The organism is Aeromonas ichthyocola (genome assembly GCF_046087985.1).
Classification (GTDB): Bacteria; Pseudomonadota; Gammaproteobacteria; order Enterobacterales; family Aeromonadaceae; genus Aeromonas; species Aeromonas rivipollensis.
Window position 1 is genome coordinate 363906 of the sequence record NZ_JBJSWH010000004.1, and the last position, 57671, is coordinate 421576.

The 57671-nt window shown below is 62.5% G+C and carries 51 protein-coding genes and 2 pseudogenes (2 of these 53 cut by a window edge); 40 read left to right on the plus strand and 13 right to left on the minus strand.

The window, feature by feature from the left end:
- Positions 1–602: the 5' portion of an MgtC/SapB family protein gene (locus tag ACF2JD_RS14245; RefSeq protein WP_139745260.1), read on the minus strand. The gene continues 658 nt to the left of window position 1, outside the view; 602 of the gene's 1260 nt are visible here — the first part of the coding sequence; the start codon lies at positions 600–602; the stop codon falls past the left edge of the window.
- A 183-nt stretch (positions 603–785) separates the two neighbouring features.
- On the opposite strand from ACF2JD_RS14245, the gene ACF2JD_RS14250 reads away from it, so the two are divergent.
- The 3 genes from ACF2JD_RS14250 to ACF2JD_RS14260 all read left to right on the plus strand — a co-directional run bounded on the left by ACF2JD_RS14250 (position 786) and on the right by ACF2JD_RS14260 (position 6161).
- Positions 786–2933 (plus strand): prolyl oligopeptidase family serine peptidase, encoded by a 2148-nt coding sequence (locus ACF2JD_RS14250; protein WP_440987650.1) that lies wholly within the window; start codon positions 786–788, stop codon positions 2931–2933.
- A 192-nt stretch (positions 2934–3125) separates the two neighbouring features.
- Positions 3126–5282: an AsmA family protein gene (locus ACF2JD_RS14255; protein WP_440987651.1), complete on the plus strand. Its 2157-nt coding sequence runs from the start codon at positions 3126–3128 to the stop codon at positions 5280–5282.
- 144 nt (positions 5283–5426) lie between these two features.
- Positions 5427–6161 carry an SDR family oxidoreductase gene (locus ACF2JD_RS14260; RefSeq protein ID WP_111910496.1) on the plus strand — a complete coding sequence of 245 codons (735 nt, stop codon included), beginning with the start codon at positions 5427–5429 and terminating at the stop codon, positions 6159–6161.
- 72 nt (positions 6162–6233) lie between these two features.
- On the opposite strand, the gene glnE is transcribed toward ACF2JD_RS14260, so the two are convergent.
- From glnE to ACF2JD_RS14275, 3 genes and pseudogenes are all read right to left on the minus strand, one after another.
- Positions 6234–9128 carry a bifunctional [glutamate--ammonia ligase]-adenylyl-L-tyrosine phosphorylase/[glutamate--ammonia-ligase] adenylyltransferase gene (glnE, locus tag ACF2JD_RS14265; protein WP_440987652.1) on the minus strand — a complete coding sequence of 965 codons (2895 nt, stop codon included), beginning with the start codon at positions 9126–9128 and terminating at the stop codon, positions 6234–6236.
- 154 nt (positions 9129–9282) lie between these two features.
- A pseudogene (locus tag ACF2JD_RS14270) lies at positions 9283–9711 on the minus strand (GNAT family N-acetyltransferase); the annotation flags it as partial.
- A 439-nt stretch (positions 9712–10150) separates the two neighbouring features.
- Positions 10151–11400: pseudogene (locus ACF2JD_RS14275) on the minus strand (methyl-accepting chemotaxis protein).
- A gap of 32 nt (positions 11401–11432) precedes the next feature.
- Between ACF2JD_RS14275 and ACF2JD_RS14280 the strand changes: the two are divergent.
- From ACF2JD_RS14280 to ACF2JD_RS14320, 9 genes are all read left to right on the plus strand, one after another.
- A complete protein-coding gene (locus tag ACF2JD_RS14280) occupies positions 11433–12254 on the plus strand; it encodes a potassium channel family protein (RefSeq protein ID WP_106885805.1) in 822 nt (273 codons plus the stop codon).
- Between the two features lie 153 nt (positions 12255–12407).
- Positions 12408–13013 carry a TIGR04211 family SH3 domain-containing protein gene (locus ACF2JD_RS14285; RefSeq protein ID WP_025328281.1) on the plus strand — a complete coding sequence of 202 codons (606 nt, stop codon included), beginning with the start codon at positions 12408–12410 and terminating at the stop codon, positions 13011–13013.
- Between the two features lie 169 nt (positions 13014–13182).
- Entirely contained in the window at positions 13183–13962 is a 780-nt protein-coding gene (gene nudC, locus ACF2JD_RS14290; protein ID WP_440987653.1) for an NAD(+) diphosphatase, read from the plus strand.
- A gap of 150 nt (positions 13963–14112) precedes the next feature.
- The gene (gene hemE, locus ACF2JD_RS14295; protein WP_226170333.1) at positions 14113–15180 is read left to right on the plus strand and encodes a uroporphyrinogen decarboxylase; all 1068 of its coding nucleotides are present in this window, start codon (positions 14113–14115) and stop codon (positions 15178–15180) included.
- A 187-nt stretch (positions 15181–15367) separates the two neighbouring features.
- On the plus strand, positions 15368–16297 hold the full coding sequence (locus tag ACF2JD_RS14300; RefSeq protein ID WP_440987654.1) for an ROK family protein: 930 nt from the start codon (positions 15368–15370) through the stop codon (positions 16295–16297).
- Between the two features lie 49 nt (positions 16298–16346).
- Complete coding sequence (gene epd / locus ACF2JD_RS14305) at positions 16347–17357, plus strand: erythrose-4-phosphate dehydrogenase (RefSeq protein WP_111910490.1); 1011 nt, start codon at positions 16347–16349, stop codon at positions 17355–17357.
- A gap of 66 nt (positions 17358–17423) precedes the next feature.
- A complete protein-coding gene (locus ACF2JD_RS14310) occupies positions 17424–18587 on the plus strand; it encodes a phosphoglycerate kinase (RefSeq protein ID WP_106885810.1) in 1164 nt (387 codons plus the stop codon).
- Positions 18588–18703: 116 nt separating this feature from the next.
- A complete protein-coding gene (gene fbaA, locus ACF2JD_RS14315) occupies positions 18704–19783 on the plus strand; it encodes a class II fructose-bisphosphate aldolase (RefSeq protein WP_005332814.1) in 1080 nt (359 codons plus the stop codon).
- Between the two features lie 212 nt (positions 19784–19995).
- Positions 19996–21300 (plus strand): FAD-dependent oxidoreductase, encoded by a 1305-nt coding sequence (locus ACF2JD_RS14320; RefSeq protein ID WP_440987655.1) that lies wholly within the window; start codon positions 19996–19998, stop codon positions 21298–21300.
- A 37-nt stretch (positions 21301–21337) separates the two neighbouring features.
- Here the strand turns inward: ACF2JD_RS14320 and ACF2JD_RS14325 are convergent, their stop codons facing one another.
- The 3 genes from ACF2JD_RS14325 to cutA all read right to left on the minus strand — a co-directional run bounded on the left by ACF2JD_RS14325 (position 21338) and on the right by cutA (position 23983).
- Positions 21338–21763, minus strand: a complete 426-nt coding sequence (locus ACF2JD_RS14325) for a hypothetical protein (RefSeq protein ID WP_440987656.1) — start codon at positions 21761–21763, stop codon at positions 21338–21340.
- A 130-nt stretch (positions 21764–21893) separates the two neighbouring features.
- Entirely contained in the window at positions 21894–23669 is a 1776-nt protein-coding gene (locus ACF2JD_RS14330; protein WP_440987657.1) for a protein-disulfide reductase DsbD, read from the minus strand.
- Positions 23666–23983, minus strand: a complete 318-nt coding sequence (gene cutA / locus ACF2JD_RS14335; RefSeq protein ID WP_111910485.1) for a divalent-cation tolerance protein CutA — start codon at positions 23981–23983, stop codon at positions 23666–23668. Before cutA ends, ACF2JD_RS14330 begins: the two co-directional genes overlap by 4 nt.
- Before the next feature lie 194 nt (positions 23984–24177).
- Here cutA and ACF2JD_RS14340 point away from each other — a divergent pair, with 194 nt between their 5' ends.
- Positions 24178–24519, plus strand: coding sequence for a hypothetical protein (locus tag ACF2JD_RS14340; protein ID WP_025328270.1), 342 nt, complete (start codon positions 24178–24180; stop codon positions 24517–24519).
- Positions 24520–24596: 77 nt separating this feature from the next.
- Here ACF2JD_RS14340 and ACF2JD_RS14345 read toward each other — a convergent pair whose 3' ends face one another.
- Positions 24597–25034, minus strand: coding sequence for a PACE efflux transporter (locus tag ACF2JD_RS14345; RefSeq protein WP_106885816.1), 438 nt, complete (start codon positions 25032–25034; stop codon positions 24597–24599).
- A gap of 131 nt (positions 25035–25165) precedes the next feature.
- Between ACF2JD_RS14345 and ACF2JD_RS14350 the strand changes: the two genes are divergently transcribed.
- Entirely contained in the window at positions 25166–26047 is an 882-nt protein-coding gene (locus ACF2JD_RS14350; RefSeq protein WP_111910484.1) for a LysR family transcriptional regulator, read from the plus strand.
- 6 nt (positions 26048–26053) lie between these two features.
- On the opposite strand, the gene ygfZ is transcribed toward ACF2JD_RS14350, so the two are convergent.
- Complete coding sequence (gene ygfZ / locus ACF2JD_RS14355; RefSeq protein WP_440987701.1) at positions 26054–26959, minus strand: tRNA-modifying protein YgfZ; 906 nt, start codon at positions 26957–26959, stop codon at positions 26054–26056.
- Between the two features lie 119 nt (positions 26960–27078).
- Between ygfZ and ACF2JD_RS14360 the strand changes: the two genes are divergently transcribed.
- A complete protein-coding gene (locus ACF2JD_RS14360; protein WP_163137646.1) occupies positions 27079–27348 on the plus strand; it encodes an FAD assembly factor SdhE in 270 nt (89 codons plus the stop codon).
- A gap of 18 nt (positions 27349–27366) precedes the next feature.
- The gene (locus tag ACF2JD_RS14365; protein ID WP_440987702.1) at positions 27367–27765 is read left to right on the plus strand and encodes a protein YgfX; all 399 of its coding nucleotides are present in this window, start codon (positions 27367–27369) and stop codon (positions 27763–27765) included.
- 151 nt (positions 27766–27916) lie between these two features.
- On the opposite strand, the gene nadB is transcribed toward ACF2JD_RS14365, so the two are convergent.
- Complete coding sequence (gene nadB, locus ACF2JD_RS14370) at positions 27917–29524, minus strand: L-aspartate oxidase (protein WP_171276845.1); 1608 nt, start codon at positions 29522–29524, stop codon at positions 27917–27919.
- A 181-nt stretch (positions 29525–29705) separates the two neighbouring features.
- On the opposite strand from nadB, the gene rpoE reads away from it, so the two are divergent.
- The 10 genes from rpoE (at position 29706) to pdxJ (ending at position 38579) form a co-directional block, all read left to right on the plus strand.
- The gene (gene rpoE / locus ACF2JD_RS14375; RefSeq protein WP_106885820.1) at positions 29706–30287 is read left to right on the plus strand and encodes an RNA polymerase sigma factor RpoE; all 582 of its coding nucleotides are present in this window, start codon (positions 29706–29708) and stop codon (positions 30285–30287) included.
- A 23-nt stretch (positions 30288–30310) separates the two neighbouring features.
- Positions 30311–30898 (plus strand): sigma-E factor negative regulatory protein, encoded by a 588-nt coding sequence (locus tag ACF2JD_RS14380; protein ID WP_106885821.1) that lies wholly within the window; start codon positions 30311–30313, stop codon positions 30896–30898.
- A gap of 21 nt (positions 30899–30919) precedes the next feature.
- Positions 30920–31900, plus strand: coding sequence for a MucB/RseB C-terminal domain-containing protein (locus tag ACF2JD_RS14385; RefSeq protein ID WP_106885822.1), 981 nt, complete (start codon positions 30920–30922; stop codon positions 31898–31900).
- A 90-nt stretch (positions 31901–31990) separates the two neighbouring features.
- Complete coding sequence (locus ACF2JD_RS14390; RefSeq protein WP_395950169.1) at positions 31991–32452, plus strand: SoxR reducing system RseC family protein; 462 nt, start codon at positions 31991–31993, stop codon at positions 32450–32452.
- Positions 32453–32622: 170 nt separating this feature from the next.
- Positions 32623–34416, plus strand: a complete 1794-nt coding sequence (gene lepA, locus ACF2JD_RS14395) for a translation elongation factor 4 (RefSeq protein ID WP_042648728.1) — start codon at positions 32623–32625, stop codon at positions 34414–34416.
- A 3-nt stretch (positions 34417–34419) separates the two neighbouring features.
- Positions 34420–35343 (plus strand): signal peptidase I, encoded by a 924-nt coding sequence (lepB, locus tag ACF2JD_RS14400; RefSeq protein WP_042648729.1) that lies wholly within the window; start codon positions 34420–34422, stop codon positions 35341–35343.
- Complete coding sequence (rnc, locus tag ACF2JD_RS14405) at positions 35344–36015, plus strand: ribonuclease III (RefSeq protein WP_042648730.1); 672 nt, start codon at positions 35344–35346, stop codon at positions 36013–36015. It begins immediately after the preceding gene.
- 58 nt (positions 36016–36073) lie between these two features.
- The gene (era, locus tag ACF2JD_RS14410; RefSeq protein WP_139745764.1) at positions 36074–36979 is read left to right on the plus strand and encodes a GTPase Era; all 906 of its coding nucleotides are present in this window, start codon (positions 36074–36076) and stop codon (positions 36977–36979) included.
- A 14-nt stretch (positions 36980–36993) separates the two neighbouring features.
- Positions 36994–37701, plus strand: coding sequence for a DNA repair protein RecO (gene recO / locus ACF2JD_RS14415; RefSeq protein WP_042648732.1), 708 nt, complete (start codon positions 36994–36996; stop codon positions 37699–37701).
- Between the two features lie 140 nt (positions 37702–37841).
- Positions 37842–38579, plus strand: coding sequence for a pyridoxine 5'-phosphate synthase (gene pdxJ, locus ACF2JD_RS14420; protein ID WP_042648733.1), 738 nt, complete (start codon positions 37842–37844; stop codon positions 38577–38579).
- 64 nt (positions 38580–38643) lie between these two features.
- Here pdxJ and ACF2JD_RS14425 read toward each other — a convergent pair whose 3' ends face one another.
- The 3 genes from ACF2JD_RS14425 to barA all read right to left on the minus strand — a co-directional run bounded on the left by ACF2JD_RS14425 (position 38644) and on the right by barA (position 42869).
- Positions 38644–39558, minus strand: coding sequence for an N-acetylmuramoyl-L-alanine amidase (locus ACF2JD_RS14425; protein WP_440987658.1), 915 nt, complete (start codon positions 39556–39558; stop codon positions 38644–38646).
- Positions 39559–39599: 41 nt separating this feature from the next.
- The gene (locus ACF2JD_RS14430; RefSeq protein WP_025328253.1) at positions 39600–40085 is read right to left on the minus strand and encodes a YehS family protein; all 486 of its coding nucleotides are present in this window, start codon (positions 40083–40085) and stop codon (positions 39600–39602) included.
- A gap of 63 nt (positions 40086–40148) precedes the next feature.
- Complete coding sequence (barA, locus tag ACF2JD_RS14435) at positions 40149–42869, minus strand: two-component sensor histidine kinase BarA (RefSeq protein WP_168235803.1); 2721 nt, start codon at positions 42867–42869, stop codon at positions 40149–40151.
- 272 nt (positions 42870–43141) lie between these two features.
- Here barA and rlmD point away from each other — a divergent pair, with 272 nt between their 5' ends.
- The 14 genes from rlmD to rpoS all read left to right on the plus strand — a co-directional run.
- Entirely contained in the window at positions 43142–44464 is a 1323-nt protein-coding gene (rlmD, locus tag ACF2JD_RS14440; RefSeq protein WP_440987659.1) for a 23S rRNA (uracil(1939)-C(5))-methyltransferase RlmD, read from the plus strand.
- 253 nt (positions 44465–44717) lie between these two features.
- Entirely contained in the window at positions 44718–46928 is a 2211-nt protein-coding gene (gene relA, locus ACF2JD_RS14445) for a GTP diphosphokinase (protein WP_025328250.1), read from the plus strand.
- 74 nt (positions 46929–47002) lie between these two features.
- Entirely contained in the window at positions 47003–47800 is a 798-nt protein-coding gene (gene mazG, locus ACF2JD_RS14450) for a nucleoside triphosphate pyrophosphohydrolase (protein WP_440987660.1), read from the plus strand.
- A gap of 141 nt (positions 47801–47941) precedes the next feature.
- Positions 47942–49579: a glutamine hydrolyzing CTP synthase gene (pyrG, locus tag ACF2JD_RS14455; RefSeq protein ID WP_106885832.1), complete on the plus strand. Its 1638-nt coding sequence runs from the start codon at positions 47942–47944 to the stop codon at positions 49577–49579.
- A gap of 89 nt (positions 49580–49668) precedes the next feature.
- Positions 49669–50967 carry a phosphopyruvate hydratase gene (gene eno / locus ACF2JD_RS14460; protein ID WP_025328247.1) on the plus strand — a complete coding sequence of 433 codons (1299 nt, stop codon included), beginning with the start codon at positions 49669–49671 and terminating at the stop codon, positions 50965–50967.
- 288 nt (positions 50968–51255) lie between these two features.
- The gene (gene ftsB / locus ACF2JD_RS14465; protein WP_106885834.1) at positions 51256–51573 is read left to right on the plus strand and encodes a cell division protein FtsB; all 318 of its coding nucleotides are present in this window, start codon (positions 51256–51258) and stop codon (positions 51571–51573) included.
- Positions 51566–52276, plus strand: a complete 711-nt coding sequence (gene ispD, locus ACF2JD_RS14470; protein WP_440987661.1) for a 2-C-methyl-D-erythritol 4-phosphate cytidylyltransferase — start codon at positions 51566–51568, stop codon at positions 52274–52276. Before ftsB ends, ispD begins: the two co-directional genes overlap by 8 nt.
- A 79-nt stretch (positions 52277–52355) precedes the next feature.
- Positions 52356–52832, plus strand: coding sequence for a 2-C-methyl-D-erythritol 2,4-cyclodiphosphate synthase (gene ispF / locus ACF2JD_RS14475; protein WP_025328244.1), 477 nt, complete (start codon positions 52356–52358; stop codon positions 52830–52832).
- Positions 52832–53890, plus strand: a complete 1059-nt coding sequence (gene truD / locus ACF2JD_RS14480) for a tRNA pseudouridine(13) synthase TruD (RefSeq protein WP_440987703.1) — start codon at positions 52832–52834, stop codon at positions 53888–53890. The genes ispF and truD overlap by 1 nt, the downstream gene beginning before the upstream one ends.
- Entirely contained in the window at positions 53871–54632 is a 762-nt protein-coding gene (gene surE / locus ACF2JD_RS14485) for a 5'/3'-nucleotidase SurE (protein WP_139745771.1), read from the plus strand. Before truD ends, surE begins: the two co-directional genes overlap by 20 nt.
- Before the next feature lie 4 nt (positions 54633–54636).
- Positions 54637–55254: a protein-L-isoaspartate(D-aspartate) O-methyltransferase gene (locus ACF2JD_RS14490; protein ID WP_005332743.1), complete on the plus strand. Its 618-nt coding sequence runs from the start codon at positions 54637–54639 to the stop codon at positions 55252–55254.
- A complete protein-coding gene (locus ACF2JD_RS14495; protein ID WP_025328241.1) occupies positions 55251–55832 on the plus strand; it encodes a YqaA family protein in 582 nt (193 codons plus the stop codon). The genes ACF2JD_RS14490 and ACF2JD_RS14495 overlap by 4 nt, the downstream gene beginning before the upstream one ends.
- 9 nt (positions 55833–55841) lie before the next feature.
- Positions 55842–56906 (plus strand): LysM peptidoglycan-binding domain-containing protein, encoded by a 1065-nt coding sequence (locus tag ACF2JD_RS14500; RefSeq protein WP_440987662.1) that lies wholly within the window; start codon positions 55842–55844, stop codon positions 56904–56906.
- 46 nt (positions 56907–56952) lie between these two features.
- Positions 56953–57671, plus strand: partial view of an RNA polymerase sigma factor RpoS gene (rpoS, locus tag ACF2JD_RS14505; protein ID WP_043131996.1) — the 5' portion only. Its footprint extends 265 nt past the window's final position; the window shows 719 of its 984 coding nt (coding positions 1–719); its start codon is at positions 56953–56955; its stop codon lies beyond the right edge, outside the window.

The window sequence follows — 57671 nt, forward strand, 5'->3', positions numbered from 1 at the left end:
CCGAGCAGGCGCACCGCGAAGTGGCCCGAGAAGGAGATGCCGGCGATCACCACCACCATCAGCCAGATCTTGAAGGGGTTGAAGGCGTTGAGGGGGCCCATCTCGACGTCGGGGAGCACCGGCAGCAGCACCAGGGAGATGAGCAGGAAGCGCAGGGTGGCGTGAAATTCTGTCTCGCTCAAAAACAGCATGCCCTGCTGGATCTGGCCCTTGAGCCCCATCAAGAGCGCCGCCAGCACGGCGCAGGCCACCGCCTCGCTCGGGCTCTGCAGCACAGACATCAGCCCCAGCAGGTAGGTGAGCACCATGGCCACCGAGCTGGTGAGGCCAAATTCCCCCTGCCAGCGCTGAGCCAGCCAGACCGAGAGGCCGCAGCCAGCCGCCACAGCCAGCAGGCCGAGCAGGGCCAACCAGGCACCCAGGGTCGGCAGCAGCAGGGCGCAGACGCCGCCGAGCAGGCCGATGAGACCATAGGTCCGCATCCCGGCGATGCGCTGGTTGTCCCCCAGCTGGCGCACCTGCCAGCCCCGCTCCAGTCCTATGATGAGCCCTATGGCCAGTGACACCAGGGCGCCGTAGACGGGCTCCGCCTCGATCCACATGGGGTTCTCCTCTCATTGCTCTCCCTGTCAGGATGGCACAGACGGTGCGCCAGCAGGGGGAGCTGGCTCACAGAGCGGGCGCAGGCTTTGGCTGCACAGGCGAGGGGCCCCCCTGGGGGGTTGGGCCACCTGGCACTCTTTGTTACCCTGCCCGCTTCACCCAAACCGCAGGGAGCCGCCTCGATGCGAGCCATTGTCAGCCTGCTGGCCCTGTCACTGCTGAGTGGCTGCAGCGGCCAGCCAACCAGAGAGGATGCCATGTCAGGGAAAGCGCGCCTTCACTACCCCACCACCCGCCAGAGCGAGCAGGTGGATCACTACTTCGGCCAGGCCGTGGCCGATCCCTATCGCTGGCTGGAGGACGATCGCAGCCCCGAGACCGAGGCTTGGGTCAAGGCCCAGAACGCTGTGACTCAGGAATACCTCGCCCGCATTCCGTTTCGCGCCGCCATCAAGGAGAAGCTGGCCTCTTCCTGGAACTACGCCAAGGAGGGGGCGCCGTTTCGCGAGGGGCGCTACCACTACTTCTTCAAGAACGACGGCCTGCAGAACCAGAATGTGCTGTGGCGCCAGCTGCCGGGCAAGCCGGCGGAGGTGTTCCTCGATCCCAACCGCTTGAGCCCCGATGGCACCACGGCGCTGGATCAGCTGAGTTTCTCCCGCGACGGCCGCATCCTGGCCTACTCCCTGTCCCAGGCCGGCAGCGACTGGCGCGAGATCCACCTGATGGACGTGGAGAGCAAACAGCCCCTGGAGGCGCCCCTCAAGGACGTGAAGTTCAGCGGCATCAGCTGGCTCGGCAACGAGGGCTTCTTCTACTCGAGCTACGACAAGCCGGATGGCAGCGAGCTGTCGGCCAGGACAGATCAGCACAAGCTCTATTTCCACCGGCTCGGCACGGCGCAGCAGGAGGACCGGCTGGTGTTCGGCGCCATCCCGGCCCAGCAGCACCGCTACGTGGGGGCCAGCGTCACCGAGGATGACCGCTTCCTGCTCATCTCTGCGGCGAACTCCACCTCGGGCAACCGCCTCTATGTGAAGGATCTGAGTAAGGAGAATGCGCCGCTGCTGACGGTGCAGGGAGATCTGGATGCGGACGTGAGCCTGGTGGACAACAAGGGCGGCACGCTTTATTTGCTGACCAACAGGGACGCCCCCAACCGCCGGCTGGTGAGGGTGGAGGCCGACAACCCGGGCCCCGAGCACTGGCGCGACCTCATCCCCGAGCGCCAGCAGGTGCTGAGGGTGCACAGCGGTAGCGGCTACCTGTTCGCCGAGTACATGGTGGATGCCACCGCCCGGGTCGAGCAGTTTGACTACGAAGGCAAGCGGGTACGCGAGGTGGCGCTGCCAGGCCTTGGCAGCGTCAGCGGTTTTGGCGGCAAGCAGGATGATCCCGCCCTCTACTTCGGCTTCGAGAATTACGCCCAGCCGCCCACCCTCTACCAGTTCGAGCCAAAGAGCGGGGCCATCAGCCTCTATCGCGCCTCGGCAGCCCCCTTCAAGCCTGCGGATTACGTCTCTGAGCAGCGTTTCTACCGGAGCAAGGACGGCACCCGGGTGCCGCTCATCATCAGCTACCGCAAGGGGCTCAAACTCGATGGCAGCAACCCCACCATCCTCTACGGCTACGGCGGCTTCGACGTGAGCCTGACCCCGAGCTTCAGCGTGTCGGTGGCCAACTGGCTGGATTTGGGGGGCGTCTATGCGGTGGCCAACCTGCGGGGCGGCGGCGAGTACGGCCAGGCCTGGCACCTGGCGGGCACCAGGATGAACAAACAGAACGTGTTCGACGACTTCATCGCGGCGGCCGAGTACCTGAAGGCCGAGGGCTACACCCGCACCGACCGGCTGGCGATCCGCGGCGGCTCCAACGGCGGCCTGCTGGTGGGGGCGGTCATGACCCAGCGCCCGGATCTGGTGCGGGTCGCCTTGCCGGCGGTGGGGGTGCTCGACATGCTGCGCTACCACAGCTTCACCGCCGGGGCGGGCTGGGCCTACGACTACGGCACCAGCGCCGACAACGAGGCCATGTTCGACTATCTGAAGGGCTACTCGCCCCTGCACAACGTCCGGCCCGGGGTCAGCTACCCCTCGACCCTGGTGACCACGGCGGATCACGACGATCGGGTGGTGCCGGCCCACTCCTTCAAGTTCGCCGCCACCCTGCAGGCCGACGACGCCGGCCCCCATCCCCAGCTCATCCGCATCGAGACCAATGCCGGGCACGGGGCGGGCACGCCTGTGGCCAAGCTGATCGAGCAGAGCGCGGATATCTATGCCTTCACCTTGTACGAGATGGGTTACCGACAACTGCCGCGCCAACCATGACTTATGCGAGATGGGTTACCGGTAACTGCCGGTCGCCCCGTGAGACCAGGGCCCTGCGGGGCCCTTTTCTGTGGTGGGGCAGGCGGGCGCGACCATCCCTGTCTCGCCATTTGCCCGTTTTGGGGCCTGTACAGCCTGCGCCGCGCCCCCGGTGGTATAGTCAGCCACAGGATCTGCATTGAGGAGTTCGCCGTGAAGAAGATCATCTACATACTGCTGGGGTTGGCGCTGGCCGCCGTGGTGGCCATCACCGCCCTGGTGTCGCTGGTTGACCCCAATCAATTCAAGCCCCAGCTGGCGGAGCAGGTGCGCAAGAGCACGGGCCGCGAGCTGGTGATGGAAGGGGATATCGGCTGGCGCTTCTGGCCGAGTCTCGGCCTCTCCCTCGAGAAGGTGCAACTTCGCAACCCCGCCGGCTTTGCCGAGCCTGACCTGCTCCGGTTCGCGCAGGGTGACGCCTCTGTCGCCCTGCTGCCGCTGCTTTCCCACCGGCTGGAGATAGGCAAGGTGACGCTCAGTGGCGCCCATCTCTTTATCCAGACCAGGGCCGATGGCAGCTCCAACCTGAGCGGTCTGGTCAAGACCTCTGCTGCCGACAAGGGCGATGGCGCTCAATCCCCTGCCGGTGATAGCCAGCCCGCCGCCCCTGCCGCCACCGAAGAAAAACCCTGGCAGATCAGCCTGCAAGGGGTGGCACTTGTCGAGGCCAGCGCCCTGGTGCGGGACGATCGCAGCGGCGCCGTCTCCCGTCTCGACAGGCTGGATCTGGATCTGGGTCAGCTGATCCCGGGTGAGTGGGTGCCGGTGACCCTGGCCGCCAAGGGGGCGCAGGGGGAGAGGGCCTTTGATCTCAAGGGACAGGCCCAGCTCAAGCTGGCCCGGGAGGTCAAGGCCAGCGAGCTCAAGGATCTGACCCTGGGCGGCAGCCTGAGCGAGCCGACACAGCGGCTCGATGCCTTCTCCCTCAAGGCTGACCGGCTGGCGCTGGGGCAGTGGGGCAGCCTGGAACTGAGCCTGAGCGGCACACAGGGGGCGGCGGACCAGCCGACCCTGGCGGGCACCCTGGAGGGGACCCTCAAGGCGCGGCTCGATCAGGGGCTGCAACTGGTGGAGGTATCGGACGCCGTGCTGGCCGCCAGGCTGAGCGGCGACAGCCTGCCGCGTCCGCAGATGAACCTCAAGCTCGCGGGCTTTGCCCGTGCCGAGCTGGACAAGCAGACCATCACCCTCAGCAACCTGGTGATGGGGGCCGATGATGCCCTGCTGAGCGGCAGCGGTGCCGTCCACCTGGGGGCCGTCCCCAAAGTGGACTTCGACCTCAAGGGGGAGAAACTCGATCTCGACGCCTGGCTCGGTCAAGCTGCCCCGGCCAAGGCCGCCGCCGCGCCCGCCGCCCCTGCGAAAGGGGGAGACAAGGGGGCCGCCCCCGCCGCCAAGGCGCTCTCGGCGGTGGAGCCCGATCTCGCCGCCCTCAAACGAATGGACCTGGCCGGTCGGCTGCAACTGGGCAGCCTGCGGGTGAAGGGGCTGGATCTGAGCGCCGTGGATCTGCAGCTCGCCCTGGCCGGTGGCCAGCTCAACCTCAAGCAGTTCAGCGCCGGGGTGGCTGGTGGTCAGGTGACGGCGAGCGGTGTGCTCGATGCCCGCCAGCAACCCGCCCGCTATCAGGTGCACAAGCGGGTGCAGGGTGTCGATGTGCGGCCCCTGTTGCAGACCCTGGCCCAGAACGATCGACTGGAAGGCAAGGGGGATCTCGAGGTGCAGGTGCAGGGCACAGGCCTGTCCGAGCAGGCTCTGCGCAGCCAGATGCAGGGCAAGCTGAGCCTCAGGCTGAGCGACGGCGCCCTGCACGGCATCAACCTGGCGGAGATGATCCGCGAGGCGCGGGCCACCCTGACCGGCAAGGGGGCGGATCAGGTCAAGGAGGCGCGCAAGACCGACTTCAGCGCCCTGACCGCCAACTTCCAGATCGCCAATGGCGTGGCTCGCAGCGACGACATCCAGCTGCTCGCGCCCGCCCTGCGGGTGAAGGGGCAGGGCCAGACCGCCCTGGTGCCCGAGACCCTCGACTTCTTGTTCCTCACCTCTGTGGTGGAGAGCAGCAAGGGCCAGGGGGGCAAGAGCGTGGATGAGCTCAAGGACGTCACCATACCGGTGCGCATCGGCGGCCACTGGCAGGCCCCGAGCTACCGGCTCGACGTGAAGGAGCTGCTCAGCAACAACAAGGTGCTGGAGGAGAAGGCCCGCAAGGAGGCAGAGCGCGGCCTCAAGAAATTGCTGGGAGACAAGGCCGACGACGAGCAGATCAAGGGGGTGGCGGATCAGCTGCTCAAGGGGTTGTTCAAATAACCCTGGCCCCGCGTCCTATCGCCATAAAGAGCCCGCCCAGTGCGGGCTCTTTGTTGCCGAACATAGCGCTATGGGGCCAGGCGTTGGCCCCGAGGATGGGGTAATATCCGGGTCGAGACGAGAGACAAGGAACAGGGAGCGTCCATGAACAAGCAGGTGCTGATCACAGGTGGCAGCAGGGGGATAGGGGCGGCGACGGCCCGCTATCTGGCGGGGCAGGGGTATCACCTCTGCCTCAACTATCGCCATGACAGGGCGTCCGCCGAGGCGCTGGTGGCCGAGATCCGGGCCCGCCATCCGGTCTCCTGCATAGCGGTGCAGGCGGATGTCAGCGTGGAGGCCGAGGTGGTGCGCCTGTTCGAGGAGATGGACGCGCGGCTCGGGGTGATCACCCATCTGGTGAACAACGCAGGCATACTCCAGCCCCAGATGAAGGTGCTGGAGATGAGCGCCGAGCGCATCAACAAGACCCTGACCACCAATGTGACCGGCTACTTCCTCTGCTGTCGGGAGGCGGTGCGCCGCATGACGAGCGGGGGCGCCATCGTCAACGTCTCCTCGGCCGCCGCCCGCCTCGGCTCGGCGGGGGAGTATGTGGACTACGCCGCCTCCAAGGGGGCCATAGACGTGCTGACCAGGGGGCTATCGCTGGAGGTGGCGGCCCAGGGGATCCGGGTCAACGGGGTGCGCCCGGGCTTTATCTATACCGAGATGCACGCCGATGGCGGCGAGCCCGGTCGGGTGGACAGGATCAAGGGCAATATTCCGCTGCAGCGGGGCGGTCAGCCGGTGGAGGTGGCCGCCGCCATCGCCTGGCTGCTGTCGGACCAAGCCTCCTATGCCACAGGCACCTTTATCGATCTGGCCGGGGGACGCTAGGGCCGGGGTCACAGTCTCCCGACAGCAACAAGGGGCGCCGTGGCGCCCCTTGTTGCTGATGCGGCGAGCGCCTTACTCCCCCAGTAGCTGTTGCCAGACCGCCAGCACATGGCCCCGCTCGGTCAGCAGCTGGTCGTCCCCCACCTTGCGGGAGATCTCCGAGAGGTTGAGACGATGGCCCTGGTTGCGGATCTCCAGATAGGCGTGTTTGAGCCCCTCCGCCTGTTCCAGGGTCAATACCCCCGCCATCACGCACTCGTCGAAGATGCGCACGTTGTCGGACCAGCGGGTCAGGGCCTCAGGCTCACCACAGGCGTGGGCCAGCACCAGGTACTGTGCGATGAACTCTATGTCCACCATGCCGCCCGGGGACTGCTTGAGATCGAACTCCCCCTCGCCCGCCTTGAGCAGGTGATCCCGCATCTTGTGGCGCATCTCGCGCACCTCGCGGGCCAGGGTAGGGAGGTCGCGCTCCTTGGCCAGCACGGCGCGGCGGATGCGGGCAAAGTCGGCGATGACCCCCTCGTCCCCATAGATGGGGCGGGCCCGCACCAGGGCCTGATGCTCCCAGGTCCAGGCCTCGTGCTGCTGGTACTGCTCATAGGCGGTCAGCGATGAGACCAGCAGGCCGGAGTCGCCGGAGGGGCGCAGCCGCATGTCGATCTCGTAGAGGATCCCGGACGGAGTGCGGGTGCTGAACAGGTGCAGGATCCGCTGGGCCAGGCGCAGGTAGAACTGGCGGCTGTCGATGGGCTTGCGCCCGTCGGTGTAGCCGTTGGGGTCACCGCCGTGCAGGAAGACGAGATCGAGATCCGAGCCGTAGCCGAGCTCTATGCCGCCCAGCTTGCCGTAGGCCACCACGGCAAAGCCGCGCTGGCCGCTCAGTGCCACCTCGGGGGGCACCCCGTAGCGCTCGCTCATCTGGGCCCAGGCCTGATTGACGACCTCTTCGGTGATGGCCTCCGCCAGCCAGGTGAGGTGGTCGCTCACCTTCATCAGCGGCAGGGCGCCGGCGATGTCGGCGGCGACTATGCGCAGCAGCTGTACCTGCTTGAACTGGCGCAGCGCCTCCATCTGCTGCTCCACGTCCTCTTCGGGGATGCGCAGCAGGAACTGGCGCAGTTGGGGCTTGTACTGATCCAGCGGGGTGGGGTGGTAGAGGTGCTGGGGATCCAGCAGTTCGTCCAGCAAGATGGGGTAGCGGGCGAGCTGCTCGCTCACCAGGTTGCTCTCGTCGCACAGGCGCACCAGCTGGCGCAGGGCGGCGGGGTTCTCCGCCAGCAGTTGCAGGTAGGCGCTGCGGGTGAAGATGCGGGTCAGCAGGGTGCAGACCCGCTCGAACAGGCGGGCGGGCTCACGGCTCGCCACCACCAGTCGCAGCAGCTCAGGCATCAGCCAGTCCAGGGCGATGCGCCCCTGGGGCCCGACCTGACGGCGCTTGTACTCCTCCTTGAAGCGCAGCAGGGCGGCGCAGAGGGGAGCCGGATCGCTAACTCCCTGGGTGGTGAGCAGTTTCTCCAGCTCGGCGGCATCGAGCTCGGTGCGCCAGAGATCGAGCCAGAGCTGCTCCAGGTGGGCGGGGGCCTCTTTCTCTTCCCCCACCACGGCGACGAACTCCTGATGGACTATGGCCATCTCCTCGTCGAGGTGCGTCATGAAGGCGTCCCAGTCGGCGAAGCCGGTGGCGGCGATCAGCCGCTGGCGATCCCGCTCCTCGGTGGGCAGGGTCTGGGTCTGCTGATCCCCTATCTCCTGCAATATGTTCTCGACTCGGCGCAGGAAGCGATAAGCCTGGAGCAAGCGCGCGCAGCGCTCCTCATCGAGGGCGCCGCTTTGGGCTATGGCCGCCAGGGCCTCGGGCAGGTGGCGTACCCGCAGGGCGGGCTCGCGACCGCCACGGATGAGCTGCAGCGCCTGGGCGATGAACTCCACCTCGCGGATGCCGCCGGCCCCCAGCTTGATGTTGCCCTCCAGCCCCTTGCGGCGTACCTCGGCGGCTATCATCGCCTTCATCTGGCGCAGGCCGTCGATGACGCCAAAGTCGATGTAGCGGCGGAACACGAAGGGGCGCAGCAGCTCGGTGAGGGCCTGGGCGTGTTCGCACTGGGGCCCCAGCACCCGGGCCTTGACCATGGCGTAGCGCTCCCAGTTGCGGCCATGGTGCTGGTAGTAATCCTCCATGGCGGCAAAGGAGATGGCGAGCGGCCCCGCCTCGCCGAAGGGACGCAGCCGCATGTCGACTCTGAACACCTGACCATCCTGGGTGGGCTGGTGCAGGGCGTTGATCAGGCGCTGGCCCAGCTTGATGAAGAACTGCTGGTTGGCGAGTTCGCGCCGCCCGCCGACCGTGTAGCCGTTGTCGGGGAAGGTGAAGATGAGGTCGATGTCCGAGGAGAAGTTCAGCTCGCCGCCCCCCAGCTTGCCCATGCCGAGGATGAGCAGGGGCTGAGGATCGCCGTTGCCGTCCATGGGGGTGCCGAGCTCGGCGCACTGCCTGGCGTAGAGCCAGTCCCGGGCGCCGCAGATCAGCGCGTCCGCGAGCCTGGTGAGATGGATGAAACTCTCTTCGACCTGGGCCTGACCCAGCAGCTCGCGCCAGGCGATCACCAGCATGCGGCTGCGTCTGAACTGGCGCAGCACCCGCTTGAGCGCCTCCTCGTCATGGACTTCGGCGAGCAGGGCCGCCAGATCGCCCTGGTAGGCAGGCCAGCGCTCGGACAGCGCCAGATCCCCGGAGGCCAGGGTCTGCGCCAGCAGCTCCGGCTGCTTGATGAGGGAGTCTGCGACGAAATCCGAGAGGCCAAACAGGGTCAGCAGGGTCTGCTGCTCCAGCGCGGGCAAATCGCCATAGTCGGGGGCCAGCGCCAGCAGCCGTTGCCACTGGCGCCCGGCCTGATCCTGCAGCAGGGGTGACAGAGTGGAGAGGGATGCCGGAGGTGGGGGAAGAGAAGAGGAATGCTGGGCCACGGTTGCCGTCCTTGTGATTAACGGGTCTGCAGAGGGAATGAAAACACCGGCAGCCAATCTAGCATTGTCCCGCGCCTGCGTCACAGCCCGGGAGAGAGAAGCATGAGCCGGCGGGGAAAATGGGCCGCCGGCGCAGGCTCAGGGGTGCTGATAGATAGATCTCGGGGTCGTATTTTTCCATCAGGCTGCCAGGGGCGCGGGGCGGCGCGAAGCCAAAACCGGCATAGAGCCCCTGGGCATCCGAGGTGGCCAGCATGAGGCGGCGCAGCCCCTGCAAGGCGGGATGGGCCAGGATGGCGGCCATCAGGGCCTTGCTGTGGCCCTGACCGCGATGGGCAGGCAGCACGAATACATCGGACAGATAGCCGAAGGTGGCTTTGTCTGTGATGACCCGGGCGAAGGCCACCAGCTGGCCGTCGACATAGCCGCCGAAGCACAGCGAATGATTGATGGCCCGCTGCACTGTGGAGAGGGGAATGCCGAGGCTCCAGTAGGCCTCCTCGGACAGGAAACTGTGAATGAGGGGGACATCGAGCCGTCCCTTGTCGTCGCTGATCTCCAGTGGGGATTGGGTGTGTTGCATCCTGGCTCCTTGCCGTGACATGAGATGAAAAAAGACCCCTCGCGGGGCCTTCCAGTTTACTCAAATCACGACCTCAGGCCAGCTTGAAGGCCTGGGTGGCATGGATGTCCAGGGTCTGGCTGTGTCTGACACCTTGCTGTGATATCAATAACAAAGGCCCCTGACGGGGCCCTTGTACGTACCAGGTTGATGCCATCAGGCCAGCTTGAAGGCCTGGGTGGCATGGATGTCCAGGGTCTGGCTGTGTCTGACACCTTGCTGTGATATCAATAAGAAAGGCCCCTGACGGGGCCCTTGTACGTACCAGGTTGATGCCATCAGGCCAGCTTGAAGGCCTGGGTGACATGGATGTCCAGGGTCTGGCTGTGTCTGACACCTTGCTGTGATATCAATAACAAAGGCCCCTGACGGGGCCCTTGTGCGTACCAGGTTGATGCCATCAGGCCAGCTTGAAGGCCTGGATATGGGTATCCAGCGTCTGGCTGTGGTGCTCCACCAGTTCGGAGGCATCTTTCAGCTCCCGCAGCACCACCACGGATCCTTCCACCACCTGCTTGACCTGCTCCAGGTTGGCGTTCATCTCTTCGGCCACCGAGCTCTGCTGCTCGGAGGCGGCGGCGATCTGGCGATTCATGTCGGCCACCCCCTGTACCCGCTGCACTATGGTGGCGAGCTGGGTGCCGGCTTGAGTAACCGTTCCACCCCCTTGTCGGCCTGCTGCCACGCTCTGCTCCATCAGCTCGCGGCGGTGCGGGCACTGCCCTGCAGCTGTTCAATCATCTTCTGGATCTCGACGGTGGCGGCCTGGGCCCGGTTCGCGAGTTCGCGCACCTCGGAGGCGACCACGGCGAAGCCGCGTCCCGCCTCGCCGGCGCGGGCGGCCTCGATGGCGGCATTCAGCGCCAGCAGGTTGGTCTGCTCCGAGATGCCGCGAATGGTGTCGACCACGGAGCCGATGCGATCGACCCCGTGCTCCACCTCGTTGACCACGGCGGAGGAGCGCTGGATGTTGCCGGAGAGGGTGTCTATGGTGCTGACAGTGGCGGCCACGCAGCGGCTGCCTTCCTCGGCCAGGGCGCTGGCGTCGGCGGTGGCGTGGGAGGCTTGCTCCGCATGGTTGGCCACCTCGCGAATGGCACCCACCATCTGGCTCATGGCGCTGGCGAGCTGTTCTATCTGGGTGAACTCTTCGTTGATCGCCTCGTTGGCCTCATCCATGCACAGAGTCACCTGGGAGGCGATGTCGTTGAGCTCCTTGCAGGCGGCGCGCTGGGTGCCGAACACCTCCTTGAGGTTCTCCTGGGAGTGGGCGACCGCCTTGGCGATGTCACCGAACTCGTCCCGGGACTTGAGCAGCACGCTGTGGCTGAGATCCTTGCGGGCGAAGCGCTCCAGCAGCCCCACCAGGTAATGCACCTGCTTGACCATGAGGCGTGAGCCGGTCAGCAGCAGCACCACGAAGACGACCCCCATCAGCGCCGTCTCCATCAGACCGGTCCAGAGCAGGCGATCGGCAATGGCATTGGCCTTGGCGGCGTCTATGCCCTCGCCGAGCAGGGTGGCTTCCAGGTTGCTGGCATCGAACCAGAGCTTGGCCAGCAAGAGCAGCGTGCTGAACACCATGAGCAGTACCACTTTGGGCACCAGTCGGATGTTGCTCATTCGCCTCTCCAGCGAGTTTAACTGCATAACCTTTCTCCTTCTTAATGGCCATTTTTCCTTTGTCCTCAGGACTATCGGCATTATCTTCCGTTTTATTAATTCGCACTGTGCCTAAAGTAGGAAAATGTATGCGACATCACTCTTCTGGCCTGAGATCCATGGATCTGCTGATGGCGTTTCTGTCGGTGATCTCCGTTTGTCTGGTCTGCGCCCGCTGGTGGGGTCACCGCGAGTGGAGCCCGCAGACCCTGCAACTCTTCTATGACGTCGACAGCCTGATCTGCTATTTCTTCCTCGCCCACTTCGCCTACGGCTGGGTGAGGGCCCCCGATCGCATGGCCTTCTTCAAGGCCAACTGGTTCTATCTGCCGGGCAGCCTGCCCATGGTGGAGCAGCTGCGCTGGGCACGGCTGATCCAGCTGTGGCGGGTCTATCAGCTGCTGCGAGACAGGCCGGACCTGCTGGTCATGTTTCGCCGGGAGCGCAACGAGACCACCTTGTCCGGCATCCTCTTCCTCTTCTTCCTGCTGCTGGGGGTGGGCTCGGGCGTCATGTACTGGCTGGAGACGGGCCAGCCAGGGAGCCTGATCCAGACGCCCTACGATGCCTTCTGGTGGACGCTTGTGACGCTGTCTACCGTGGGCTACGGGGATCTGGTGCCCAGGACGGAGGAGGGGCGCTTCGTCGCCAGCCTGCTCATCCTGTTTGGTGTGGGTCTGTTCGGTGCCCTCAGCGGTTTCATGGCCAGCCTGTTCGTGCATCCCGGCAAGACCAACGACGACACCACCCTATGGCGGCGTCAGCAGAGCGAGCAGCAGGCGCAACTGCTGCAGGAGCTGAAGGCCCTGCGCGCCGAGGTGAAGGCATTGCAACAGAAGTAGCCTGCGGCGTCTGGAATGGTCGCGTGGCAAACCGGAGAAGCCGTGAGACGCCTCTCAGTCAGGGGGGCGCCGTTTTTCTTTGCTTGTCCTTTGACCCGCTGGCGGCTTAACATTCGGCCTGCAACCTAATTCAACGAAGAGAATCGATCGACCATGCGCGCCCTTCTCGGGATCTTGATCTGCTTGTGTGCCCAACAGGTACTGGCCGATACCCGTTATGTCTCAGACAACATCTTTACCTATATCCACAACGGTCCTGGCACCCAGTACCGGATCCTCGGCAGCGTCAAGGCCGGTGAACCGCTGGAGGTCAAGGCGGTGAACAACGACGCCGGTTTCACCCAGGTGGTGGACGGCCGTGGTCGTGAAGGCTGGATCAAGAACAGCGAACTGCAGGCGGAGATCAGCCTGCGCGAGCGTCTGCCCCAGGTTCAGAAAGAGCTGGATGAGGCCAAGGCCCGCCTGCTGAACCTCAATGGCGACAACGAGCGTCGTTTCGCCGAGAAGGATGGCCAGATCACCGAGCAGAGCAAGGAGATCGCCAGCCTGAAGGCCCAGCTCGCCAGCCAGAGCACAGAGATGAGCAGCCTCAAGGAACAGAACGACGCCCTGACCCAGAGCTATGACAACCAGGAGCACGACATGCAGATGGACTGGTTCATCCGCGGTGGTGCCATGGTGCTGGGGGGCATACTGCTCGGCATTCTGCTCCCCATGCTCCCCCGTCGTCGCAAGAGCAGCGAGCGTTGGATGAATTGATCGCCCGGGCGGTCGCAACGAGAAAGGTCGCCAGGGCGACCTTTTTTCATGGGCGAGCAGCTGGGCGGGATCTTGACCAGGTCGGGGGTCGCCAGGGGGCCTCTGCAGCCGTAAGATGAGCCGAACTATCCCGTGCCCTGCGTACCCTTCTCAACAAGAGCCTTCACATATGTCATCAACCGAACAGGCCCGCTGGTTCGTGCTGGGGGGCGATCACCTCGTCCTGCTGGATGAACGGGGGCAGATCCCCCAGGGCCCCAAGTCCTGCCTGCCCGCCCATCTGCACACCGCCCATTTCGAGCATTTCGACGAGTGGGACGGGTTGCCCTGCCAGCTGCTGGATCTGGGACCGGATGTCGGGAGCTGCCCCCTGGTGGGGCTGCGCCAGCTGATGGTGGCCGGCGATGAAGAGGGCTTTCGCCTCGCCGGCCGCGCCTGGCAGCTGGCCACCTTCCGCCGCAGCCATCGCTTCTGCGGCGAGTGTGGCGCCCCCATGGCACCCAAGAGCGGGGAGTGGGCACAGATGTGCCATCATGGTCACGTCGTCTACCCGCGCATCTCCCCCTGCATCATAGTGGCGGTGCGCAAGGGCCCGGCTATCCTGCTGGCGGCCCATCGCCGTCACTATCAGGCCGACGATCCCATGTATACGGTGCTGGCGGGCTTCGTGGAGGCTGGGGAGAACCTGGAGCAGTGCGTGGCGCGGGAGGTGTTCGAGGAGAGCGGCATCCGGGTATGCAACGTGCGCTACGTGGCGAGTCAGCCCTGGCCCTTCCCCCACAGCCTGATGATGGGCTTCACCGCCGACTACCAGAGCGGCGAGATCAAGGTGCAGGACGACGAGCTGGTGGCCGCCGACTTCTTCGAGGCGGACCAACTGCCACGGCTGCCCCCCCACGGCACCATAGCGCGGCGGCTGATCGAGCAGAGCCTCGCAGAGAAGCGGTGAGGGCGAGGCCCTGAAAAGCGGGGTCCTGGTTTGCGCCCCCTCACATCTTTGCACTCCGGCGACCCTGCGGCGCGTTTGTGCCGCCCTCAGCCTCGCACAAAGTGGTATCATATCCGCCATTTTATGCTGGATATGAACTCAGGAACTGGGATGAAAGAGCTGAAGAACGATCGATACCTGCGTGCCCTGCTGCGCCAGGATGTGGACATGACCCCGGTGTGGATGATGCGTCAGGCTGGCCGCTACCTGCCGGAATACAAGGCGACCCGCGCCGTCGCGGGGGACTTCATGTCCCTGTGCCGCAACGCCGAGCTGGCCTGTGAAGTCACCCTGCAGCCCCTGCGCCGCTATCCCCTCGATGCCGCCATCCTCTTCTCCGACATCCTGACCGTGCCCGACGCCATGGGGCTGGGCCTCTACTTCGAGCACGGGGAAGGCCCGCGCTTCGAGCGCCCCATCAAGTCCATGGCCGACGTGCAGGCGCTGCCCATCCCGGATCCGGAAGACGAGCTGGGTTACGTGATGAACGCGGTGCGCACCATTCGCCGCGAGCTCAAGGGCGAAGTGCCGCTGATCGGCTTCTCCGGCAGCCCCTGGACCCTGGCCACCTACATGGTGGAGGGGGGCAGCTCCAAGGCGTTCACCAAGATCAAGCAGATGATGTACGCAGAGCCGCAGACCCTGCACCTGCTGCTCGACAAGCTGGCGGACAGCGTGATTGCTTATCTCAACGCCCAGATCAAGGCCGGTGCCCAGTCCGTCATGGTGTTCGACACCTGGGGCGGCGTGCTGACCCCGCGGGATTACCGCGACTTCTCCCTGCAGTACATGCACAAGATCGTCGATGGCCTGATCCGTGAGAATGAGGGCCGCCGTGTGCCGGTCACCCTGTTCACCAAGAACGGCGGCCAGTGGCTGGAGCAGATCGCCGCCACCGGCTGCGACGCCCTGGGGCTGGACTGGACCATAGACATAGCGGATGCCAAGCGCCGGGTTGGCGACAAGGTAGCGCTGCAGGGCAACATGGATCCTTCCATGCTCTACGCCGCCCCTGAGCGCATCCGCGAAGAGGTCGCCACCATCTTGGCGGGCTTTGGCAGCGGCAACGGCCACGTCTTCAACCTGGGTCACGGCATCCATCAGGATGTGGACCCGGAGCACGCCGGGGTGTTTGTCAATGCGGTGCACGAGCTGTCGGCTCAGTACCACGGCCGCTGAGCGCGGCAGACTGCATAATGAGAACGGGGCCTGCGGGCCCCGTTTTGCTGCCCGGCCTCGCGGGGGCTGCATCCTGGTCACCGCTCGGGTTACACTGCACCACCACTGAACAGGGTCGTGGACAGGATGGGCGAGTACGCCTCCTGACGGCTGGGTGAGGGCGTCGTTGAACATTGCAGGAGGCAGGATGGGCAAGAGTGCATGGGACTGGGGAATCGACCTTGGCGGAACCAAGTGCGAGTGCGTGGTGCTCGAGGGTGACGAGGTGCTGCTGCGCCATCGCATTCCCACCGAGCGCCGTGGCGGTTACGAGCACATGATAGGCCAGATCGCCAAGCTGGTGGACGAGTGCGCCGAGCGGCTCGGCCAGCGTCCCGCCATCCTCGGCATGGGCACCCCGGGGGCGCGGGATCCCCAGACCGGGCTGATGAAAAACTGCAACACCACAGAGCTCAACGGCAAGCCGTTCAAGGAAGATCTGGAGCGCAGGCTCGGCATTCCTGTGCTGATCGCCAACGACGCCAACTGCTTCGCCCTGGCGGAAACCCATCTGGGGGCGGTGCGCCAGCAGCATCCCGAAGCGAAAGTGGTGTTCGGCATCATCATGGGCACAGGGGTTGGGTCCGGCATCGTCATCAACGGCCAGATCCTCAACGGCCATCACGGCATCGCCGGGGAGTGGGGCCACAACGTGCTCTCCCCCGACGGTCCCGAGTGCTACTGCGGCAAGCGCGGCTGCGTCGAAACCTTCATCAGCGGCCCGGCGCTGGAGGCCTGGTATGAAGCCAAGGCCAAGCGCCACCTCTCCCTCGCCCAGATAGCGGCGGCGACGGCTCACGATCATGTGGCCAAACTCACCATGGATCGGCTGCACCTGCTGTTCGGTCAGGCCCTGGCCAACGTGGTCAACATCCTGGATCCGGACGTCATCGTCATCGGCGGTGGTGTGGGCAACGTGCAGAGTCTCTACAGCGTCGGTCGGCAGACAGTGCTGCCATTTCTGTTCAATCCCCGCTTCGCCACCCCCATCATTGCCCCGGCCCTGGGTGACAGTGCCGGTGTGTTCGGGGCAGCGCTGCTGGCCAGGGGCGTCTTCCGGGAGGCCCTGCTGTCTTGAAGCAGTCAGGGGCCCGTCACTTTGTCGCAGGTAAGGACACAGATTTTTCATGATCAAGATTGCCATCAACGGATACGGGCGCATCGGTCGCAACGTGTTGCGGGCCCTCTACGAGAGCGGCCGCGATAACCAGCTTAAGATAGTCGCCATCAACGAGCTGGCGGCCCCCGAGGCCATGGTGCACCTCACCCGCTTCGACACCAGCCACGGCCGCTTCGGCTATCCGGTGCAGCTCGCGGGCAACAGCATGCTGGTGGGGGAGGATCTCATCTCCCTGTTTGCCGAACGGGATCCGTCGCGCTTGCCCTGGCGGGCGCTGGGGGTGGATGTGGTGCTGGACTGCACCGGGGTATTCGGCTCCCGGGCCGATGCCGAACTGCATCTGGGGGCGGGGGCGGGCAAGGTGCTCTTCTCCCATCCGGCGGATGCGGATGTGGATGCGACCATAGTCTACGGGGTGAACCATCAGGTGCTGACGGGACGGGAGCGGATCGTCTCCAATGCCTCCTGTACCACCAACTGTGTGGTGCCCGTCATCGAAACATTGCATCGAGAATTCGAGATAAATTGTGGTACTATTACGACAATTCATTCGGCCATGCACGATCAGCAAGTCATCGATGCCTATCACAGCGACTTGCGTCGAACCCGGGCCGCAAGCCAGTCCATCATCCCGGTGGATACCAAGCTGGCAAAGGGGTTGGAGCGAATCCTCCCCCACTTCGCCGGCAAGTTCGAGGCGATCGCGGTGCGGGTGCCGACCATCAACGTCACCGCCATGGATCTGAGCATTACTGTTCGTAAAAAAGTGACAGTTAGTGACGTAAATCAAGCCCTGCAACGGGCATCCAGAGGTACATTACAGGGTATCCTGGACTACACGGAAGAGCCGCTGGTCTCCGTAGACTTTAATCATGATGCACACTCCTGCATCATTGATGGTACCCAGACCCGGGTGAGCGATGCCAACCTCGTCAAGATGTTGATGTGGTGTGATAACGAATGGGGCTTCGCCAACCGCATGCTGGATACCACCCGGGCCATGATGGCCGCAGGCTGAGAGCCTGCACCGGGCGCAAGGTTACTGTTTTTTTAACATTACCTGAAAATATATAGAGGACTGAATATGTCTGTTATCAAGATGACCGACCTGGATCTGGCGGGTAAACGCGTTCTGATCCGTGCTGACCTGAACGTGCCGGTAAAAGACGGCAAGGTCACCTCCGACGCACGTATCGTGGCTACCCTGCCGACCATCAAGCTGGCTCTGGAAAAGGGCGCGAAGCTGATGATCACTTCCCACCTGGGTCGTCCGACCGAGGGTGAATACAACGAAGAATTCTCCCTGGCCCCGGTAGTCAACTATCTGAAAGACGCTCTGTCCTGCCCGGTGCGCCTGGCCAAGGATTACCTGGATGGCGTAGATGTCGCCGCCGGTGAGCTGGTTGTGCTGGAAAACTGCCGTTTCAACAAAGGCGAGAAGAAGAACACCGAAGAGCTGGCCAAAAAATACGCCGCCCTGTGTGACGTCTTTGTAATGGATGCATTCGGTACTGCTCACCGCGCCGAAGGTTCCACCTACGGTGTGGCCCAGTTCGCCCCGGTTGCCTGTGCAGGCCCCCTGCTGGCCGGTGAACTGGATGCCCTGGGCAAGGCCATGCTGAAGCCCGAGCGCCCCATGGTTGCCATCGTTGGCGGCTCTAAGGTCTCCACCAAGCTGACCGTGCTGGAATCTCTCTCCAAGATCGCTGACCAGCTGGTGGTCGGTGGTGGCATCGCCAACACCTTCATCGCCGCTGCCGGTCACAACGTTGGCAAGTCCCTGTGCGAGCACGACCTGATCGACACCGCCAAGAAGCTGGCTGCCGAGACCAACATTCCGGTGACCACAGACGTGGTTGTAGGTACCGAGTTCTCCGAGTCCACTCCGGCCACCATCAAGTCCGTCGCTGACGTGACCGACGGTGACATGATCTTCGACATCGGCCCTGACTCTGCCAAGGCCCTGGCCGACATCATCATGAACGCCAAGACCATACTGTGGAACGGCCCGGTCGGTGTGTTCGAGTTCGACCAGTTCGCCGAAGGCACCAAGGTGATCGCCGAAGCCATCGCCGCTTCCCCGGCCTTCTCCATCGCTGGCGGTGGTGACACTCTGGCTGCCATCGACAAGTTCGGCATCGCCGACAAGGTCTCCTACATCTCCACCGGCGGCGGCGCCTTCCTGGAGTTCGTAGAAGGCAAGGTACTGCCGGCTGTCGCGATTCTTGAAGAACGCGCCAAAGCCTAATTGACCCGGGACGGGGGGCAAAAGCCTCCCGTTTCGTTTATCATGTGGCCGCTGTGCCGGTTCATGATGAACCCCCCATTTTTTATTAACGGCATACGAGAACAGGACGATTAAACATGTCTAAGAAAATTTTCGACTTCGTAAAACCCGGCGTGATCACTGGTGATGACGTTCAGAAAGTGTTCGCCATCGCTAAAGAGAACGGCTTCGCTCTGCCTGCCGTGAACTGCGTGGGTACCGACTCCGTCAACGCCGTGCTGGAAGCTGCCGCCAAGGTCAAAGCCCCGGTCATCGTTCAGTTCTCCAACGGTGGTGCCGTGTTCACCGCCGGCAAGGGTCTGAAGCTGGAAGGCCAGCAGGCTGCCATCATCGGTGCCATCTCCGGTGCCAAGCACGTGCACGCCGTTGCCGAAGCTTACGGTGTACCTGTCATCCTGCACACCGACCACGCCGCCAAGAAGCTGCTGCCGTGGATCGACGGTCTGCTGGAAGCGGGCGAGAAGCACTTCGCTGAAACCGGCAAGCCGCTGTTCTCCTCCCACATGCTGGATCTGTCCGAAGAGTCTCTGGAAGAGAACATCGACATCTGCTGCGAGTATCTGACCCGCATGGCCAAGATGAACATGACTCTGGAGCTGGAACTGGGTTGCACCGGTGGCGAAGAAGACGGTGTGGACAACAGCCACATGGATCAATCCGCCCTGTACACCCAGCCGGAAGACGTGGCTTACGCCTACGAGCGTCTGTCCAAGATCAGCCCGCGTTTCACCATCGCTGCCTCCTTCGGCAACGTGCACGGTGTCTACAAGCCGGGTAACGTCAAGCTGACCCCGTCCATCCTGGACGCTTCCCAGAAATACGTTTCCGAGAAGTTCGGTCTGCCTGCCAAGTCCCTGGACTTCGTGTTCCACGGTGGTTCAGGTTCCACCCTGGAAGAGATCCGCGAATCCATCTCCTACGGCGTCGTGAAGATGAACATCGACACCGACACCCAGTGGGCTACCTGGGAAGGTCTGTTGAACTTCTACAAGACCAACGAAGCCTACCTGCAAGGCCAGCTGGGCAACCCGGAAGGCGCCGACAAGCCGAACAAGAAGTTCTACGATCCGCGCGTATGGCTGCGTGCCGGTCAGACTTCCATGATCGCCCGTCTGGAGAAAGCCTTCTCCGACCTGAACGCCATCAACGTACTGTAATTCGTTACCGTATCTTGATTGCTGAAGAGGCGCCCTGCGGGGCGCCTCTTTCATTGCGGCCAGCCTCGGCTGGCCTCTAAAAAGGTGTCCTTCGGGACACCTTTTGCATTTCTGTGATCCTGACAGGCTGGATTGGTGACCCTGGGCTGGGTATTATCGATGACACTCCGTTTAATTTAGTAAACAAGTGCAACCAAGGCAGGATGCTGAGCATGCAGACAGGAAGACACAACGGATACCAGGAGCACGTGGCCTCCTATTACGCGGCCACCCGCAACGACCATCAGCAGTGGCCCGAGCTCAGCGGTGAGCTGGATGCCGACGTCTGCATCATAGGCGGCGGCTTCACCGGCCTCAACACTGCCATCAATCTGGCCGAGGCGGGTTACAAGGTGGTCTTGCTTGAGGCCAACCGCATCGGCTGGGGGGCCTCGGGACGCAACGGCGGCCAGCTCATTCGCGGCATAGGTCACGACACCAGCCAGTTTGCCCGCTGGATAGGCGAGCAAGGGGTACGTGAGCTGGACCTGATGGGGCTGGAGGCGGTGCAGCTGGTGCGCGAGCGGGTCGCGCGGTTCAACATCGACTGCGACCTGACCTGGGGCTACTGCGATCTCGCCACCAAGCCGCGTCACCTCAAGGGATTTGAGGAGGATGCCGAGCACTTGGCCAGCCTGGGCTACCGGCACGAACTCAAGCTGGTCCCCAAGGGGGAGATAAGGTCGGTGGTGGGGTCGGATCGCTATATCGGCGGCATGATCGACATGGGCTCAGGCCACCTGCATCCCCTCAACCTGGCTCTGGGTGAGGCGCGCGCGGCGGCCAGTCTGGGCGTCGCCCTGTTCGAGCAGTCCAGGGTGACTCACATCGAGTATGGCGATCGGGTCGAGGTGACCACGGCCCACGGCCGTTGCCGCGCCAGCTACCTGGTGATCGGCTGCAACGCCTACCTCAATGAGCTCAATCCCGAACTCGGGGGCAAGGTGCTGCCGGCGGGTTCCTATATCCTCGCCACCCAGGTGCTGGAGAAACGGCTGCGCCAGCGGCTGCTGCCGCAAAACATGGCGGTGTGCGATCAGAACGTGGCGCTCGACTACTACCGGCTATCGGCCGATGGCCGTCTGCTGTTTGGCGGGGCCTGCAACTACTCGGGGCGCGATCCCAAGGACATCAAGGCGTTTATGCTGCCCAAGCTGCTGCGGGTCTTCCCTGAGCTGGCGGGCACCGCCATCGAGTTTCAGTGGGGGGGCATGATAGGCATAGGCGCCAACCGGCTACCGCAGATAGGGCGCCTCAAAGAGTACCCCAACGTGTTCTATGCCCAGGCTTACTCGGGACACGGCCTCAATGCCACTCACATGGCGGGCAAGCTGGTGACCGAGGCGATCAGGGGGGAGAGTCGAGGCTTCGATCTCTTCAGCCGCGTGCCTCACATGACCTTCCCCGGCGGGCCTGCCCTGCGCTCCCCCTTGCTGGCGCTCGGGATGCTGTGGCACAGAATGAAGGATCTGCTCTAAGGAGTATTTCGGGGGCTGGCGGCAGGGAGGAGGGCACTCATCCCTGCTGCGCCGGATCCGGTTCTGCCAGGCGCCAGCCCTGCTCTGTCTTCATCATCCAGACCTGGCTCTCCTGCGCCAGTGCCTGGCCTGCCTCGAATTCGCCGTATTTGCGCTCCAGCTCCATCAGGGCCATCTCCTGCTGGAAGGGGCCGACCCTGTCATAGACCAGATCCTCGTCGTGCAGCACCTGCAACTGATCCAGCCCCTGCTTGAAGTGGAGCCGGTAGCTCACCTTGACCAGATAGACCCCCTCCATCCGCTCCTCCTTGCCGAGCACGGCGAAGTCGCTGATCTCGAACAGGGCGGGATCAGTGTCGGCCTGCAGCCTGGCGGTGACCTGGCTCTGGATCTCCTCTTCACCTGGACCTGAGTTGCAGCCATAGAGCCAGCAGGCCAGCAGGGGGATGAACCACTTTTTCATCAAAACTCCGGACGATGCGAGACGGGAAAGGGCAAATTCTGCCATGGCGCCTGTCATATACAAGGGATGGCCAGAAAAATCAGCGCGCAGAGGAGAGGGCGGCCCGCGCGGCAAGGCGGGCCGCCATGATTCAGCGCAGCTTGTCCAGCTGGCCGAGGAACTCGGCGGGCTCCATGAAGCCGGTCACCCGCTGCCCGCTCACCTCGTTGCCTGCGGCATCGAAGAAGATCAGGGTCGGCAGTCCCAGCACGTTCAGGCCGTTGAGCAGATCCACGTCGGCATCGTCGTTGGCGGTGACATCCGCCTGCAACAGCACCATGTCATTGAAGCGTGCCCGCACCTCGGGATCGCTGAAGGTCTTGTGTTCGAACTCCTTGCAGGCCACGCACCAGTCGGCGTAGAGGTCCAGCAGCACCGGCTTGCCGCGAGCGGCCTCGAGCCGGGTCTTGAGGTCATCCAGGGTCTTGATGCGGATAAACTGGGGGGCCTGGGTGCCGGTGCTGGCCTTGACGCCAGGCTCGGGCAGCAGCAGGTCCTTGCCCACTACTACCAGGCTCATCATCGCCAGCAGCAGCACGAAGCCGCCGAGGCTCTTGCCCACCGAGTGGGGGCGATGCTGGTTGTGATGATAGAGATAGCCACACAGCAGCAGTGCCCAGCCGAGCCAGAGCAGGGTGGCGACCTGGTCGCTCAAGAGCCGTGACAGCAGCAGGATCGGCACCGCCAGCAGCGCAAAGCCAAAGAGTTGCTTGATCACATCCATCCAGGCGCCCGCCTTGGGCAGCAGCTTGCCCCCCGAGGTGCCGAGCAGCAGCAGCGGCAGCCCCATGCCCAGCGACAGGGCATAGAGGGCCGCCCCGCCGAGCCAGAGATCGCCGCTCTGGGCCACGTAGATGAGCGCCCCGGAGAGCGGGGCCGTGGTGCAGGGGGAGCAGACCAGGCCGGAGATCATCCCCATGATGGCGACCCCGACCACGGAGCCGCCCTGCTGGCGGTTGGAGAGGCCGGACAGCCGGGTTTGCAGGCTGCTCGGCAGTTGCAGGGTATAGAGCCCGAACATGGAGAGGGCCAGCAGCACGAACATCACCGAGAGGCCGATCAGCACATAGGGGTGCTGCAGCGCCGCCTGGAACTTCAAGCCAGCCGAGGCGACCACCAGCCCGAGCAGGGTATAGGTGACCGCCATCCCCTGCACATAGACGAAGGAGAGCAGGAAGGCGCGGCGGGTGGAGAGGTGCTGGCCGGCACCGGCGATGATGCCGGTCAAAATGGGGTACATGGGGAAGACGCAGGGGGTGAAGGCGAGCCCCAGTCCCAGCGCAAAGAAGGCGGCGATGCTGAGCCAGAAGCCCTGGCTGCCGAGGGCGGCCGCCAGCCTATCCTGCTGACTGCCGGTCGGCGCCTCTGTGGCATCTGCGGGGTCTGTTTGCCCGGCGTCGCCAGTGGCCGCGAGGGGCTGCACCGGGATCCGCTTGTCGGTGGGGGGGTAGCAGAGGCCCTCGGTGCACCCCTGATAGCTTATCTGCAGGCTGGCGGAGTCCCCCACCTGGGTCAAGGTGACGGGGATCTGCAGCTCCTGATAGAAGACCCGGGTCTTGCCGAAGAAGTCATCCTCATGCTCTGTGCCCGCAGGCAGCGCGAGGGGCTCGAAGGCGAGGTTCTCCCCCTTGACGCTGATGCTGTGGCGATAGAGGTAGTAACCGTCGGCGAGGCGCAGGGTCAGCAGCAGCTTGTTTCCCTGCTGCTCGCTCTCGAGGACGAAGGCCTCGTCCACTTTCAGAAACTTGGGCTGGGCACTGGCCTCGATGCCGAGGCTGCTCAGCAGATCCTGGCTGCTGGCCTGGGCGGGGGCCGCGAGCAGGCTCAGCAGGAGCAACAGGGGGGAGAGCAGGGATCGCAGAGTCATGAGGTCTCCTGTGTCAACCAGTCGAGGTAGGCTTGATGACCCTGGCTGGCGGGGATCGCCAGGATCTCCGGCACCTGGTAGGGGTGGTGAGCCAGGATGCACCGCTCTAGCTCGGCAAAGAGCGGCTGGCGGGATTTGATGATGAGCTGGATCTCCCGTGCCCGCTCTATCTTCCCCTGCCAGCGATAGACGGAGGTGAGCCCCGGCAACTGATTGATGCAGGCGGCGAGGCGCTGGTTGAGCAGTTGCTCGCAGAGGTGGTCGGCACTGGCTTCATCGGGGCAGGTGCAGAGCACCAGAATGGCGTCGGTCATGGGGTTGGCAGTCTCGTCAGCGGGGGCGCAAGGGCCCTCTGGAACAGCGGTTACTATACCGGGCAAAGGGGCAAATAGCACCCGGCCCGCACCCGGCTGGCGGGACGCTCAATTAGTGATGCGCCCGAGATAGACGCTGTGAAAAGGACAGGGCAGAATGAGCGGGCTTGTTCCCACTCTACGTAAGGAAATGTATGACCCAACAGAATGAGCAGCAGAGAAACCGCATGTTGAGCCTGTTGCGTGAAGGCGAGCGCCGCATGTTGGTGCAACTGGCCGGTCTGCTGCGTACCAGTGTCGATGAAATCAATGCGGAGCTGGAAAAAGAAGAGTTGCTGTCTGCCCTGGAGCAACCCATCACTGTGGAGTACCTCAACGGCGTGGTGCAACACCATCTGTTCGAGCGTCTGCACAAGGGAGACATGGTCGCGGCCCAGCGCATGCTGAACCAGTATCAGAGCGACCTCGAGGCCATGCTGAACCAGGAAGCGGCCCAGACTGAGGCCCCTGCCGACGAGGTGAAGGCGCAAGCCTGAATACCTGCCCCTCGAGGATCCAGATCAGCACCATCATGCCAGTCGCATGATGGTGCCTCGTTTTATCCCTTCTCTTGTCACCCCGTGACCCGCTGTGCCCCCTGGCCCGGGATGGGGAACACCTTGTCATAGCTCCAGTTGTAGACGAAGGCATAGACCAGGTAGAACAGCACGAAGCCCAGATCCAGCACCAGCGCCTCCAGCAGGCCGATATCGAGCCACCAGGACATCACCGGCAGGGCGACGATCAGCAAGCCCCCCTCGAAACCGAAAGTATGCAGCACCCGTTGCCAGAGCGTCTTGTGGGTGTGGCCCTGCAGGCGCAGCAGCAGCCTGTCCACCCCTATGTTGTAGACATAGTTCCAGACGGTGGCGACCACCGAGAAGAACAGGGCCAGGGGCCCCATGTGGTTGAGACCGACGCCGGTGACCCAGCTTGCCAGGGGGGCGGCGATCAGCAGGCCAATCAATTCGAAGCCGATGGCGTGGCGCAGGCGATCACGGGTATTACGCATTGTCTGTCTCTCTATTTCTCTTTTCGGGTGTGTATGGCGGCCAATTTATCGCTATTTTTCGATAGGTTCACGTTGGTATCTATCGCTAAAATAGATGGATCTGGGTGCAATAACAGGGCTGGAGCAGACGGATGACCCCTTCACTGGAACAATTCAAGGCGTTACTGGCGGCGGCCGAGACGGGATCCTTCTCGGCGGCGGCGCGCCGCCTGGGCAAGGCGCAGTCGGTGGTGAGCACCGCCATCGCCAACCTGGAGATAGATCTCGGCCTCGAGCTGTTTGATCGCAGCGGCCGCTACCCTGTGCTGACCGAGGCGGGGGCCCGCATCAGTCAGGAGGCGGGGGTGCTGCTGGCCCAGAGCGAGCGGCTGCAAGCCATCGCCGGGGAGCTGGCCAGCGGCATAGAGTCGCGCCTGACGCTCGCCATCGACGATGACTCCCATCTGCCCTGGCTCGGTGCCTTGCTGGAGGAGTTTGCCGGCCGCTATCCGACTGTGGAGCTGGAGCTGCTGTTCCCGCTGATGGAGGATGTGACCGAGCTGCTCAAGAGCGGGCGGGCCCAGCTCGGCATCAGCTACCAGAAGGCGCACCCGGAGCGGGAGCTGGTCTCCCGCTCCCTGGGGAGCGTCGCCATGCCCCTGGTGGTCTCCCCGGATCACCCCCTGGCCCACAAGACGCCGCTGCACGAGAGCGACCTGCAGGGGGCCCGCCAGCTGATGGTGACGGGACGGCGGGAGGGGACGGAGCGCCATCGCTTTCGCCTCTCGTCCCAGGTGTGGTGGGTCGAGGGGGATCTCGGGATCCTGGAGCTGGTCAAGCTGGGGCTGGGGTGGTCTGCGGTGCCCGAGTTTCTGCTGCACCGGCCGCTGGCGCGGGGGGAGCTGGTGGTGCTCAAGCCGGATTTCATTCCCCAGGCCGAGCTGGAGCTGGAGTTGCAGTGGTATCGCGCCCGCCCGCTGGGGCAGGCGGGGCGCTGGCTGAAGGAGGCCCTGCTGGCGCGGGTGCCTCGTTAGCCGACCTTATTCGGTCAGGGAGTAGGGCAGGGGCTGCAGGGCGAGGCGGGAACCTTCCTCCTGCTTGAGGCGGAAGCTGGCGTCAGCCTCGGTGTCTTTTGGCAGCACGGCGGTGAGCCACAGCTGGCCATCCTGTTGCCAGACGTTCAGCACCATGCCGCTGCGCCGCCAGTTGTCACCGAGCTGGATCTCCAGGGTATCGCCGCTGGCAACGGGGCCACTAGCCTGCCCGGCCAGCACGAAGAGGGCGCGGTTGTTGGCGCCGCGATACTTGGCGCGGGCCACTATCTCCTGCCCCATGTAGCAGCCCTTGGTGAAGCTGATCCCCTCCAGGGCCTGCAGGTTCAGCATCTGGGGAATGTACTCACCCTGATGGACCGCCTCCAGGTGCGGGATCCCCGCCTTGATGTCCAGACCCCACCAGAGCGCTTCGTCGCCAGCAGGCAGGCCCAGCGCCAGCGGTGATTCGCTTGCCAGCAGCCAGCGATCGGCCTCCACCTTGACCGCCATGCCGCCCTCGACAAGGCCGGTTTCCTGAAGGCCGTATTGCTCCGCGATCCAGGCATCCGTGCCCTGACCGGCCAGGCCGACCACCTGGCCCTGGAATTCGCCGATCTCCACCTTGGCGAACACCGCAAACTTCTTGAGTTCGGGCAACTGGCGCGCCAGCACCGACGGCTTGGTCAGCAGCAGCAGGCTCTCGTCGAGGCAGAGCAGGCGAAAATCGCTCCACAGCTTGCCCTTGGGATCGCAATGGCCGCCGAGGGTGCTCTGGCCAGGTTGCAGGGCGTTGACGTCGCAGGTGACCTGGCCTTGCAGATATTTCACGCGATCATTGCCGGTGAGGCGGGTGATGGCCAGATCGGTCAGGGGAAACAGGGTTGGCTCGGCAGGAAGAACAGGGGTCGGCAGGCTCACGATGGTATTCCAGAGACAGAAAGTATGTGACCTGCATGGTAAAGACGTAAGGAATGTTTGTCAGCCGGAAAATCCAGCTGCTACCATCCTCGGGTCTTTGTAAGGAGAGTTCCATGTTGAGCCCAATTGAAAAGTCCCGCCTGAAGTGGGCCTGCCGTCGCGGCATGCTCGAGCTGGATGTGATCTTTATGCCCTTTTTCGAGCACGAGTTCGACTCCCTGAGCGAAGCTCAGCAGCAGACCTTCATCCGCCTGCTGGCGTGCGAGGATCCCGAGCTGTTCCGCTGGAGCATGGGCCACGGTGTGCCGAGCGACCCCGATTTCGCCGCCATGATCCCCCTGATCCTGGAGCGCAATCAGGCCCGTCACGATCGTCTGAGCTGATCCCCGATGCGGGTCCTGATGCCCGTCATCCCCTCCCGGCGGCAGCGCATGCTGCTGCTTGCCCTGTTTCTGCTGTTGCTCTGGCCGGTTGCCGCCTTGATCCATGGCTGGCAATGGGGGCTGTTTCTCCCCTGCTGGTCGCTGGGGCTCTGGCTGGCCTGGCGCCCCGTCACCCAGGGGCGTGACCCGCTGCTCTGGGACGGGGAGTGGCTGGAGTGGCAAGGGCGACGTCATCGACTGGATGACCGCAGCCGCATCCTGCCCGGGGTGCTCTGGCTGAGGCTGGTGACGGAAGAGGGCGCCGAGCGTCACCTCTGGCTCTTCTCCGACGCCCTGGCACCCGAGCACTACCGCGCCCTGGCCCGCGCCATTCACCTGGCCCCCTCCAACCCCCCGGCTTCCCCCCATAACAGATGACCCCGCCGGGGCGGGGTCATCTGAGGGACGGCGGTGGGCGTCGTTTACTCCCGATCCGGCGTCAGCACTGTCTGCCTGAGGTTCGGCTGCCTGTCCGGGTAGTCCGGGGGCAGGCAGTGCAGTCCACAGCACGCCTCTGGCTTGTGCCGGATCACTCCCGATCCGGTGTCAGCACTGTCGGCTTGGGGTTCGGCTGCATGTCCGGATAGTCGAGGTTGTAGTGCAGTCCGCGTGACTCCTTGCGCTCCAGGGCACAGTTGACGATAAGCTCGGCCACCTGCAACAGGTTGCGCAGCTCCAGCAGGTTGTTGGAGACGCGGAAGTTCGCATAGTACTCCTGCACCTCCTGCTTGAGCAGGTCGATGCGGCGCTTGGCCCGGGCCAGGCGCTTGTTGGTGCGCACTATCCCCACGTAATCCCACATCATCAGCCGCAGCTCGTGCCAGTTGTGCTGGATCACCACCTGTTCGTCCGAGTCATCCACCTGGCTCTCGTCCCAGGCGGGCAGGCTCGGCGGCTCCACGCTCATGGGCAGCTTGGCCAGGATGTCGGCCCCCGCCTGATGGGCATAGACCACGCATTCGAGCAGGGAGTTGGACGCCATGCGGTTGGCGCCGTGCAGCCCTGTGTAGGTCACTTCGCCGATGGCGTAGAGGCCGGGGATATCGGTCTGGCCGTTGTTGTCTATCATCACGCCACCACAGGTGTAGTGCGCCGCTGGGACGATGGGCATGGCCTCCTTGGTGATGTCGATGCCGACCGCGAGGCAGCGCTCAAAGATGGTCGGGAAGTGCTTGATGATGAAATCCGCCGGTTTATGGCTGATGTCCAGATACATGCAATCCGCCCCGAGTCGCTTCATCTCGTGGTCGATGGCGCGGGCGACTATATCCCGCGGCGCCAGTTCCCCTCTGGGATCAAAATCCGGCATAAAGCGGCTGCCGTCGGGACGGCGCAGATAGGCCCCTTCCCCGCGCAGGGCTTCGGTCAGCAGGAAGTTGGGGTCATCGGGGTGGAACAGGCTGGTGGGGTGGAACTGGTTGAACTCCAGGTTCGCCACCCTGCAGCCGGCGCGCCACGCCATGGCGATGCCATCCCCCGAGCTCACATCCGGGTTGGAGGTGTACTGATACACCTTGGAGGCGCCGCCGGTGGCCAGCGCCACGAAACGGGCGCGGATCACCTCGACCTGTTCGACGTTGCGGTTCCAGACGTAGGCGCCGAGCACCCTGTTGCCCGGCAGATCCAGCTTGCGGGTGGTGATGAGATCGACCGCGTTGAAGCGCTCCATCAGCTGGATGTTGGGGTGGGAGCGGACCTGATCGATCAGGGTGAGCTGCACCGCCTTGCCGGTGGCGTCCGCCGCGTGGAAGATGCGGCGATGGCTGTGACCCCCTTCCCGGGTCAGGTGATAGTGGGATTCCCCCTCGGCATCCTCTTCCTGATCGAAGGGAACACCCTGCTGGATCAGCCACTGGATGGAGTCGCGGGCGTTGCGAGCGGTGAACTCCACCACCGCCGGGTCACACAACCCGGCGCCGGCGTTGAGCGTGTCGCTCACATGGGATTCGATGCTGTCGGTCTCGTCGAACACGGCAGCGATGCCTCCTTGCGCATAGAGAGTGGCCCCCTCACTGATGGGCCCCTTGCTCAGAACCAGGACTTTGGCCTGGTCTGCCAATCGCAACGCGAGGGACAGACCGGCGGCACCGCTGCCAATGATCAGTACGTCGCAAAGGTATTCAACACTTGCTTTCATAAGTATCATTGGCCTGGATTAAGAACTGGCCCCATGGTAGCCCAAGGGGGGTTGTGATGCAGCCCGCATCACATTTTTTTCAATGCAAGCGAACTTTCTCTGATTCTCCCTGTCTGAACTTGTGCGCTTAGAAGGGGCCGGAAAAGAAGAACGATAACCTGATGGGGGTTTTACGGCTCTGATGAGCGACCAGAATCTACTGGACGAACAGCTGGTTGAACGGGTCCAGCGTGGCGATAAAAATGCATTCAACCTGTTGGTAAAAAAATACCAGCATAAGGTGGTCAACCTGGTGGCCAGGTATGTCAACAATCCGGGCGATGTACCGGATGTGGCGCAGGAGGCCTTTATCAAGGCTTACCGTGCGTTGCCGACATTCCGTGGCGAGAGCGCGTTTTACACCTGGTTGTATCGGATCGCCGTGAACACGGCCAAAAATTACCTGACCTCACAGGGGCGCAGACCGCCCAGTAGTGATGTCGAAGCGGACGAGGCTGAATATTATGGTGGTGGTGAAGCCCTGCAAGAAGTGGCCACCCCCGAAAACCTGGCGCTGACCGACGAGATCAAGCGCACTGTGTTTGCCGCCATAGAAGCCTTGCCAGAAGACTTGAGAACAGCGATCACCCTTCGTGAAATGGAAGGGCTGAGCTACGAAGAGATTGCGGAGATCATGGATTGCCCTGTGGGTACGGTGAGATCCCGTATCTTTCGGGCGAGGGAAGCAATCGACAAAAAGCTGCAACCTCTGATCGAGAATTAAACTGGGGAAAGACAGGCAAACTTATGGCAAATAAAGAGCAACTTTCAGCCCTGATGGATGGTGACCTCAGCGACATGGAGGTTCTGAACGAGCTGGGAACGGATCCCGCTCTGCAAGATACCTGGGCTCGTTACCATCTGATCGGTGATGCCATGCGGGGAGACCTGCCGGTCAATCTGCAACTGGATCTCAGTGACAGCATCATGCTGGCACTGGAAGACGAACCCGTCATACTGGCGCCCAAGCCGGTGCAACCTGTTGCACCTCAGGTGAAGCCAGCTGGCAAGGTGGTGCCTTTGATCCGTCGCTTTGGCCAGCAAATGGGTCAGTATGCCATTGCCGCCTCCGTGGCTGCCGCCGTCATCTTCGGGGTGCAACAGTACCAGGGCAACGACGGCATGCCGGCCAACCCTGTGCTCAACACCATACCGGTCGGTGGCAGTGCGACGCCAGTGAGCGTGCACTATCCCCAGGAGGGCAACCGTGCCACTCCTCGCCAGCAAGGCTTGAACGAGCAACAGATGCAGGAGCAGCGCGAGCGTATCAACGCCTTCCTGCGAGACCATCAATTGCAACAGCGTCTGCTGCAAGACAAGCAGATTCAGGAATAACGCATCTTTAGGGATCAGACCGTGCGCCAGTCCAGCCTCATTCTGCTGGCCTCTCTCCTGCTGATTTGTGCCAAGGCCTCGGCCGACGATCTGTCGGCCGAGGCCTTGTTGCAGCAGATGCAGAGTGCCGTTTCGCAACAAAATTTTGAGTTGTCCATGGTCAAGGCCCGTCAGGGACGCCTCGAGCCCATTCGCTTCAGCCACGGGGTGATCGATGGCAAAGAGGTCGCTCATCTGAGTTATCTCGACGGCAAGGCGGTGGAGTACCTGCAACGCCAGAACGAATACACCTTCTTTGAAAACACCCACGAACCTTACACCCTCAAGGGGGCGCGTTTCCCGGGCGTCTGGTCGAGCCTGGTGAAGATGCCGCTGCCCCGGGTGCTGGAGAGCTATGATCCCGTGCTGGCCGGTCGCAGCCGGGTGGCCGGCCTGGTGGCTCAGGTCGTGAGACTGGTGCCCAAGGAGGCGGACAAGTATGGCTTTGTGCTCTGGGTCGACGAGCAGAGTCATCTGCTGCTGCGGGTGGACATGGTGGACAAGGAGGGTAACCTGGTCGAACAGGTGCTGGGTGTGGATCTGGACAGGCAGCCGGCGCCGGCGCCCTGGCTTGTCACCCTGGCCCGCAGCAAGCTGCCCGATGCGCTGGCATTGGAAGACGCCTATCCCGCACCCCAGCAGACCCTGAGCTGGCACCTGACCTGGCTGCCGGGTGGATTCAAGGTACTCTCTCAGGACAGGCACCAGCTGGTCAGCACCAGCCTGCCGGTGGACTACATGATGCTGTCTGACGGTGTGGTGGATCTCTCCGTCTATGTCTCCCGGGTCGATCCCAAGCAGGCGGTGCGCCAGCAGTTGATCCGCCAGGGAGCCACCTCGCTGGTGAGTTTCGTCAACGAGGTCGGGGTGGAGATCACCGTGGTCGGGGAAGTTCCCACCGAGACGGCCAAGCGCATCGCCGAGTCGGTGCAGCCGCTGGCCCGCAACGAGGCGGTACAGTGAGGTGGCATGCTGCCACTTGCCGAACCGGGACGACCGTGCTGAGATCGGGTAAATCCATAGCCGTTCGTCTGGAGTCATCCTGTGAGTAACATGAGCGAAGAGCTGGCAACAGTGGTGGCCGTCGAGGGGGCCTATGCCTGGGTGGAGTGCGAACGGCGCTCCGCCTGCAGCGGCTGCCATCAGCAGTCCAACTGCGGTACCGGCACAGTCGCCAAGGCCTTTTCCCTGAAGTCGCAGCGACTGCGGGTGGCGCTGACCGCCGAGGTCCTGGTTGGTCAGCAAATCAGGCTCGGCATTCCCCAGGCGAGCATACTGCGGGGTGCTGCCCTGGTCTATGTGCTGCCGTTGTTCTGCCTGCTGCTCGGTGCCCTGCTCGGTCAGCTCTGGCTGGCGCCGCTGCTATCGGCGGGGGAGGGCGTCACCATCCTCAGCTGCCTGCTGGGAGGCACAGTCGGATTTTTACTGGTTCGTTACTTTTCTGCCCGGCTCGAGCAAGGGGAATATGGTCCCCGCATGCTCGGTGTGGTACTCAATACCCGCCACCTCTCCTGAGCGGCGCTCCCCTTTTCTGGCCCCGTCGCCGCCGTTTTGGTGCCGAGGGCCCGCCAGACAAGGCGCTATTTCTGGTGCCCGCCGACTAAAGATTGGCCGTCGACCTGGTTATCCAGTAAAATCCTGCCCTCATATCCGACCCTAACTTAATTTTGAGTGATTCTTGCTCGATGAAACACATTCGTAACTTTTCGATTATTGCGCACATCGACCACGGTAAATCGACCCTGTCGGACCGTCTGATCCAGACTTGTGGCGGCCTGTCCGACCGCGAGATGCAGGCTCAGGTGCTTGACTCCATGGATCTGGAGCGCGAGCGCGGCATTACCATCAAAGCACAGAGTGTGACCCTGAACTACCAGGCACAAGACGGTAACACCTATCAGCTGAACTTTATCGACACCCCGGGCCACGTGGATTTCTCCTACGAGGTTTCTCGCTCCCTGGCGGCCTGTGAAGGGGCTCTGCTGGTGGTGGATGCCGGTCAGGGGGTTGAGGCACAGACTCTGGCCAACTGCTACACCGCCATGGAGATGGAGCTGGAAGTGGTGCCCATCCTGAACAAGATCGATCTGCCTGCCGCAGAACCCGAGCGGGTTGCGGAAGAGATCGAGGACATAGTCGGCATAGACGCCATCGATGCGGTGCGTTGCTCCGCCAAGACCGGCCTGGGTGTCGATCTGGTGCTGGAAGAGATAGTGGCCCGTATCCCGTCACCGGAAGGTGATCCGGATGCCCCGCTGCAGGCGCTGATCATCGACTCCTGGTTCGACTCCTACCTTGGCGTCGTCTCCCTGGTGCGCATCAAGAACGGTTCGCTCAAGAAGAACGACAAGATCAAGGTGATGAGCACCGGTCAGGTGTGGGGCGTGGATCGCATCGGTATCTTCACCCCCAAGCAAGTGGACACCATGGGCCTGGGTTGTGGCGAGGTAGGTTGGGTCGTCTGCGGCATCAAGGACATCCACGGCGCCCCTGTGGGCGATACCCTGACGCAAGCCAAGAACGGTGCCGACAAGGCGCTGGCTGGCTTCAAGAAGGTGAAGCCGCAGGTCTATGCGGGTCTGTTCCCCATCTCCAGCGATGACTACGAGTCGTTCCGTGACGCGCTAGACAAGCTCTCCCTGAACGATGCCTCCCTGTTCTTCGAGCCGGAAAGCTCCACCGCACTGGGCTTCGGCTTCCGTTGTGGCTTCCTCGGCATGCTGCACATGGAGATCATCCAGGAGCGTCTGGAGCGGGAATACGATCTGGATCTCATCACCACGGCACCGACCGTAGTGTATGAAATCGAGCTGAACAACGGCGAGACCATCCATATCGACAGCCCGGCGGCTATGCCTCCGGTCAACAATATCAAGGAGATGCGCGAGCCTATCGCCGAGTGCAACATACTGTTGCCGCAGGAGTACATGGGCAACGTGATCACCCTCTGTATCGAGAAGCGTGGCGTGCAGACCAACATGGTCTATCACGGCAAGCAGGTGGCGCTGACCTACGAGATCCCGATGGCGGAAGTGGTGCTCGACTTCTTCGACCGCCTCAAATCCACCAGTCGCGGCTACGCCTCCCTGGATTACGGCTTCAAGCGCTTCGAAACCTCCGAGATGGTCCGCCTCGACATCATGATCAACGGTGAGCGCGTCGATGCCCTGGCCATCATCACCCACAAGGAGAACGCCCAGTATCGCGGTCGCCAGGTGGTTGAGAAGATGCGTGAGCTGATCCCGCGCCAGATGTTCGACATCGCCATTCAGGCGTCCATCGGCAACCAGATCATCGCCCGCAGCACGGTCAAGGCCCTGCGCAAGGACGTGACCGCCAAGTGCTACGGCGGTGACGTGAGCCGTAAGAAAAAGCTGCTGAACAAGCAGAAAGAAGGCAAGAAGCGGATGAAGTCCCTGGGCCGTGTCGACGTGCCGCAAGAGGCCTTCCTCGCCATTCTCCACGTCGGAAAGGATTAATAAATGGCAAGCACCTTTTCCCTGATCCTGGCCATAGTCACTCTGCTGACCGGCATCATCTGGACAGTCGACAAGCTGGTATGGTCCAAGCAACGGGCGGCCAAGATTGCGGCCGCCCGTGCCAACGCCGGCTCGAACATCGATGAGAAGACGCTGGCTAAGGTGGCTCCCATGCCGGTCTGGATCGAGCAGACCGGTGGTGTCTTCCCGGTCATAGCGCTGGTGCTGATCCTGCGTTCCTTCATCTTCGAGCCGTTCCAGATCCCGTCTGGTTCCATGATGCCCACCCTGCTGGTGGGCGACTTCATCCTGGTGGAGAAGTTCGCCTACGGCCTGCGTGATCCCGTGACCAACACCAAGTTCCTCGAGACGGGTTCTCCCGAGCGTGGCGATGTGGTGGTGTTCAAGTATCCGCTGGATACCCGGGTGGACTACATCAAGCGGGTGGTCGGCATGCCCGGCGATCGGGTGATCTATCGCAACAAGGAGCTGATGATCCGGCCCAAGTGCGAGGAGCAGGAAGGGAAAACGTGCCCGGGCTTCAAGAAGCTCGACGTCAAGTTCGAGCAACGGGGGGAGTTCAGCCAGATGGGGATCCCGCTGGATCGCTACACAGAGCAGCTGGGCACAGTTTCTCACGAGACCCTGCGTAACCCCCTGATGCCGGACCTGGTGGACCGCTACTATCGCCAGCCCGGTACCTACCCGGATGAGTGGGTGGTGCCGGAAGGCCACTATTTCGTGATGGGTGACAACCGTGACAACAGTACCGACAGTCGTTTCTGGGGCTTCGTGCCCGAGCAGAACCTGGTGGGCAAGGCGGTTGCCATCTGGATCAGTTTCGAATTTGAGCGCGAGGAAGGATCCAGCTTGCCAAGCTGGGTGCCGACCGGTGTGCGCTTCAACCGCATTGGCGGAATCAAGTAAATGAATATCAAGATGAACAGACTGCAGTCCCGTCTCGGGCATGTCTTTCAGGATCAAGAGCTGCTGACCCGGGCGCTGACCCACCGCAGCGCCGGTTCCCGTCACAACGAGCGACTGGAATTTCTGGGGGACTCCATCCTGAGTCTGGTGATTGCCGATGACCTCTTCCACCGCTTCCCGCAAGCGGCGGAAGGGGATCTCAGCCGGATGCGCGCCACCCTGGTGCGGGAGAAGACCCTGGCCGAACTCGGCCGGGAGTTCGACCTCGGGGATCACCTGATCCTGGGGCCCGGCGAACTGAAAAGCGGCGGGTTCCGTCGCGAGTCTATCCTGGCCGACACTGTCGAGGCGGTGATCGGCGCCGTCTATCTGGATACCGATCTGGAGCGGGTGCGGACTCTGTTGCTCGGCTGGTACGCCAGCCGCCTGGACGAGATAAAACCAGGCATAGAGCAGAAGGATCCCAAGACCCGGCTGCAGGAAATTTTGCAGGGAAGCCGCAAATCCCTGCCGACTTACACAGTGACCAACGTCAAGGGCGAAGCCCACAACCAGGAGTTCACCGTCCAGTGTGACGTGGATGGCCTGGATGGTCCGCTGGTCGGGGTCGGCACCAGCCGCCGCAAGGCCGAACAGGCCGCAGCGCAGCAAGCACTGGAAAGACTGTCATGACTGCTATTGATGCAAGAGGCCGCGGTCTTTCAACACAACAGGCACTGGAAAAACTGTCATGACGGATACAGATACCACTTACTGCGGCTTTGTCGCCATCGTGGGCCGCCCCAATGTGGGCAAGTCCACCCTGCTCAACAAGCTGCTTGGCCAGAAGGTCAGCATCACCTCGAAGAAACCCCAGACCACCCGTCACCGGATTTTGGGGATAGACACCGAGGAGAACCATCAGACCATCTATGTGGATACCCCGGGTCTGCACATCGAAGAGAAGCGGGCCATCAACCGCCTGATGAACCGTGCCGCCACCAGTTCCCTGGGTGATGTGGCCATGGTGGTCTTCATGGTCGACGGTACCCACTGGACCAAGGACGACGAGATGGTGCTCGGCAAGTTGCGCCACCTGCCTTGCCCCGTGGTGCTGGCGGTCAACAAGGTAGACAACGTCAAAGAGAAAGAAGATCTGTTGCCCCACCTGGAGTGGCTGGGTCAGCAGATGAACTTTGCCCACATACTGCCCATCAGTGCCGAGAAGGGCACCAATGTGGAGAAGATCCGCGAGTGGGCCAAGGATCTGCTGCCGGAGAACAACTTCTTCTTCCCGGAAGATTACGTGACCGACCGCTCGTCCCGCTTCATGGCCTCAGAGATCATCCGCGAGAAGCTGATGCGTTTCACCGGCGAGGAGTTGCCCTACTCGGTGACGGTGGAGATCGAGCGCTTCAAGGTGGAAGAGAACGGCCTCTACCACATCCACGGCCTCATCCTGGTGGAGCGCGATGGCCAGAAGAAGATGGTCATCGGCAACAAGGGCGAAAAGATCAAGACCATAGGTACCGAAGCTCGCCTCGACATGGAACGCCTGTTCCAGAACAAGGTGCACCTGGAGCTCTGGGTCAAGGTCAAGTCCGGCTGGGCCGATGACGAGCGCGCCCTGCGCAGTCTTGGCTACGGTGACGATTAAGTGGCGCTGACTGATTGCTGAACCCGGCTTTCGTCATCCACAGTCGGCCCTATCGGGAGACCAGTCAGCTGGTCGAGGTCTTCACCCAGGATAGCGGCCGATTTACCCTGGTGGCTCGCGGTTCTCGCGGGCCACGCTCCCCTCTGAAGGGGCTGCTGCAACCCTTCACCCTGCTCACCATGAGCTGGCGTGGCAAGGGGGATCTCAAGAACCTCGCCCAGGTCGAATGCCCGGATCACTCCCTGCGACTCGGTGGCGATCGCCTCTTCTACGGTCTCTATCTCAACGAGCTGGTCTACTACCTGCTCGAAGCCCATACCCCCTTCCCCGAGGTGTTCGATGCCTATGCCCGTGCTCTGATGGCGCTGGCGGACGGCGAGACGCCAGAGCTGCCCCTGCGCCGCTTCGAGTTCCTGCTGTTGCAGGCTCTTGGCTATGCGGTGGACTTCGAATATGCCGCCGACGACGACTCCCCGATCCAGCCCGAGCTGCTCTACGGCTTCGAGCGGGAGCTAGGCTTTGTCGCTTGCGAGCGGGCGCCGGATCCCCGTACCCTGTTCCTCGGCGCCCACCTGCTGGCCTTCGCCGAGGGGCGCTTCGATACCCCTCCCTTGCTGCAGGCGGCCAAGCGTTTCAGCAGGCTGGCGCTGCAGCCCTATCTGGGTAAACGCCAGTTAAAGAGCCGGGAGTTGTTTTTAAAACGCCGGAATAGCTTGGGTTAACCGCTCTGCGGCGTTACCTGACACGGTAAGAATGTTACCTACGTCCGATTACGCTGCGCTAATCGAACCTACGAGCTGATATACGGATATTCGCGCGGTAGCCGCGCAGTCAACAGATGAAGAGTTTCAAGGAGTCCTCAATGAGTGAAATCTATCTGGGTGTGAACATCGACCATATCGCCACTCTGCGTAACGCCCGCGGCACCCAGTATCCCGATCCTGTCCAGGCCGCCTTCGTGGCCGAGCAGGCCGGTGCCGATGGCATTACAGTGCACCTGCGCGAAGATCGCCGCCACATCACCGACCGCGACGTGGAGATACTGCGCCAGACCATCCAGACCAGGATGAACCTGGAGATGGCGGTGACCGAGGAGATGATCGGTATTGCCTGTCGCATCAAACCCCAGTTCGTCTGCCTGGTACCGGAGAAGCGCACCGAGGTGACCACAGAGGGCGGCCTGGATGTGGCCGGTCAGCTCGACAAGATCACCGATGCGGTGACCCGCCTTGCGGCCGTCGGTGCCCAGGTGTCGCTCTTCATCGACGCCGACCCCATCCAGATAGATGCGGCCGCCGAGAGTGGTGCCCCCTTCATCGAGATCCACACCGGTCGCTATGCCGATGCCACCACGGATGCGGAGCGCAACGCCGAGTTCAAGCGCATCGCTGCCGGCGCCTCCTATGCCGCTGGCAAGGGGCTTAAGGTCAATGCCGGCCACGGCCTGCACTACCACAACGTCAAGGCCATCGCCGCCATTCCCGAGCTCTATGAGCTCAATATCGGCCACGCCATCATAGGCCGTGCCGCCTTCGACGGTCTGGCCAAGGCGGTCAGTGACATGCGCCTGCTGATGCAGGAAGCCCGTCAGGGGATCTGATGCCGGTCTGCCTGCATTGCACAAACAAGGGACGCCTCGGCGTCCCTTGTTGTTTTCGGGGGGCTCAGCCCGGCTCGGGGAAATAGCGCTCCAGCAGGGCCATGAGGATGGCCTGGCACTCGGCATCCGGCTCCCCGGTGATCAATGCGGGGCGGAAATGGAGCTGGAATGCGCGCAGGACGGCGCGGCTCTGCTCATCCCAGGCGGCACTTGGGGCTACCCCATATCCGTAGCGGGCGAGCTGTTGCTGCCATTGCTGCGCATCCCAGACGGGGAGTGGCGCCTGGCGTAGTTCGGCCACTCTGGCCTCGTCTGGCCAGGCGCCGACGCCATGGTGCAGGGCCAGCTCGCGCCAGGGGAAGTGGGGGCCGGGATCCTGCTTGCGTTCGGGGGCTATGTCGCTGTGGGCCAGCACCTGGGTGGGGGGGATCTGGTAGCGATCGACCAGATCCCGGGCCAGAGCGCCGAGAGCGGCTATCTGGGCCCGGGTATAGGGTTGCCAGCGCCTCAGGTGGGCAGGCAGGGATTCGTCTTCCGTGGGATAACCCAGATTGACTATCTCAATGCCCAGCGAGCTGGCGTTGAGCCCGGCATACTGATGCCAGCGGCTGCGACCGGCGTGCCAGGCGCGTTGGCTGTCGGGCACCAGCTGGTAAACGAGGAGCGGGCGTTGCTCGGTGTCGCGGGGGATCAGGTAGTGGGCACTCACCTTGTGTTCGGGTTTGGTCAGCAGGCGCAGGGAGCGGGCGTCCTCCTCGTCGGTGTAGTGGAGGATCAGAAAAGCGATGCGCTCATTCTGGTTGGCACTGACATGACGGGTGGAGAGCTGATAAGGCGCCGGTTGGCAGGCGCCGAGCCCCAGCAGCAGGCAGAGTGACAGCAGTATGGTGCGGCATCTCTCTGGCCAGGGGGAAACAAGGGATGGCCAGCGCGGCCTGCCGCCCAGGCGGAATGACGGGGGGCAGGTGCGCTGGCCCATGGCTCAGGCGCGCTGTCTGAGGGTGACGTGCGCGCGCGGGCTCATGGCTCTGACCTGTACTTGGCGGTGAGGCCGATGAGGAAGTTGCGCAGGATCTGATCCCCGCAATCCTGGTAGTGCTTGTGATCCTTGGCGCGGAACAGGGCGCTCAGCTCGGACTTGGAGAGGTTGAAGTTGGCGAGCTTGAGGGTGCCCAGCATGTCTTCTTCCTTGTAGTCGAGGCCGATGCGCAGCTTGCGCAGGATCAGGTTGTTGTTGATCCGGTTCGGGATCACCTGGGGCGGGGCATTTTCCCGCACACCGCGACGCACGGCGATGAAGCCGTCGAGGAACTGGCTCAGGGCCGAGTCCGGGCAGGCGGCATAGCCTGCTTCCTGCTCTTCCCCTTCCGCGGCCTCTTTCAGCAACCAGCTGTGGAGCTGGGCGTGATCGACGGTCAGGTTGCCCTTGGCAAACATCTCGACCATCTGATCGTTGCTGATGGTGAGGGCGTAGCGCAGGCGGCGCAGAATATCGTTGTTGGTCATGTTGACTCCTGTGGAAACGGCGCGATTTTACCATCTGCGGGCCCCGCAGTCAGAAAAAGCGCCTCACTCGGCCAGGGAGAGGTAGCGGGGGGCCTCCCGCCGCACCTGCTCCAGGGCATCTTGCAGCTCCAGCAGCTCGGGTTCGAGCTCGCTGACGGGCACGCCGTCGCGCAGTTGCTGCTCGAGCTGGGAGAGCAGGCGTTGCAGGCCGGGCACCCCCGAGTAGGCGCAGCCGCCGTTGAGGCGATGGAGCTGGGCCAGCACCTCGGCATCCTCCACCCCGCCCGCCAGCGCCTCGTCCAGCATGGGCTCCACCTCGTCGAAGCTGGCCAGCAGCATGGTCAGCATCTCCTTGGCGAGTTCCGGCTTGCCCGCCGCCTGGCGCACCGCCAGGGTCCAGTCTATCTGCTGATCCCCCTGGTTCTGGTGGCGCCTGTGGGCGAAGTCGGTGATGAGCTGCGCCAGCATGCCCTCGTCGATGGGCTTGGCTAGGTAGTCGTCCATGCCCTGGCGGATCAGGCGCTCCCGCTCGCCCGGGATGGCATGGGCGGTGACCGCGACTATGGGGGTCTCGGTGTTGAGGGAGTGATGGCGGATCGCCTGGGTGGCGCTGATGCCATCCATGATGGGCATCTGTATATCCATGAAGATGATGTCGAACGGCTGGCTCTGGGCCAGGTTGACCGCCTCCTTGCCGTTCTTGCACACCACCACCTCGGTCACCATCTCCTTGAGCATGGCGGCGATGAGCTTGAGGTTGGCGGCGTTGTCATCCACCGCCAGCACCTTGACGGCCTGTACCCGGTGAGGTGTCGGCGCGGGCAGCGGCGTGCGCCTGGCCGCCTCGGGGGAGAGCAGGGCGTGCAGCAGCTTGCGGTGGTTGATGGGCTTGGAGAGGCAGTGGGCGGCGCCATGGGCCAGCATGGCGTCATAGAGCGCCGGCTCGTGGCTGCTGAGCAGCACTATGGTGTTCTGTTGCCCGCTGAGGCCATCGAGACGGGTGATCACCTGCTGCGGGGTGTGCAGTGTGCTGCTGCCGATGATCACCATGTCCTGGCTGCCCATCTCAGGCCAGTCGTCGGTCATGGTCAGGGACTGCACGTCCAGCTGCCATTCGGCCAGCAGGGCGAGCAGGGAGGCGTGAGTGAAGGGATCCGGCTCCAGCAGCCAGACCCGCTTGCCCAGGATGCGATCCAGCGGCAGCCGCTCGGTCTGGGGCAGGGGAGAGACATCCAGCTCCAGGTTGAAGGAGAAGACGGAGCCCTTGCCAAGCTCGGATTCGAAGCGGATCTGGCCTCCCATCTGCTGCACCAGTTTCTGGGTGATGACGAGGCCAAGCCCGGTGCCGCCATAGCGGCGGGAGATGGAGGAGTCGGCCTGATTGAAGGCCTGGAACAGCTGGCGTTGCTGCTCTTCCGAGATGCCGATGCCGGTATCCCGGATGAGGACCCGCAGGCGTACCTTGCTGCCGTTGGGGGCACCGGTCTGCTCGACGCGCACATCGACGTTGCCGCGCTCGGTGAACTTGATGGCGTTGCCGGCGAGGTTGGTCAGCACCTGTTGCAGGCGCATGGGGTCGCCGGTGAGGTAGTCCGGCACGGCGGCGTCCACCTGCAAGGAGAGCTCGAGCTGCTTGTCGTGGGCACTCGGCCCCAGCAGGTGCATGGTCTCGTTGAGGGTGTCCCGCAGGCTGAACGGTATATGCTCGAGCTGCAGCTTGCCCGCCTCCAGCTTGGAGAAGTCGAGGATGTCGTTGATGATGCCAAGCAGGTTGCGCGCCGACTTCTCTATGGTCTGCATGTAGTCGGTCTGGCTCGGGGTCAGGCTGGTCTTGAGCAGCTGGCGGGTGAAGCCGATGACGCCGTTGAGCGGGGTGCGCAGCTCGTGGGACATGTTGGCCAGAAACTCGGATTTGACCCGTGCCGCCTCTTGCGCCCGTTTCTTCGCCATGTCGAGCTCGACGTTCTGGATCTCTATTTGTTCAAGCGTCTCTCGCAGATCCGAGGTCGCCTGATCGATGTTCTGCTGCATCTCCTCATGGTATTCGGAGAGCGCCTTGGCCATGGCGTTGATGCCGTTCTTCAGCATGTCCAGCTCGCCGGTGAGCTGGCCGCTGACCCGGGTATCGAGGCGCCCCTCCCTGATCCTGTGCACCGCCTGCACCATATCGGTGATGGGCTGGGTCACGCTCTTGACCAGGCGGAAGCCGAACAGGGTACTGATGGCGAGACCGATGAGCACTATGATCACCGCGAAGAAGGCGTCGCGATACTGCAGGACTATGGCCCTGTCGGTGGCAAGCTGCATGGAGATGTAGCCGATGACCGGCGGCTCCAGATCGCTCGGCAGGGGGAAGCCGTCCAGGCTGGTCTCGGCCTGGATGGGGGTGCGCAATATGATGTCATCGCCGTTGAAGGTGACGCTGGTCAGGGCCGGGATGGCGCTGCCGTCCGGCAGGCGCAGCTGGCTGAAGTCCCTGTGGTAGTTGGAGGTGACGAACAGCTGGTTGTCCTGGGTGAAGACGGCGATGGACTTGATGAAGGGGGAGTTCTTGCGATGGGTCAGCCCTATCAGCCGCTTGAGGGATTCGCGACTGTGCTGGGTCATGCCGTATTCACTGGCGATGGCCAGGGGCTCTATGATGTTGATGCCCTGATCGATCAGGTTGTTTTCCAGCTGATGGTAGCGGTGGAAGGTAAAGTAACCGGCGATCAGGCCGCCGATGATCAGGGTTGGCAATATGGTAAATGCCAGTACACGGGCTCTGAGGCCGTACTTGGTCATGCTGATAAACCGCCGGCAAACATGATGAAGACCATGGCCCCGGGGGCCTGTGGGCGCAGGGGGAGGGCTGGCAATACAGTCGATGTCACCGTAAGGGCGCTCAGGCCGTATCCTGTCATATCAATGGGCCACTTATGGTCAGATTGGTCAATGGGGCAGAGGCCGCAGCTCGGGCCCTCAGGCCGCATTTGGTCATACTATTATTCTTGTGGGACAATGGCCTGCTGCAGATTCCACAATCATGACATAGCCACCTATAGGCACCAAGTTTTATGGCCCAGTTTTTCAAGCCCCAAAAGAAATCCACCCAGCCCCAACGTATTGAATTTACGATAGACAGTCTGGACCACCACTGTGTCGGTGTCGGCCGTCATCAGGGCAAGGCCATCTTCGTCGAAGGGGCACTCCCCGGTGAGCTGATCAAGGCTCGCATCGTCGATGACAAGAAGCACTATGCCCACGCCGCCCTGCAACAGATAGTGACCCCGGCGGCCAATCGCATCGATCCCTTCTGCCCCCATTATCGCGAGTGCGGAGGTTGCAGTGCCCAGCACCTCGGCGAAGCGGATCAGCAGGCGGTCAAGGAGGCCGGGCTGGTCAGCCTGTTCGAGCGCCTTGGCAACATCAAGGCGCCGGCGCTCGAGCCCGTGCTCAAGGGGGAGTCCCGCGCCTACCGCCGGGTCTGCCGTCTCGCCATCAAGTTTGACAAGAACGGTCGCTGCACCCGGGTGGGCTTCCGTCGCCGTCAATCCAATGACCTGGTGGAGGTGGCGGGCTGCCCCGTGTTGGCCGATCCCCTCTCTGCTCTCATCATCCCCCTGCGCGAGTGCCTCAATCGCTTGAAGAGCCAGCGCGAGCTGGGGCATGCGGAGCTCATCCAGGCCGAACAGGGCATCATGATGTTGCTGCGCCACACTGGTCGCCCCAACGAGGCGGATCGCGCCCTGCTGGTGGCGTTTGCCGAGGCCCAGGGGATAGACCTCTACCTTCAGGCGGCGGATGAGCGCATCGAACCCCTGCGCCAACAATTTCAGCCGAGCTACACCCTCGATGGCCTGTCTCTTGCATTCGCCCCTGGCGACTTCATTCAGGTCAATGGCCCCATCAACCAGAGCATGGTGACCCAGGCGCTGGCGTGGCTGGGAGCGACCAAGGACGACAAGGTGCTGGATCTGTTCTGCGGCATCGGCAACTTCACCCTGCCGCTGGCCCGTCAGGCCCGTGAAGTGGTGGGGGTAGAGGGAGAGCTCGCCATGGTGGCCCGTGCCGAGGAGAATGCCCGGCGCAACGGCATCGACAACGCCCGTTTCTACAAGGCGGACTTGAGCGGCGACATAGTCGGCATGTCCTGGGCGCGGGAAGGCTTCGATCTGGTGCTGCTGGATCCGGCCCGGCCAGGGGCGCTGGAAGTCATGAGCCACGTGGCGGCACTTTCGCCCAAGCGGGTGGTCTATGTTTCCTGTAACCCTGTCACCCTGGCCCGGGACAGCCAGGTGCTGGTGAAGGGGGGTTATCGACTGGCCCGTCTGGGGATGCTGGACATGTTCCCCCACACCGGCCACCTGGAGTCCATGGCGCTGTTTGAACGGGATTGAGCAGGCTGTTTTCAGATTGCCGGGGCTGCGTTTTGTCGGCCTTCCGATGCCGGTAGCGCTGTTTGAGCAGGGGTGATTAGGGTAATCTAGATCTGCAAAAATGGACCTGATGTGCGAGAGAAACCTGTTGCCGGGATCGGCAACATGCCTTGAAAACTCTTTCGCGCATCCCCATTTGAGGCAGTCATCAGCTGATGAGGGGATGGCAGAAAGCATCGGCTTTCCCGGCCCCACAATTTTAAGGATTGATACCATGGTTGCGGTGCGCGAAATTCATTTGAAAGACAATTTCACTCTGGAAGAGTGGGTCAGCTCCCTCTCCTTAAGTGAAAGTGACAAGAATCAACTGCGAACCGTCTACCAGTATTGTCTGACGCTTGGCGACGAGGCGCTCACCAGCCGCCTGCTGGTGCGTGGGGTCGAGATGGTGGGCATACTGCTGATGCTCAGCATGGATCTCGCCACCCTCAAGTCGGCCATTCTCTATCCCTTCGTCGAAGCCGGTCTCATCAAGCAGGAGAAGGTGAACGAAGACTTCGGCCCCAAGATCGCCAAGCTGGTGGAAGGGGTGCTGGAGATGGAGGCCATCCGCTCCCTGCAGACCCTGCACCGCAGCGAGACCTCGCCGGAGCAGGTGGACAACGTGCGCCGCATGTTGCTCGCCATGGTGGAGGATGTGCGCGCCGTCGTCATCAAGCTGGCGGAGCGGATCGCCTGCCTGCGGGAGGCCAAGCTGGCGGATGAGGAGACCCGGGTGCTGATGGCCCAGGAGATCACCAACATCTATGCGCCCCTTGCCAACCGCCTCGGTATAGGTCAGCTCAAGTGGGAGCTCGAAGATCTCGCCTTCCGTTACCTGCACCCGGATACCTACAAGCAGATCGCCAAGCAGCTCGACGAGAAACGACTCGATCGGGAGCGCTACATCCGCGAGTTCGTGCAGTCCCTTCGCGATGCGCTGGCGGAGGCCGGGGTCGAGGCCGAAGTCTACGGCCGCCCGAAACACATCTACAGCATCTGGCGCAAGATGCAGAAGAAGCACCTCGAATTCAACGAGCTGTTCGACGTGCGCGCGGTGCGGGTGATCACCAAGCGGCTGCAGGATTGCTATGCGGCGCTCGGCATAGTTCACACCCATTTCCACCACATTCCCCGCGAGTTTGACGACTATGTCGCCAACCCCAAGCCCAATGGCTACCAGTCCATCCACACAGTGGTGGTGGGGGAGGAGGGGAAGACGGTGGAGATCCAGATCCGCACCGAGCAGATGCATCAGGATGCCGAACTCGGCGTCGCGGCTCACTGGCGCTACAAGGAAGGGGCTCAGGCCGCCGCCAAGACCAGTACCTTCGAAGACAAGATCGAGTGGCTGCGCAAGCTCCTCGCCTGGCAGGAGGATCTCTCCGAGAGCGGCTCTTTGCTGGACGATCTGCGCAGTCAGGTGTTCGAGGACAGAGTCTATGTGTTCACCCCCAAGGGGGACGTCATCGACCTGCCGGCGGGGGCCACTCCGCTCGATTTCGCCTATCACGTTCACAGCATGATCGGCCACCGCTGCATCGGGACCAAGGTGGATGGCCGCATAGTGCCCTTTACCTACACGCTGCAGACTGGCGATCAGGTGGAGGTGATCACCCAGAAGGAACCGAACCCGAGCCGGGACTGGATGAACCCCAATGCGGGTTTCCTGCGCTCCAGCCGGGCGCGGGCCAAGGTGGCGACCTGGTTCAGAAAGCTGGATCGGGACAAGAACATTGCCGCCGGCAAGGAGCTGCTGGAGAAGGAGCTGGACAGGCACAACCTGACCCTCTCCAAGGTGGACAAGGTGGTGCTGGAACGCTTCCATGCGGAGGAGCTGGAGGATCTGCTGGCCGGGATCGGCAGCGGCGATATCCGCATCAACCAGCTGCTCAACTACCTCGACACTCGTTACAACAAGCCGACGGCGGAGGAAGAAGACCGCCGCCTGCTGGAGAAGCTGGAGCAGAAGGCCAATGCGCCCTTCCGTCCCAAGGCCAAGGATCACATCGTAGTGGAAGGGGTCGGCAATCTGATGACCCACATTGCCCGCTGCTGCCAGCCCATCCCGGGGGACTCCATCCAGGGCTTCATCACCATGGGCCGCGGCGTCTCCATTCACCGGGAAGATTGCGAACAGCTGAAAGAGCTCTCTCGCCGCAATCCGGAGCGACTGATCGATGCGGTCTGGGGGGAGAACTACTCCGGCGGCTATGGTCTCACCATTCGCATCCTCTCCAACGACAGATCCGGCCTGCTGCGGGACATCACCACAGTGCTGGCCAACGAGAAGATCAACGTCATGGGGGTGCGCTCGCGCTCCAACGTGCGCGAGCAGACCGCCGAGATCGACATGGAGCTGGAGATCTACAACATCAACGCCTTCAACCGGGCCTTGGCCAAGCTCAGCCAGCTCAACGACGTGATCAGCGCCAAGCGCCTCTGATACCCCATAAAAAGTGACCGGCCTCCGTGGCCGGTCCTGTTTTAACCCTTTCAACGAAGTGAAGCGACCCTCTCATGTCCCAACGTTACGACCTCCCTCAATTGCTCGACATCATGGCTCAGTTGCGCTCCCCGGACGGGGGCTGCCCCTGGGATCTCAAGCAGAGCTTCCAGACCATAGTGCCCCACACCCTGGAGGAGGCCTACGAAGTGGCCGATGCCATCGAGACCCAGGATTGGGAAGGATTGAAGGGTGAACTGGGCGATCTGCTGTTCCAGGTGGTCTTCTACGCCCAGCTTGGCAAGGAGCAGGGACTGTTCGATTTTGCCGATATCGTCGATGCGGTGAGCGAGAAGCTCATTCGCCGCCACCCTCATGTGTTCTCCGAGGCGGACTTCGGTGACGAGCAGGCGGTCAAGGTGAACTGGGAGGCGGAGAAGGCCAAGGAGCGTGCGGCCCTCGATAAAGAGAGCGTGCTGGACGACATCCCCCTCTCGCTGCCGGCCCTGACCCGCGCCGCCAAGATCCAGAAGCGCTGCGCCACCGTCGGCTTCGACTGGAAGACCCTCGGGCCTGTGGTGGACAAGATCCACGAGGAGATCGAGGAGGTGATGGAAGAGGCGCTGATGGTCGACGTGGACGAAGAGAGGGTGAGTGACGAGCTTGGGGATCTGCTGTTTGCCACCGTCAACCTGGTGCGCCATCTGGGCAAGGATCCAGAGCAGGTGCTGCGGGGCGCCAACGCCAAGTTCGAACGCCGCTTTCGTCAGGTTGAGCAGTTTATTGCTGCGGAGGGCTTGAAAATGACCGATTGCACCCTGGAGAAGCTGGATGCAGCCTGGGGTCGGGCCAAGGAAACCGAGCAAAGTTGATTTGGCGCAAGACGAGGGGGCGGCGAGCCTGATAGATTTTTGTTCATTGTTTGGGAGAGGGGGTTTTGGTATACTGTTTCCCCGTCCTGCTTCATCCCCGAAGCACCCCTTAAAATTCCCTAAACTTCTTTCAGGTTCAGCATGACGACAAAATATATTTTTGTAACTGGTGGCGTTGTTTCATCCCTCGGCAAAGGCATTGCCGCAGCTTCTCTGGCAGCCATTCTGGAAGCCCGTGGTCTGGATGTGACCATCATGAAACTGGACCCCTATATCAACGTGGATCCGGGCACCATGAGCCCGACCCAGCACGGTGAAGTGTTCGTAACCGAGGACGGGGCCGAGACCGATCTGGATCTGGGCCATTACGAGCGTTTCATCCGCACCAAGATGACCCGTCGCAACAACTTCACCACCGGCCGCATCTATGCCGACGTGCTGCGCAAAGAGCGTCGTGGTGACTATCTGGGCGCCACCATCCAGGTCATCCCGCACATCACCAACGCCATCAAGGAGCGGGTGATTGCCGGCGCCGAAGGCCATCAGGTGGCCATAGTCGAAGTGGGCGGTACAGTGGGCGACATCGAGTCCCTGCCGTTCCTCGAAGCCATTCGTCAGCTGGCTGCCGAAGTGAGCCGCGACAATGCCATGTTCATGCACCTGACCCTGGTTCCTTACCTGGCCGCTGCCGGTGAAGTGAAGACCAAGCCGACCCAGCACTCCGTCAAAGAGCTGCTCTCCATCGGGATCCAGCCGGACGTGCTGATCTGCCGCTCCGATCGCGCCATTCCGGCCAACGAGCGTGCCAAGATCGCCCTGTTCTGCAACGTGCCGGAGCGCGCCGTCATCTCCATGAAGGACGTCGACTCCATCTACAAGATCCCGGCGCTGCTGAAGTCCCAGAATCTGGATGACTACTTCATCGCCCGTTTCGGCCTGGAGTGCAAGGAAGCTGACTTGTCCGAGTGGGAACAGGTGGTCTATGAAGAGGCCAACCCGACCGCAGAAGTGACCATCGGCATGGTCGGCAAGTATGTTTCCCTGCCGGATGCCTACAAGTCCGTCAACGAGGCGCTCAAGCACGGCGGCCTGAAGACCCGTCTCTCCGTCAACATCAAGTTCATCGACTCCCAGGACATCGAGACCCGTGGCTCCGAGCTGCTGGAAGGTCTGGACGCTATCCTGGTACCGGGTGGCTTCGGTGAGCGTGGCGTGGAAGGCAAGATCCTGGCCGCCCAGTATGCCCGTGAGAACAAGATCCCTTACCTGGGTATCTGCCTGGGGATGCAGGTTGCCATGATCGAGTTCGCTCGCAACGTGGCTGGCATGACAGGGGCTCACTCCTCCGAATTCAAGAAAGATTGCGCCTACCCGGTTGTTGGCCTCATCACCGAATGGGTGGATGAAGAAGGCAACGTCGAGACCCGCACCGAGAAATCCGATCTGGGCGGCACCATGCGTCTGGGTTCCCAGCTCTGCCACCTGGTAGAAGGCTCCAAGGTGCGCCAGATGTACGGCACCCCGACCATTTACGAGCGTCACCGTCACCGTTATGAGGTGAACAACAAGCTGCTGCCGCAGATCGAAGCGGCAGGCTTGAAGGTCACCGGTCTCTCCGCCGACAAGAAGCTGGTGGAAATTATCGAGATTCCGGATCACCCTTGGTTCGTGGCGGCGCAGTTCCACCCGGAGTTCACCTCGACTCCCCGTGATGGCCACGCCCTGTTCGCCGGTTTTGTGAAGGCGGCAGGCGAGTATCAGAAGCGTAATTTGAAGTAATTGAAAATAAATGCGGTTGGGGCTCTGTGCCGCAGCCGCTTTTTTTGGCATATTTTTGTTGTTTTTTTACGAAACCTGAGGAAATACACATGTCCAAGATCGTTAAAGTGATCGGTCGTGAAATCATCGACTCCCGTGGTAACCCGACCGTTGAGGCCGAAGTTCACCTGGAAGGTGGTTTTGTTGGTATGGCAGCCGCTCCGTCTGGCGCGTCCACCGGTTCCCGCGAAGCGCTGGAACTGCGTGACGGCGACAAGAGCCGTTTCCTGGGTAAAGGCGTGCTGAAAGCCATCGAAGCTGTTAACGGCCCGATCGCTCAGGCTCTGCTGGGTAAAGATGCCAAGGACCAGGCCGCTATTGACCAGATCATGATCGACCTCGACGGTACCGAGAACAAATCCAAGTTCGGCGCCAACGCCATCCTGGCCGTTTCCCTGGCTAACGCCAAAGCCGCTGCTGCTGCCAAGGGCCTGCCGCTGTACGCCCACATCGCCGAGCTGAACGGCACCCCGGGTGTCTACTCCATGCCGCTGCCGATGATGAACATCATCAACGGTGGTGAGCACGCCGACAACAACGTCGACATCCAGGAGTTCATGATCCAGCCGGTTGGCGCCAAGACCCTGAAAGAAGCCATCCGCATGGGTGCCGAGGTCTTCCACAACCTGGCCAAGGTACTGAAGTCCAAGGGCTACGCCACTGCAGTGGGCGACGAAGGCGGTTTCGCACCTAACCTGAAGTCCAACGCCGAAGCGCTGGAAGTGATCGCCGAAGCCGTTGCCGCTGCCGGTTACAAGCTGGGCACCGACATCACCCTGGCCATGGACTGCGCCGCTTCCGAGTTCTACGACGCAGAGAAGAAAGAGTACAACCTGAAGGGCGAAGGCCGTATCTTCACCTCCAACGAGTTCTCCGACTACCTGGCCGACCTGACCACCAAGTTCCCGATCGTCTCCATCGAAGATGGCCTGGACGAATCTGACTGGGAAGGCTTCGCCTACCAGACTGCTGAACTGGGCAAGAAAATCCAGATCGTGGGTGACGACCTGTTCGTAACCAACACCAAGATCCTGAAGCGCGGCATCGACAACGGTATCGCCAACTCCATCCTGATCAAGTTCAACCAGATCGGTTCCCTGACCGAAACTCTGGCTGCCATCAAGATGGCCAAGGACGCTGGCTACACCGCCGTCATCTCCCACCGCTCCGGTGAGACCGAAGACGCGACCATCGCCGACCTGGCCGTGGGTACCGCTGCTGGCCAGATCAAGACCGGTTCCATGAGCCGTTCTGACCGTGTTGCCAAGTACAACCAGCTGATCCGTATCGAAGAAGCCCTGGGTGCCAAGGCTCCGTTCCGCGGCCTGAAAGAAGTAAAAGGCCAGTAATTACTGCCTGCAATTCTTAAGCTGTTGAAAAGCCCCGCCACGCTGGCGGGGCTTTTTTATATCCGTCGTCCCCCAATTGTCAGGCCAGCCCCTGATCGGCGGCGGTTTTCGTGTGGTTACCGCCAACCGGGCGCCAAGGCCGTCCCTCCTGGGGATAGCGCGGTTTTTTGACTCTCGTCTGCGGGACCCCGCCATCTTTTTTATTCCCCCGGCCCGTCTGGCACACCGGCTTTCTTTTGTCTTGCCTGCGAATATGGGAAACTAGGCCGCTTGAAGGAGACTCAGTGCATGCGGCTACTCACTCTTATCCTGCTCCTCCTCTTGGGAGGGCTGCAATATGACTTCTGGCTGGGGAAAAACGGCCTATCCGATTATCGGGAGCTCTCCAATGCCATCGAGCGGCAACAGCAGGACAATCTGGTTCTCAAGGACCGCAACAACCTGATTTACCGGGAGATCGACGATCTGACCTCGGGCCTTGAGGCCATCGAGGAGCTGTCGCGTAACGATCTTGGCTACATCAAGCAGGGCGAGACCTTCTACCGGATCATTCCCAAAGACAAAGACCAAGTAACGGAGCCGGACGGCGTCCCCTACGATGACTGATTGCCACAGCGGGCTGACCGCCATAGTTCCGGCCGCCGGTATCGGCAGCCGCATGGGGGCAGACTGCCCCAAGCAGTACCTGACACTGGCAGGGAAGACCATCCTGGAGCATACGCTCGGCTGTTTGCTGTCCCACCCGGCCATAGCCCGGGTGATAGTGGCGCTGGCGCCGCACGATGAGTGGTTCGAACAACTGGCCATGGCGGCCGACCCGCGCATTCTGCGGGTCGAGGGAGGAATCGAGCGCGCCTATTCGGTGCTCAACGCCCTGCATGTGGCACATGGGAAGTGGGTGCTGGTACACGATGCCGCCCGTCCCTGCCTCTGCCACAGCGATCTCGACAAGCTGATCACGACAGCCATGGCGTGCGATGGGGCCATCCTCGGCAGTCGGGTGCGGGACACCATGAAACGCACCGACGGGGCAGGCAACATAGTGGCCACCGTCGAGCGCGAACAGCTCTGGCATGCCCTGACGCCGCAGATGTTCCCCACCGGCACCCTGAAACGGGCGCTGGAGGAGGGGCTGGCACTGGGGGCCCTCATCACAGACGAAGCCTCCGCCATGGAGCGCGCCGGTTTTACCGTGAAGATGGTGGAGGGGCGTGCCGACAACATCAAGGTGACCCGACCGGAAGATCTCTCCCTGGCCGAGCTCTTTTTACAACAACAGAGTGCGCGCCAGCAGGCGCGACCCGATTGACCCGCAGAGGGGCCCGCATGATCCGCATTGGACATGGTTTTGATGAGACAGATTTCTGTGTATTGAGGGGGGATCAGGCATGATGCGAATTGGACATGGTTTTGACGTACACAAGTTTGGCGGGGTTGGCCCCTGCATGCTGGGTGGCGTCCCGGTACCCTATGAACAGGGCCTGCTGGCTCATTCCGATGGTGACGTCGTGCTGCATGCGGTGAGCGATGCCCTGCTGGGGGCCATAGGCGCCGGCGACATAGGTCGCCACTTCCCCGATACCGCAGCGCAATTCAAGGGGATCGACAGCCGCATCCTGCTGCGGGACGTCTTTGCCCGGGTACAGCAGGCGGGCTACGCCATCGGCAACCTGGATGTGACCATCATCGCCCAGGCCCCCAAGATGGCGCCCCATATCGCGGCCATGTGCGCCGTGCTGGCGGCCGATCTGCAATGTGATTTGAACCGGGTGAATGTCAAGGCGACCACCACAGAACAACTCGGGTTTACGGGGCGCAAGGAAGGGATCGCCACCGAAGCCGTCGTCTTACTGGTGAAACAATGATGCTGGAACAGCTGAGCTATCTGCACGGGGCGCCTGTCGCCCGCGGCATCCTCAAGGCCGAGGCCGCCGACTTCGTGGTGAATGAAGATCTCGGCTTCGAACCTTGCGGGGAAGGGGAGCACATCTTCGTGCGGGTGCGCAAAACCGGCGAGAACACCGCCTGGGTGGCGGGCCTGCTGGCCGATGCGGCCGGGGTCAATCGCAATGCGGTGACCTGGGCGGGCTTGAAGGATCGCCACGCGGTGACCGAGCAGTGGTTCGGCATTCATCTGCCGGGCAAGGGCGAACCGGATCTCTCTGTCATCCAGAGCGACAGCATCCAGATCCTGCAGGCCAAGCGCCACAACAAGAAGTTGCGGGTTGGTTACCTCAAGGGCAACCACTTCACCCTGCGCCTCACCGGTCTGGAGCAGGCAGGCGATCTGGAAGCCCGGCTGCAGGCCATCGCCGCTCAGGGCGTGCCCAACTACTACGGCGAGCAGCGTTTCGGCCGGGATGGCAACAACCTGGACGCGGCCAAAGCGATGTTTGCCGGCAAGCGGATCAAGGATCGCAACAAGCGCTCCCTCTATCTCTCCGCCGCCCGCAGCATGCTGTTCAACGCCATCGTCAGCGCCCGCATCGAGCAGGGGCTGGCACACCAGCTGCTGGCCGGTGACTGCGTGATGCTGAAGGGCAGCCACTCCATCTTCAGTGAAGAGGTGCTGACCCCGGAGCTGGAGGCGCGGCGCGCCTCCGGCGATGTGCAGCTCACCGCCCCCCAGTGGGGCCGTGGCCGACTGGCGAGCCAGGGTGCCGCCGCCGAGTTTGAACAGGCGGTGCTGGCCCCTTACGCCGAATGGTGTGACGGGCTGGAGAAGGCAGGGCTGGATCAGGACAGGCGTCCGCTGCTGCTCAAGCCGGAGCAGATGAGCTGGCAGCAGGATGGCGAGGTGCTGACCCTCTCCTTCTTCCTGCCGGCCGGTGCCTTTGCCACCAGCGTGGTGCGCGAGTTAATGCAGGCCGAAGAGGCCGATCACGGTTTCAGGAACCCAACCGATGCGAATTCTGGTCAGTAATGACGATGGAGTACATGCCGAGGGCATTCGTGCCCTCAGCGAGGCGCTGACTGCCTGCGGCGAAGTCATTGTGGTGGCGCCGGATCGCAACCGCAGCGGCGCGAGTCACTCCCTGACGCTGGAAGTGCCGCTGCGGGTTACGCGCCTTGGCGAAACCGGCTTTAATGGCAGCGAGAGCTATGCGGTGAAGGGCACCCCTACCGACTGCGTGCACCTGGCGGTCAACGAGCTGGTGCGCCCGGAGCCGGACATGGTGGTGGCCGGGATCAACCACGGTGCCAACCTGGGGGATGATGTCATCTACTCTGGCACGGTCGCTGCGGCCACCGAGGGGCGTCACCTCGGCTTCCCCTCCATCGCCATCTCCCTGGTAGGCAAGACCCACTTCGCCACGGCGGCCCACCATGCGGTCCTGCTGGTGAAGGGGCTGATGAAACATCCCCTGCCAGCCGATCAGATCCTCAACGTCAACGTGCCGGACCTGCCCCTCGAGCAGATCAAGGGGATCAGGGTGACCCGCCTTGGCAACCGCCATCCCGCCGAGTCGGTGATCCGCAGCGAGGATCCCCGTGGTCAACCCATCTACTGGATAGGGCCCCCCGGCAGCCAGCAGGATGCGGGAGACGGCACGGATTTCGCCGCCATCGAGCAGGGTTATGTCTCCATCACCCCGTTGACCATCGACATGACTGCCTATGACAGTCTGGCGAGTCTGGGTGCCTGGCTGGATCTGCAGGGATGACGTTGTGATAGTACAGCGCCTGTTGAATCAACTGATTGCCCAGGACATTCGTGATTTCCGCGTGCTCGCGGCGATTGCGAAAGTGCCGCGCCAGCTGTTTGTGGATGAAGCCATGGCCCACAAGGCCTGGGACAATACGGCCCTGCCCATCGGCCACGGTCAGACCATCTCCCAGCCCTATATAGTGGCGCGGATGACAGAGCTGCTGATCCAGAACGATCCGGCCCATGTGCTGGAGATCGGCACTGGATCCGGTTATCAGACCGCAGTGCTGGCCCATCTGGTGGAGCATGTCTACACGGTGGAGCGGATCAAGTCGCTGCAGTTCCAGGCCCGGCGCCGGCTGCGCCAGCTCGACCTGCACAATGTCTCGGCCAAGCACGGCAACGGCTGGCTGGGCTGGCCTAACAAGGGGCCGTTCGATGCCATTCTGGTGACGGCTGCGGCGAGCGAGGTACCCAAGGCCCTGACCGATCAGCTGGCCGAAGGCGGGCGTCTGGTGCTGCCGGTGGGGGATAGTCAGCAAACTTTGCAGCTGATCGAGCGATCCGGCTCCCAGCTGACCAGCCGGATCCTGGAGCCGGTGCGTTTTGTCCCCCTGATTGACGGAGATGTGGAGTGAAGCTGTTTTCCCGTTTGTATGTACTGGTGATGCAGTGGGCCCGCCACAAGCACGCCCCCTGGTATCTCTCCATCACCGCCTTTATCGAGTCGGTGTTCTGGCCGATCCCGGTGGACGTGATGCTGGCCCCCATGGCGCTCGCCAAGCCGCACAAGGCGTGGCACTACGCCGGGTTGGCAACCTTCTTCTCTGTGCTGGGGGCGCTGTTTGGTTATGCCCTGGGCTATGCCCTGTGGGAGCCCGTGGTCCAGCCGCTGGTGGTCTCTGTCGGCTATGAAGACAAGATTGCGCTGGCCGAGCAGTGGTTCACGCAGTGGGGGATCTGGGTGATTTTTATTGCCAGTTTCACGCCGATCCCCTACAAGGTGTTTACCGTCACGGCGGGCTTGCTTCATATGGCGCTACTGCCATTTATCGTGACCTCCCTCATCGGTCGTGGCATGCGCTTTTTCCTGGTCGCGGGCCTGATGCGGTGGGGGGGTGAGAAGATGGAGCGCAAGCTGATGCACTATGTGGATGTGCTCGGCTGGCTCTGTATTGGTTTGGCCATTGCGGCCTATTTCTGGTTTAGTCGTTAAGGATCCACTATGCGTTCGCGTGTTTGGCAAGGAAGCAGTGTCGTCGTGTTGTCATGGCTACTGCTTGCCTGCTCTTCCAGCAAGACTGCTGCCCCGGTACAGAGTCTGGGCAATGACCCCATTGCCTCGACCATCCCGACTCGTCAAAACATGGCCAATTCGGGCATGCAGGGTGGCAGTTACACAGTGGTGAAGGGGGATACCCTGTACTCCATCGCATTCCGTTCTGGCATGGATGTCGCATCCCTGGTCAGCCTCAACGGGATCAGCCCTCCCTACAACATCTATCCGGGCCAGCAGCTCAGGCTGGATGGCTCTTCCGGCGCTGTGGTCAGCACCGGCATGGCGATGAGCCGCCCTGTCACAAGCGGCAGCGGCACCTATGAGGTGCGTCGTGGGGATACCCTGAGCAGCATAGGTCGCCAGTTCAATGTCTCCAATCAGACTCTGGCACAGCGCAACAACCTGCAGGCACCCTATTCGCTCCATGTTGGCCAGGTGCTCAACGTGGGGGCGAGTGCGGCGGCAGGCGGCCAGATGGTGGCGGCGACCACTCCGTCGGTGACCAGCTCCGGACCCAAACCCATGGCGACGGCACCGGCAGGTACGACCACCCCGTTTATTGCTCAGAAAACGATTGCTCCTGTACCGTCAACAGCATACGCTCAGGCGAAAGAACAAAAAAACGTCAGTTCCCAGTCAACTCTCTCCTGGCATTGGCCAGCTAAGGGACGGATAGTCGAAGGCTTCTCCGTTGCGGAACAGGGCAACAAGGGCATCGACATCTCCGGCCAGAAGGGCCAGCCCGTTTACGCCGCCAGCGGCGGCAAAGTGGTCTACGCGGGCAGTGCACTCAGGGGTTACGGCAAGCTGATTATTCTCAAGCACAACGATGACTACCTCTCTGCCTACGCCCACAACGACGAGTTGAGGGTCAGGGAGGGAGACTCCGTCAAAGGCGGAGCCGTCATCGCCAACATGGGTAGCACGGATGCGCCGGATGTGCGCCTGCACTTTGAAATCCGGTACAAAGGCAAGTCAATCAACCCGATGGGCTATTTGCCAAAGCGTTAACCCAGAGAGCTAGGTCTTACTCTGGTTCAGGTCAGGGAGACATATCATGAGCCAAGAACAACTGGTAATGCAGGATGCAGAGTTAGAGTTCGACGAAGAGCTGGAGGCCCAGGAGGAAGAAGAGGTTCAGGAGGTTGCCGCCGAGGCTGAGGAGACCATCTCCGATGAGCTCATGGTGCCGGAACTGAACAAGGTGATGGACGCCACCCAGCTCTATCTGGGGGAGATCGGCTTCTCCCCCCTGCTCACCGCCGAAGAGGAAGTCTACTACGCCCGTCGTGCCCTGCGCGGTGACAAAGCCGCGCGCAAGCGCATGATCGAATCAAACCTGCGCCTGGTGGTCAAGATTGCCCGGCGCTACAACAACCGCGGCCTGGTGCTGCTGGATCTCATCGAAGAGGGGAACCTCGGTCTCATCCGGGCGGTCGAGAAGTTCGACCCCGAACGGGGTTTCCGTTTCTCCACCTATGCCACCTGGTGGATCCGCCAGACCATAGAGCGGGCCATCATGAACCAGACCCGCACTATCCGGCTGCCTATCCATGTGGTCAAGGAGCTGAACGTCTACCTGCGCACCGCGCGTGAACTCTCCCACCGCCTCGACCATGAACCCACCGCCGAAGACATAGCCTTCGCGCTGGATCGCTCGGTCGACGATGTGAACCGCATGCTCAAGCTCAACGAAAAGATCACCTCGGTGGATACCCCCATCGGCGGCGATCGCGACAAGGCACTGCTCGATGTTCTGTCCGATGAGCGCGGCAT

Bases quoted from the DNA above. Each gene is read 5' to 3' on its own strand.
- nudC (WP_440987653.1), top strand. From the start codon at position 13,183: ATGTCATCAACCGAACAGGCCCGCTGGTTCGTGCTGGGGGGCGATCAC.
- ACF2JD_RS14340 (WP_025328270.1), top strand. From the start codon at position 24,178: ATGACCCAACAGAATGAGCAGCAGAGAAACCGCATGTTGAGCCTGTTG.
- ACF2JD_RS14310 (WP_106885810.1), top strand. From the start codon at position 17,424: ATGTCTGTTATCAAGATGACCGACCTGGATCTGGCGGGTAAACGCGTT.
- ftsB (WP_106885834.1), top strand. From the start codon at position 51,256: ATGCGGCTACTCACTCTTATCCTGCTCCTCCTCTTGGGAGGGCTGCAA.
- surE (WP_139745771.1), top strand. From the start codon at position 53,871: ATGCGAATTCTGGTCAGTAATGACGATGGAGTACATGCCGAGGGCATT.
- ACF2JD_RS14425 (WP_440987658.1), bottom strand. From the start codon at position 39,558: ATGGGCCAGCGCACCTGCCCCCCGTCATTCCGCCTGGGCGGCAGGCCG.
- rpoE (WP_106885820.1), top strand. From the start codon at position 29,706: ATGAGCGACCAGAATCTACTGGACGAACAGCTGGTTGAACGGGTCCAG.
- hemE (WP_226170333.1), top strand. From the start codon at position 14,113: ATGAAAGAGCTGAAGAACGATCGATACCTGCGTGCCCTGCTGCGCCAG.
- ACF2JD_RS14320 (WP_440987655.1), top strand. From the start codon at position 19,996: ATGCAGACAGGAAGACACAACGGATACCAGGAGCACGTGGCCTCCTAT.
- ispD (WP_440987661.1), top strand. From the start codon at position 51,566: ATGACTGATTGCCACAGCGGGCTGACCGCCATAGTTCCGGCCGCCGGT.
- barA (WP_168235803.1), bottom strand. From the start codon at position 42,869: ATGACCAAGTACGGCCTCAGAGCCCGTGTACTGGCATTTACCATATTG.
- ACF2JD_RS14380 (WP_106885821.1), top strand. From the start codon at position 30,311: ATGGCAAATAAAGAGCAACTTTCAGCCCTGATGGATGGTGACCTCAGC.
- pyrG (WP_106885832.1), top strand. From the start codon at position 47,942: ATGACGACAAAATATATTTTTGTAACTGGTGGCGTTGTTTCATCCCTC.
- cutA (WP_111910485.1), bottom strand. From the start codon at position 23,983: ATGACCGACGCCATTCTGGTGCTCTGCACCTGCCCCGATGAAGCCAGT.
- rlmD (WP_440987659.1), top strand. From the start codon at position 43,142: ATGGCCCAGTTTTTCAAGCCCCAAAAGAAATCCACCCAGCCCCAACGT.
- pdxJ (WP_042648733.1), top strand. From the start codon at position 37,842: ATGAGTGAAATCTATCTGGGTGTGAACATCGACCATATCGCCACTCTG.
- ACF2JD_RS14250 (WP_440987650.1), top strand. From the start codon at position 786: ATGCGAGCCATTGTCAGCCTGCTGGCCCTGTCACTGCTGAGTGGCTGC.
- mazG (WP_440987660.1), top strand. From the start codon at position 47,003: ATGTCCCAACGTTACGACCTCCCTCAATTGCTCGACATCATGGCTCAG.
- ACF2JD_RS14365 (WP_440987702.1), top strand. From the start codon at position 27,367: ATGCCCGTCATCCCCTCCCGGCGGCAGCGCATGCTGCTGCTTGCCCTG.
- nadB (WP_171276845.1), bottom strand. From the start codon at position 29,524: ATGAAAGCAAGTGTTGAATACCTTTGCGACGTACTGATCATTGGCAGC.
- epd (WP_111910490.1), top strand. From the start codon at position 16,347: ATGATCAAGATTGCCATCAACGGATACGGGCGCATCGGTCGCAACGTG.
- ACF2JD_RS14350 (WP_111910484.1), top strand. From the start codon at position 25,166: ATGACCCCTTCACTGGAACAATTCAAGGCGTTACTGGCGGCGGCCGAG.
- ispF (WP_025328244.1), top strand. From the start codon at position 52,356: ATGATGCGAATTGGACATGGTTTTGACGTACACAAGTTTGGCGGGGTT.
- ACF2JD_RS14360 (WP_163137646.1), top strand. From the start codon at position 27,079: ATGTTGAGCCCAATTGAAAAGTCCCGCCTGAAGTGGGCCTGCCGTCGC.
- ACF2JD_RS14260 (WP_111910496.1), top strand. From the start codon at position 5,427: ATGAACAAGCAGGTGCTGATCACAGGTGGCAGCAGGGGGATAGGGGCG.
- eno (WP_025328247.1), top strand. From the start codon at position 49,669: ATGTCCAAGATCGTTAAAGTGATCGGTCGTGAAATCATCGACTCCCGT.
- lepB (WP_042648729.1), top strand. From the start codon at position 34,420: ATGGCAAGCACCTTTTCCCTGATCCTGGCCATAGTCACTCTGCTGACC.
- ACF2JD_RS14325 (WP_440987656.1), bottom strand. From the start codon at position 21,763: ATGAAAAAGTGGTTCATCCCCCTGCTGGCCTGCTGGCTCTATGGCTGC.
- ACF2JD_RS14430 (WP_025328253.1), bottom strand. From the start codon at position 40,085: ATGACCAACAACGATATTCTGCGCCGCCTGCGCTACGCCCTCACCATC.
- truD (WP_440987703.1), top strand. From the start codon at position 52,832: ATGCTGGAACAGCTGAGCTATCTGCACGGGGCGCCTGTCGCCCGCGGC.
- ACF2JD_RS14300 (WP_440987654.1), top strand. From the start codon at position 15,368: ATGGGCAAGAGTGCATGGGACTGGGGAATCGACCTTGGCGGAACCAAG.
- era (WP_139745764.1), top strand. From the start codon at position 36,074: ATGACGGATACAGATACCACTTACTGCGGCTTTGTCGCCATCGTGGGC.
- relA (WP_025328250.1), top strand. From the start codon at position 44,718: ATGGTTGCGGTGCGCGAAATTCATTTGAAAGACAATTTCACTCTGGAA.
- lepA (WP_042648728.1), top strand. From the start codon at position 32,623: ATGAAACACATTCGTAACTTTTCGATTATTGCGCACATCGACCACGGT.
- ACF2JD_RS14500 (WP_440987662.1), top strand. From the start codon at position 55,842: ATGCGTTCGCGTGTTTGGCAAGGAAGCAGTGTCGTCGTGTTGTCATGG.
- ACF2JD_RS14330 (WP_440987657.1), bottom strand. From the start codon at position 23,669: ATGACTCTGCGATCCCTGCTCTCCCCCCTGTTGCTCCTGCTGAGCCTG.
- rnc (WP_042648730.1), top strand. From the start codon at position 35,344: ATGAATATCAAGATGAACAGACTGCAGTCCCGTCTCGGGCATGTCTTT.
- ACF2JD_RS14345 (WP_106885816.1), bottom strand. From the start codon at position 25,034: ATGCGTAATACCCGTGATCGCCTGCGCCACGCCATCGGCTTCGAATTG.
- ACF2JD_RS14285 (WP_025328281.1), top strand. From the start codon at position 12,408: ATGCGCGCCCTTCTCGGGATCTTGATCTGCTTGTGTGCCCAACAGGTA.
- ACF2JD_RS14390 (WP_395950169.1), top strand. From the start codon at position 31,991: ATGAGCGAAGAGCTGGCAACAGTGGTGGCCGTCGAGGGGGCCTATGCC.
- fbaA (WP_005332814.1), top strand. From the start codon at position 18,704: ATGTCTAAGAAAATTTTCGACTTCGTAAAACCCGGCGTGATCACTGGT.